At 36.2% G+C, this 48902-nt stretch carries 45 protein-coding genes and 3 tRNA genes (1 of these 48 only partly in view); 21 read left to right on the top strand and 27 right to left on the bottom strand.

Going from position 1 to position 48902, the window contains the following annotated elements:
* Positions 1–536, bottom strand: the 5' portion of a protein-coding gene (locus RUH60_RS04030; protein ID WP_313805680.1) for a formimidoylglutamase. Its footprint begins 496 nt before the window's first position; the window shows 536 of its 1032 coding nt (coding positions 1–536); it begins with the start codon at positions 534–536; its stop codon lies off the left edge, out of view.
* 110 nt (positions 537–646) lie between these two features.
* Here RUH60_RS04030 and RUH60_RS04035 point away from each other — a divergent pair, with 110 nt between their 5' ends.
* A complete protein-coding gene (locus RUH60_RS04035; protein ID WP_313805682.1) occupies positions 647–1522 on the top strand; it encodes a hypothetical protein in 876 nt (291 codons plus the stop codon).
* Between the two features lie 50 nt (positions 1523–1572).
* Here RUH60_RS04035 and hutI read toward each other — a convergent pair whose 3' ends face one another.
* Positions 1573–2811 carry an imidazolonepropionase gene (hutI, locus tag RUH60_RS04040; RefSeq protein ID WP_313805684.1) on the bottom strand — a complete coding sequence of 413 codons (1239 nt, stop codon included), beginning with the start codon at positions 2809–2811 and terminating at the stop codon, positions 1573–1575.
* 70 nt (positions 2812–2881) lie between these two features.
* On the opposite strand from hutI, the gene corA reads away from it, so the two are divergent.
* On the top strand, positions 2882–3964 hold the full coding sequence (corA, locus tag RUH60_RS04045) for a magnesium/cobalt transporter CorA (protein WP_313805763.1): 1083 nt from the start codon (positions 2882–2884) through the stop codon (positions 3962–3964).
* Here the strand turns inward: corA and fumC are convergent.
* Complete coding sequence (gene fumC / locus RUH60_RS04050; RefSeq protein ID WP_313805765.1) at positions 3961–5343, bottom strand: class II fumarate hydratase; 1383 nt, start codon at positions 5341–5343, stop codon at positions 3961–3963. The two genes, corA and fumC, sit on opposite strands and share 4 nt — an antisense overlap.
* Positions 5344–5480: 137 nt before the next feature.
* Between fumC and RUH60_RS04055 the strand changes: the two genes are divergently transcribed.
* Complete coding sequence (locus RUH60_RS04055) at positions 5481–5648, top strand: hypothetical protein (RefSeq protein ID WP_313805686.1); 168 nt, start codon at positions 5481–5483, stop codon at positions 5646–5648.
* A 66-nt stretch (positions 5649–5714) separates the two neighbouring features.
* Here the strand turns inward: RUH60_RS04055 and RUH60_RS04060 are convergent, their stop codons facing one another.
* Together RUH60_RS04060 and arsC are read right to left on the bottom strand one after the other, a co-directional pair.
* Positions 5715–8258: a TonB-dependent receptor domain-containing protein gene (locus RUH60_RS04060; RefSeq protein ID WP_313805688.1), complete on the bottom strand. Its 2544-nt coding sequence runs from the start codon at positions 8256–8258 to the stop codon at positions 5715–5717.
* 92 nt (positions 8259–8350) lie between these two features.
* Positions 8351–8692, bottom strand: coding sequence for an arsenate reductase (glutaredoxin) (arsC, locus tag RUH60_RS04065; protein WP_313805690.1), 342 nt, complete (start codon positions 8690–8692; stop codon positions 8351–8353).
* 96 nt (positions 8693–8788) lie between these two features.
* On the opposite strand from arsC, the gene RUH60_RS04070 reads away from it, so the two are divergent.
* Together RUH60_RS04070 and RUH60_RS04075 are read left to right on the top strand one after the other, a co-directional pair.
* Entirely contained in the window at positions 8789–9715 is a 927-nt protein-coding gene (locus RUH60_RS04070; RefSeq protein ID WP_313805692.1) for a CPBP family intramembrane glutamic endopeptidase, read from the top strand.
* Positions 9715–10752, top strand: coding sequence for an AMP-binding protein (locus RUH60_RS04075; RefSeq protein ID WP_313805694.1), 1038 nt, complete (start codon positions 9715–9717; stop codon positions 10750–10752). Before RUH60_RS04070 ends, RUH60_RS04075 begins: the two co-directional genes overlap by 1 nt.
* Before the next feature lie 89 nt (positions 10753–10841).
* On the opposite strand, the gene RUH60_RS04080 is transcribed toward RUH60_RS04075, so the two are convergent.
* The 4 genes from RUH60_RS04080 to RUH60_RS04095 form a co-directional block, all read right to left on the bottom strand.
* Positions 10842–11264: a DoxX family protein gene (locus RUH60_RS04080; protein ID WP_313805767.1), complete on the bottom strand. Its 423-nt coding sequence runs from the start codon at positions 11262–11264 to the stop codon at positions 10842–10844.
* A 100-nt stretch (positions 11265–11364) separates the two neighbouring features.
* Positions 11365–12981, bottom strand: coding sequence for a M1 family metallopeptidase (locus RUH60_RS04085; protein ID WP_313805696.1), 1617 nt, complete (start codon positions 12979–12981; stop codon positions 11365–11367).
* A 69-nt stretch (positions 12982–13050) separates the two neighbouring features.
* Positions 13051–13479, bottom strand: coding sequence for a hypothetical protein (locus RUH60_RS04090; protein WP_313805698.1), 429 nt, complete (start codon positions 13477–13479; stop codon positions 13051–13053).
* Between the two features lie 10 nt (positions 13480–13489).
* Positions 13490–15133: an acyl-CoA carboxylase subunit beta gene (locus tag RUH60_RS04095; protein WP_313805700.1), complete on the bottom strand. Its 1644-nt coding sequence runs from the start codon at positions 15131–15133 to the stop codon at positions 13490–13492.
* Between the two features lie 181 nt (positions 15134–15314).
* On the opposite strand from RUH60_RS04095, the gene RUH60_RS04100 reads away from it, so the two are divergent.
* Both RUH60_RS04100 and RUH60_RS04105 read left to right on the top strand, forming a co-directional pair.
* On the top strand, positions 15315–15959 hold the full coding sequence (locus RUH60_RS04100) for a DUF47 family protein (RefSeq protein WP_313805702.1): 645 nt from the start codon (positions 15315–15317) through the stop codon (positions 15957–15959).
* Positions 15960–15989: 30 nt separating this feature from the next.
* Positions 15990–17069: an inorganic phosphate transporter gene (locus RUH60_RS04105; RefSeq protein WP_313805704.1), complete on the top strand. Its 1080-nt coding sequence runs from the start codon at positions 15990–15992 to the stop codon at positions 17067–17069.
* A 49-nt stretch (positions 17070–17118) separates the two neighbouring features.
* Here RUH60_RS04105 and prfB read toward each other — a convergent pair.
* Positions 17119–18217, bottom strand: a protein-coding gene (gene prfB, locus RUH60_RS04110; protein WP_313805706.1) for a peptide chain release factor 2 whose coding sequence is annotated in 2 segments (ribosomal slippage) — positions 17119–18153 and positions 18155–18217 — 1098 coding nt in all. Because the reading frame shifts where the segments join, the coding sequence is not laid out codon by codon here.
* 49 nt (positions 18218–18266) lie between these two features.
* Between prfB and RUH60_RS04115 the strand changes: the two genes are divergently transcribed.
* Positions 18267–19292, top strand: a complete 1026-nt coding sequence (locus RUH60_RS04115) for a GntG family PLP-dependent aldolase (RefSeq protein WP_313805708.1) — start codon at positions 18267–18269, stop codon at positions 19290–19292.
* Here RUH60_RS04115 and RUH60_RS04120 read toward each other — a convergent pair.
* Positions 19289–20989, bottom strand: a complete 1701-nt coding sequence (locus tag RUH60_RS04120; RefSeq protein WP_313805710.1) for an RluA family pseudouridine synthase — start codon at positions 20987–20989, stop codon at positions 19289–19291. The genes RUH60_RS04115 and RUH60_RS04120 overlap by 4 nt on opposite strands.
* Before the next feature lie 8 nt (positions 20990–20997).
* The gene (locus RUH60_RS04125; RefSeq protein ID WP_313805712.1) at positions 20998–21321 is read right to left on the bottom strand and encodes a YbaB/EbfC family nucleoid-associated protein; all 324 of its coding nucleotides are present in this window, start codon (positions 21319–21321) and stop codon (positions 20998–21000) included.
* Between the two features lie 69 nt (positions 21322–21390).
* On the opposite strand from RUH60_RS04125, the gene RUH60_RS04130 reads away from it, so the two are divergent.
* Both RUH60_RS04130 and RUH60_RS04135 read left to right on the top strand, forming a co-directional pair.
* Positions 21391–23526 carry a S9 family peptidase gene (locus RUH60_RS04130; RefSeq protein WP_409559652.1) on the top strand — a complete coding sequence of 712 codons (2136 nt, stop codon included), beginning with the start codon at positions 21391–21393 and terminating at the stop codon, positions 23524–23526.
* Between the two features lie 81 nt (positions 23527–23607).
* The gene (locus RUH60_RS04135) at positions 23608–24648 is read left to right on the top strand and encodes a cysteine synthase family protein (protein WP_313805716.1); all 1041 of its coding nucleotides are present in this window, start codon (positions 23608–23610) and stop codon (positions 24646–24648) included.
* Between the two features lie 119 nt (positions 24649–24767).
* Here RUH60_RS04135 and RUH60_RS04140 read toward each other — a convergent pair whose 3' ends face one another.
* On the bottom strand, positions 24768–25478 hold the full coding sequence (locus RUH60_RS04140) for a YebC/PmpR family DNA-binding transcriptional regulator (RefSeq protein WP_313805717.1): 711 nt from the start codon (positions 25476–25478) through the stop codon (positions 24768–24770).
* A gap of 119 nt (positions 25479–25597) precedes the next feature.
* Between RUH60_RS04140 and RUH60_RS04145 the strand changes: the two genes are divergently transcribed.
* Positions 25598–26239: a porin family protein gene (locus tag RUH60_RS04145; RefSeq protein WP_313805719.1), complete on the top strand. Its 642-nt coding sequence runs from the start codon at positions 25598–25600 to the stop codon at positions 26237–26239.
* A 49-nt stretch (positions 26240–26288) separates the two neighbouring features.
* On the opposite strand, the gene gcvT is transcribed toward RUH60_RS04145, so the two are convergent.
* Entirely contained in the window at positions 26289–27371 is a 1083-nt protein-coding gene (gene gcvT, locus RUH60_RS04150) for a glycine cleavage system aminomethyltransferase GcvT (RefSeq protein ID WP_313805721.1), read from the bottom strand.
* 92 nt (positions 27372–27463) lie between these two features.
* On the opposite strand from gcvT, the gene RUH60_RS04155 reads away from it, so the two are divergent.
* Positions 27464–28312: an NAD(P)H-hydrate dehydratase gene (locus tag RUH60_RS04155; protein ID WP_313805723.1), complete on the top strand. Its 849-nt coding sequence runs from the start codon at positions 27464–27466 to the stop codon at positions 28310–28312.
* A 45-nt stretch (positions 28313–28357) separates the two neighbouring features.
* Here the strand turns inward: RUH60_RS04155 and RUH60_RS04160 are convergent, their stop codons facing one another.
* Positions 28358–29719 carry a TlpA disulfide reductase family protein gene (locus RUH60_RS04160; protein ID WP_313805725.1) on the bottom strand — a complete coding sequence of 454 codons (1362 nt, stop codon included), beginning with the start codon at positions 29717–29719 and terminating at the stop codon, positions 28358–28360.
* 129 nt (positions 29720–29848) lie between these two features.
* Between RUH60_RS04160 and hutH the strand changes: the two genes are divergently transcribed.
* Positions 29849–31357 carry a histidine ammonia-lyase gene (hutH, locus tag RUH60_RS04165; RefSeq protein WP_313805727.1) on the top strand — a complete coding sequence of 503 codons (1509 nt, stop codon included), beginning with the start codon at positions 29849–29851 and terminating at the stop codon, positions 31355–31357.
* Between the two features lie 27 nt (positions 31358–31384).
* Here hutH and RUH60_RS04170 read toward each other — a convergent pair whose 3' ends face one another.
* From RUH60_RS04170 to RUH60_RS04210, 9 genes are all read right to left on the bottom strand, one after another.
* Complete coding sequence (locus RUH60_RS04170) at positions 31385–32272, bottom strand: DPP IV N-terminal domain-containing protein (RefSeq protein ID WP_313805729.1); 888 nt, start codon at positions 32270–32272, stop codon at positions 31385–31387.
* A gap of 13 nt (positions 32273–32285) precedes the next feature.
* Positions 32286–32651, bottom strand: coding sequence for a DUF1304 domain-containing protein (locus tag RUH60_RS04175; RefSeq protein ID WP_313805731.1), 366 nt, complete (start codon positions 32649–32651; stop codon positions 32286–32288).
* A 3-nt stretch (positions 32652–32654) separates the two neighbouring features.
* Positions 32655–32852 carry a GldL-related protein gene (locus RUH60_RS04180; protein ID WP_313805733.1) on the bottom strand — a complete coding sequence of 66 codons (198 nt, stop codon included), beginning with the start codon at positions 32850–32852 and terminating at the stop codon, positions 32655–32657.
* A 5-nt stretch (positions 32853–32857) separates the two neighbouring features.
* On the bottom strand, positions 32858–33286 hold the full coding sequence (locus RUH60_RS04185) for an SRPBCC domain-containing protein (RefSeq protein WP_313805735.1): 429 nt from the start codon (positions 33284–33286) through the stop codon (positions 32858–32860).
* A gap of 4 nt (positions 33287–33290) precedes the next feature.
* The gene (locus RUH60_RS04190) at positions 33291–33875 is read right to left on the bottom strand and encodes a TMEM175 family protein (RefSeq protein WP_313805737.1); all 585 of its coding nucleotides are present in this window, start codon (positions 33873–33875) and stop codon (positions 33291–33293) included.
* On the bottom strand, positions 33872–34372 hold the full coding sequence (locus RUH60_RS04195; protein WP_313805739.1) for a DUF421 domain-containing protein: 501 nt from the start codon (positions 34370–34372) through the stop codon (positions 33872–33874). Before RUH60_RS04195 ends, RUH60_RS04190 begins: the two co-directional genes overlap by 4 nt.
* Positions 34373–34762, bottom strand: coding sequence for a hypothetical protein (locus tag RUH60_RS04200; RefSeq protein WP_313805741.1), 390 nt, complete (start codon positions 34760–34762; stop codon positions 34373–34375).
* A gap of 5 nt (positions 34763–34767) precedes the next feature.
* Positions 34768–36135, bottom strand: coding sequence for a 30S ribosomal protein S6--L-glutamate ligase (rimK, locus tag RUH60_RS04205; protein ID WP_313805743.1), 1368 nt, complete (start codon positions 36133–36135; stop codon positions 34768–34770).
* A gap of 76 nt (positions 36136–36211) precedes the next feature.
* The gene (locus RUH60_RS04210) at positions 36212–38761 is read right to left on the bottom strand and encodes an ATP-dependent Clp protease ATP-binding subunit (protein ID WP_313805745.1); all 2550 of its coding nucleotides are present in this window, start codon (positions 38759–38761) and stop codon (positions 36212–36214) included.
* 264 nt (positions 38762–39025) lie between these two features.
* Here RUH60_RS04210 and gyrA point away from each other — a divergent pair, with 264 nt between their 5' ends.
* Positions 39026–41569: a DNA gyrase subunit A gene (gene gyrA, locus RUH60_RS04215; RefSeq protein ID WP_313805747.1), complete on the top strand. Its 2544-nt coding sequence runs from the start codon at positions 39026–39028 to the stop codon at positions 41567–41569.
* Positions 41570–41586: 17 nt separating this feature from the next.
* A complete protein-coding gene (locus tag RUH60_RS04220) occupies positions 41587–42903 on the top strand; it encodes a tetratricopeptide repeat protein (protein WP_313805749.1) in 1317 nt (438 codons plus the stop codon).
* Positions 42904–42953: 50 nt separating this feature from the next.
* Here the strand turns inward: RUH60_RS04220 and RUH60_RS04225 are convergent, their stop codons facing one another.
* Together RUH60_RS04225 and RUH60_RS04230 are read right to left on the bottom strand one after the other, a co-directional pair.
* On the bottom strand, positions 42954–43715 hold the full coding sequence (locus RUH60_RS04225; protein WP_313805751.1) for a C40 family peptidase: 762 nt from the start codon (positions 43713–43715) through the stop codon (positions 42954–42956).
* A gap of 75 nt (positions 43716–43790) precedes the next feature.
* The gene (locus tag RUH60_RS04230; protein WP_313805753.1) at positions 43791–44969 is read right to left on the bottom strand and encodes an acetyl-CoA C-acyltransferase; all 1179 of its coding nucleotides are present in this window, start codon (positions 44967–44969) and stop codon (positions 43791–43793) included.
* A gap of 275 nt (positions 44970–45244) precedes the next feature.
* Between RUH60_RS04230 and RUH60_RS04235 the strand changes: the two genes are divergently transcribed.
* From RUH60_RS04235 to RUH60_RS04260, 6 genes are all read left to right on the top strand, one after another.
* Positions 45245–45328: transfer RNA gene (locus RUH60_RS04235), tRNA-Ser, on the top strand.
* Between the two features lie 12 nt (positions 45329–45340).
* Positions 45341–45415, top strand: a tRNA-Pro gene (locus RUH60_RS04240).
* Between the two features lie 44 nt (positions 45416–45459).
* Positions 45460–45533 (top strand) — tRNA-Arg (locus RUH60_RS04245).
* Between the two features lie 158 nt (positions 45534–45691).
* The gene (locus RUH60_RS04250; protein ID WP_313805755.1) at positions 45692–46594 is read left to right on the top strand and encodes a hypothetical protein; all 903 of its coding nucleotides are present in this window, start codon (positions 45692–45694) and stop codon (positions 46592–46594) included.
* Between the two features lie 145 nt (positions 46595–46739).
* Positions 46740–47033, top strand: coding sequence for a helix-turn-helix domain-containing protein (locus RUH60_RS04255; RefSeq protein WP_313805756.1), 294 nt, complete (start codon positions 46740–46742; stop codon positions 47031–47033).
* Positions 47034–47035: 2 nt separating this feature from the next.
* Entirely contained in the window at positions 47036–48490 is a 1455-nt protein-coding gene (locus RUH60_RS04260) for a primase-helicase family protein (protein WP_313805757.1), read from the top strand.
* A gap of 185 nt (positions 48491–48675) precedes the next feature.
* Here the strand turns inward: RUH60_RS04260 and RUH60_RS04265 are convergent.
* A partial coding sequence (locus RUH60_RS04265) for a hypothetical protein (protein WP_313805759.1) occupies positions 48676–48902 on the bottom strand: 227 nt, incomplete at its 5' end.

Raw genomic sequence — 48902 nt, forward strand, 5'->3', positions numbered from 1 at the left:
TCAAAGTTAATGGCGTTAACCGGTTTGCCTTTCGCAAGTGCCAATCCTTTAATGTTGCCATAAGCGTTGTTGTGACCACCGCCAACAATAATTGGCGTTTTCCCAGCTTTTACAATTTGGCAGACAATGTGCGATACTTCTTTATCAATCTTCTCAACCAGTTTAAAAAAGGTTTTTCGGTCTTCTTTGCTGGCTGGGCTTAGTTCGTTTATGGTTTCCATTTCTTCGGAAACGTCTATTTTGCCTAAAATAATCAAGCGCCCGCCTTTGCAGAAACGGTTATGCTGAATATTGACGATGCTTTTCAAGGTGCTTTCCCAGGCCGAAGCCGCTCCTGGTCTTCCTAAGTTGGCGCGTACACCAATGTCTTCGGGAATACCTAAGAGTACGAATTCAGCATCGCTGGCTTCCAGAAACTCCAGAGTGTCCATTTCCTTCGGAACGGTCTGAATGCGCTCTCCAAATTTAATTTCACCACTACGATGACTGGTTATCTTGGCTAAATCATTTAAAGTGAAACGGATAAGTTTTTCCATAAAAAAAATCAAAAAAAATGGGCATTCAAAAATACTATTTTCCCTAAAACTTACGTTTACTATTTTAGGTTTAAATGAAAAAAAATTATATTTGAAAAAAAACTAACATTATGGAAAACCAAAAAAGTAATTCAAGTTTAAAAGCAGTTGTTGTTGTTCTCGCATTATTATTGTTGGGAAGTTTAGGATATATGTACAAAATGAGTACTGATAACCAGACTTCTGAAAATAAATTAATGACTGATAAAGAAAAATTAAGCGAAGAATTACAAGCCTCGATTGCAAAATACGATGAGGCGATTTCTGAAAATACTTCTTTATCTGACGAGTTATCGGTAGAAAGAGAAAAATTAGTACAGTTGCAGGCAGAATTAGAAAAATCTAAAGGAGATGCTGCTGCAATGGCTAAATTTAAAAACGACTACCTGCGTTTAAAACGTGAAATGGATAACTTAATGAAAGAAAACGATGCGTTGAAAAAACAAAACGTAGTGTTAACCAGTCAGCGTGACAGTACGCAAGTGGTTTTAGAAGATACCAGAAAAGTACGCGACACATTAGTAGCTAAAAACGATGAATTAGCAAAAACAGTTGAGAAAGGTTCAAAACTTTCTGTATTGAATCTTCAAACCATGGCAGTTAAACAAAGAAGCTCTGGAAAACAAATCGACACAGATAAAGCTTCTCGTGCAGATGTTTTAAAAATCAGTTTCATGATTGCTGAAAACCAGATTGCAAAATCAGGAGACAAAACGTATTATGTTCAGGTAATTGACGCTAAAAACAACGTTTTAGGAGATAAGAAAACCGAAATCTTCGGGGATAAATCGTTAACATACAGCTTTACAAAAGTGGTTAAGTATGAAAACAAAACGGTTAAAGTTGAGCAGGATTTACCAGTAAAAGATATCGAAGGAGGTTCTTACTTTGTAAACATCTTCGATAAAGGAGAATTAGTTTCGAAAACTTCGTTCACATTGCGATAATATTTGAGATTATCAAAAAGAAAGTCCCTCGTTTGGAGGGACTTTTTTGTTTAAATACGGTTACCGTTTATAATTACTTCTTCAATTAAATTGGTGCCGAAGGCATAAGGCAACTGATAATAGGAGGTCAGTGGTTTGGTAATAATCACACTGGCTGATTTTCCTTTGGTGATACTTCCGTGCGTATCTGAAATCCCCATAGCGTAGGCTCCGTTTATGGTTGCTGCATTGATAGCTTCTTCCGGAGTCATTTTCATTTTAATACAAGCTGTAGCTACTACAAAATTCATGTTTCCCGAAGGAGTTGTTCCCGGATTGAAATCTGTGGCTAAAGCAAGTGGCAAACCAGCCTGCATCATTTTACGAGCCGGCGTATACGGAATGCTAATGAAATAAGAGCAACTCGGTAAAGCTACCGGCATAGTGATGCTGTCTTTTAAAACAGCAATATCTTCATCGGTTACAATTTCTAAATGATCTACTGAAAGCGCTCCGTGTTTAACACAAGCTTCAATTCCATTAATAGCTGTAAACTGATTCACGTGGATTTTAGGCGTTAAACCGTATTGTTTTCCGGCTTCCATGATGCGTTCGGTTTCTTCGATGGAAAAATACCCGGTTTCAAGAAAAGCATCAATGTAATCGGCTAGGTTTTCAGCTGCAATTTTAGGCAACATTTCATTGATAATTAAATCGATGTATGCTGAATGATTTTCTTTGTATTCTAGAGGAAAAGCGTGCGCTCCTAAAAAAGTTGCCTTGATTTTTACCGGATAATTTTCGGCTAATCGCTTAATGACGCGTAACATTTTCAGTTCGCCTTCAACCGTTAAGCCGTAACCGGATTTGATTTCTACTGCGCCGGTTCCTTGTTGCATTACTTCTTCTAAACGCGCTTTCGATTGCTCGTAAATTTCATCTTCAGAAGTTTCATTCAGTTTTTTAGCCGAATTTAGAATTCCGCCGCCACGATTGGCAATTTCCTCGTAACTCAAACCGTTAATTCGGTCAACAAACTCCTGAACACGATTTCCGGCGTACACAATGTGCGTATGACTGTCTACCCAAGTTGGTAAAACAGCTTTTCCTATGGCGTCAATAACAGTATCGAAAGAAGCTTCTGATGGACAGTTGTTCATTGTTCCGAAATCGGTAATCGTTTCATTTTCAAGAACTAAAAAGGCATTGTCAATTTTCGGCAAAACCGCCATTTCGGCTCCGGAAACTTTATCGATAGGATTTTCACGAACCTGTAAAAGTTCCTGTATGTTTTTAATGAGAATTTTCATGGCTTGAAATTTTTCGTAAAAGTAAAATGGAATTTCAAAAACTCCTATCTTTATGACAAATTATTCGGCTTTGAGAAAAATAAAATATAAAAAAGGACGAAGAGTACACCCCAATTTTTACGAATACACCGGCATTCATAAAACGGAACCTGTAGCAATGCAGTTGTTCGTGTACAGCGAAAATCACTTCGAAGAATTCAAAAATGTTACACTTGCAAAGATTGAATCTGAACTTAATGATAAGAATCAGGTAAATGAAGTTAAGTGGTTGAATGTGCATGGGTTGCACAATACTGAATTAATTAAAAGTATTGGTGATTTACTTGAAGCTGAATCTTATATAATTGGAGACATTCTAAATACTTCGCGTCGTACTAAAATTGAAGAATTGCATGATATGTTGTTTTTCAGCATCAAGTCGATTTTGCCGGAAGAAGATCTGAATAACATTCGCATTGAACAAATCAGTTTTATTCTGAAGGATAATTTATTGGTGTCTTTTCAGGAAAAAAAGAGTGATTTTTTCAGCCATATTCGGGAAAGAATCAGAACTAATGGCGGAATTGTTTGCAAGAAGAAAAACGATTATCTGTTGTATCTGATGTTGGATGCGATTATGGAAAACTTCTACATAACGATTGAAAGTTACGAAGACCGAATCGAAGCCTTGATGGTAGAAGCTAAAACCAATCACAGACAAGATGTTTTAATCCGAATAGAAAACAATCGTGAGAATTTGAATTTTTTAAAGCGTTCCATTATTCCCTTGCGCGACGCATTGTTCAGTTTGAAAAGCTTTCAGGATGATAACGAATACGACGGAATAGAGTCGGCCAATTATACGTTTTTCGCCCGTTTGCATCAGAAATGTTTAGAACTTTTAGAACAGATTGATTACGATCTGAATTCCCTTGACAGTGCTTCACATTTCCATTTTTCGGCACAAAGTCAGCGAATGAATGAAATTATGAAAACTTTGACAGTAGTTTCTGTTGTATTTATTCCACTAACCTTTATTGTTGGAGTTTATGGAATGAATTTCGACAATATGCCTGAATTACGCTGGCAAAACGGTTATTTTATGATTTTAGGTGTCATGTTTTTACTGGTGGTGGGAATGCTGGTCTATTTCAAAAAGAAAAAATGGTTTTAAACCATATCTTCCGGCTTTACCCATGCGTCAAAATCTTCTGCGGAAACATAGCCTAAACGAATCGCTTCTTCCTTTAAAGTTGTACCGTTTTTGTGAGCGGTTTGCGCAATTTCTGCAGCTTGATAGTAGCCGATTTTTGTATTTAACGCAGTAACCAACATTAAAGAATTATCAACTAATTCTTTGATTCGTTTATAATTAGGCTCGATGCCTTGCGCGCAATGCTCATCAAAAGAAACACAAGCATCTCCCAATAATCTCGCGGATTGTAAAAAGTTAGCTGCAATCATCGGTTTGAAAACATTGAGTTCGTAATGACCTTGCGTTGCTCCGATAGTAATAGCCACATCATTTCCCATTACTTGAGCGCAAACCATCGTTAACGCTTCGCATTGCGTCGGATTGACTTTTCCCGGCATGATGGAAGAACCTGGTTCGTTTTCCGGAATGAAGATTTCTCCGATGCCGCTTCGTGGTCCGGAAGCCATCATTCGGATATCGTTTGCGATTTTATTCAAAGAAACGGCGACTTGTTTTAAAGCACCGTGCGTTTCTACCATCGCATCGTGAGCGGCTAATGCTTCATACTTGTTTTCGGCTGTTTTGAAAGGCAGATTAGTGAATTTGGCAATGTATTCCGCTACTTTTACATCATAACCTTTTGGCGCGTTTAAACCAGTTCCTACAGCTGTTCCGCCGAGTGCTAATTCAGATAAATGAGGTAAAGTGTTTTTTAAAGCCTTTAAGCCGTGGTTTAATTGCGCAACATAACCTGAAATTTCCTGGCCGAGTGTAAGCGGAGTTGCGTCCATTAAATGTGTTCTTCCGATTTTAACCACATCTTTAAACGCAATGGCTTTTTGATGTAAAGTATCTCTTAGTAGCTCAATTCCGGGAATGGTGGTTTCGACAATCATTTTATAGGCCGCAATATGCATGGCAGTAGGGAAGGTGTCGTTCGATGATTGCGATTTGTTGACATCATCATTTGCTTTGATAAACGATTCTTCACCAATTTGTTTTCCGGCCAAAACCTGCGCCCGATTGGCAATCACCTCGTTCACATTCATATTGCTCTGCGTTCCGGAACCGGTTTGCCAAATTACCAACGGAAACTCATCGGCTAACTTTCCTGAAAGGATTTCATCACAAACTGCAGCAATGGCATCTCGCTTTTCATCAGCTAAAACTCCTAAGTCACAATTGGTGTGGGCGGCGGCTTTTTTTAAATAAGCAAAGGCTTCGGTGATTTCTTTGGGCATGGAAGCTGCTTCGCCGATTTTGAAGTTGTTTCGGGAGCGTTCGGTTTGAGCGCCCCAATAACGATTAGCCGGAACTTTAACTTCACCCATGGTGTCTTTTTCGATGCGGAATTCCATTTTGTTCAGATTATAATCGTTAAAATTAAACATTATCAAATGGTTATGAAAGACTATTAAAATAAATTTAAGGGAAGTATTGCCGAAGCAGATTTTTCCGCGTATATTTGGCCTGAATTCATAAAATTCCGGAAAACATGTTTGAATTTCAACAGTATTTAGGCTTTTTACTTTTCTTAGGAATCTTCTTAACAGGATTCTGGTTAATGCTTTTCTTAGTAAACTTTGTGTTTTACTGGGTAGGTGGAGCTCTTTGGGAAAGATTCAAAGAGAAAAGAGCAGAAAAAGCTGCAAAACAGGCATAACTTTATGTAGGTTTTAAAAATAAAAAAGTCCCGAATTCGGGACTTTTTTTATGGATTGTTTTTGGATTAACCTCCGAAGAATTCATCTCCGTTTCCGTTATCACCATTTTTAGTTTGTCTTTCTTTTTCGTTTTTCTTCTTGTTGAAACGGTAAGTAAACGATAAGTTGATTTGACGCTCTCTCCATTGCATTTCGCTGTAGGAGTTCATTACGTTAGCCAAATTCGTTTCTGAAATTCGTTTTCTTGAATTGAAAATGTCGCTTACGTTTAAAGCAATGGTAGCTTTCTCTTTAAACAAATCTTTGCTTAATGAGGTGTTTGCTGATAAAACACCTCTGCTGGTTCCCTGAGCATTTTTCTGTGGAGCATTATAAGTTCCGTTTGCTTGCCAGTCGATTCCGTAAGGTAAACTGATTTTTGAATTGATTCGGGAGAACCAAGAATAAGCCGTGTTGTCTAAATTTTGAACTACTTCATTACCTTGAAAATCTGTATACTGATAATCTCCTTCGGTTTCATTACGGAAGAAATTGAAGTTTCCGTTCAAGCGCCACCATTTAACAGGTGTATAGTTTAAGGTAAACTCAAATCCGAAACGATATTCTGTCGCTAAGTTAACCGGTGTGCTTACAATTACTGGTGTGTGAATGTCTTCTCCACCAACAATTACAGGGTTTCCGGAGCCGTCAACTGTGTCTTCTCCATCAACCACAGTAGTTACAAAATCTCCCGATTCTTTTCTGATAAACTGATAAACATCCGTAGTTCTGTTTAAATATGCAGAAGTATTTAAAGTTAGTTTTGACCAACGTTTCATATAACCTAAATCGATTGCATCGGTTTTAGCAGGATTGATGTCCGGGTTACCTTGGAACAAGTTGATGTTACTCGAATAATTCGAAAACGGATTCAAGAAACGACCTCTCGGACGGTTGATACGCTTACTGTAACTAATACTCGCACTGGATGTATCTGAAAACTCATACGTTAAAAACAAGCTAGGGAAGAAGTTGTTGTATGATTTTGTATTATAATCGTTAGTCGTTAATTGATTTACATTGATGTGTGTATCTTCAAAACGCAAGCCTAACAAGTACGAAAACTTATTAATTTTAGATCCGAATTGTGTATACAAAGCATTTACTTTTTCGATATATTCCAACGAATTGGTGTATTGTGCGTTGTTTACCCAGTTTCCGCTGTCGTCTAAATAATCGATTGAGAAAGGTGTCTTCAGATTGGTGAAACTTCCTCGATAACCAGCTTCAAACTGTGTATTTTCTTTAATTGGGAGCACATAATCCGCCTGAAACAAATTTCTGCGTTGTTTTTCGTTGTTGGTTGTTCTTTCGATTAATTTGTTGGCTTCGTCACCAATAACATAATCCGTGATTGTTGAGCTATCGTTGTCTCTATCTGCTGAAATAGCAATATCGACAGTTAATTTGTGACCATCTTTTTTGAACTTTTTAGTCAGATTGGTTGAATATTCTAAATCAACACTTTCATTGTTCTGATCGTTAAAACGGTTTCTGATAAACGTTGGTGTGTAATCCGCATCATAATTGTAGTAGAAAACATTGTCTGGATTAGAGCCGCTGTTCTTTCTGATGGAAATTGCATTTGTCCAAGTTGTTGATTTGTCTAAAAACCATTCCAATCCGAAGTTGGTGTTAAAACCTTCGCGTCCACGCTCATTGTTTCTTCTTTCGTTGATATAGTTTGTGGTTTCACCAGTAGTTCGGTCTAAATATTCCGTGTCTGTCAAAGAATTTCCTGGGCTTTTACTATTAGTATAACCAGATGTTGTAAACAAGTTGAAATTTTCACTTCTTAAGTTGATGTTCCCGTTTAAACCGTAGTTTTGAGGATCTCCAACGGTTCCGGTGATACTTCCGTTTACACCTTGCGCTTTTCCTTTTCTTAAGATGATGTTTACGATACCGGCACCACCTTCGGCTTCATAACGCGCTGATGGATTGGTAATTACTTCTACTTTTTCTACAGCATCAGCGGGTAACATTCTTAAAGCATCAGCAATATTTCCAGCCATTCCGGATGGTTTTCCGTCGATTAAAACGCGAACATTTTCGTTTCCTCTTAAGCTCACATTTCCATCATTGTCAACGGTTACAGATGGGACGTTGTCTAAAACATCGCTAGCCGTTCCGCCTTTTACCATCATATCCTGACCAACGTTGTAAACTTTTTTATCCAATTTGATTTCTACAGTTGAACGTTCTGCAATTACAACTACTTCGTCAATTTGGGTAGATTCTTCACTTACGGAAATCGTTCCTAAATTGGTGTCGGCTGTAATCGATTTGTCTTTAAATTCAACGGTTTTAAAACCAAGAAATTCTACTTTTAAATAGTAAGTTCCAGATGGAACTTCGAAGGAAAATTCCCCTTTACCGTCAGTCATTGCTCCGTTTACAACTGATGGATTAGCAGTGTTCTGAGCGTAAATACTAGCGTATTCAAGTGGCTGATTCGTTGATTTTTCAATTACTTTTCCGGTAACTTTTACTTTTGGTGATCCTTGTGCAAAAGTTAGGACCGACGATACTAGCATAAAAGCAACTAGTATTTTTTGAATTTGTTTCATGAATGCTGGTTTGTTTCCCTTTAAGACTGCAAAAGTAACCCTAGGTTTAAGAGGGTTTTCATAAATGTTTGTTAAAAACAAAAAACACAGTTTTAAATAATCTCGAAGATTTTTTCGATTGGTCTTCCGATGACTGCTTTTCGACCGTTAATAATAATAGGGCGTTCAATCAAAATTGGGTTTTTCTGCATGATAACGATGAGTTCGTCATCGGTAAATTCTGTACCTTCAAATTGTTCTTTCCAAAGCGGTTCTTTGGTTCGGATTAATTCTATCGGTTTGATTTTTAGCTTCTTAATTATTGAAGTTAATTCGCGTTTGGTAAGCTTTTCATCCAAATATTTGAAGGTTTCAAACTCAATTCCTTTATCTTCTAAAGCACAAACACCATCTCTTGATTTGCTGCAACGCGGATTGTGAAATATCTTAATCATTATATTTTTTGTGCAAAAATAGCAACACAAGTAAGAAAGCCCTATTTTGAGCGTAACATTTTTTGAATAAATTTACTAATTGATAAAAATCAGCGTATGTACATAGAACAGATTAAAACCAAAAACTACAATTACACTTTACATTTATTGTTGTATTTGATTGTTTTTGTGGGTTTTGCAGGATTAATGCTTATTAATTATGTAACCACAAGCGGAACCAATACCGAAGATTTAATTCACGGAATGATTGAACAATACGGAACCAATGTAACGTTTGTGATGATGGTTTTACCGCTATCCATTTTCTGTTTAGGCTTATTGTTTTGGGTGAAATTTTTGCACGGACAAAGCATCCGAAGCCTTACAACTGCTCGAAAAAAAGTAGACTGGAGCCGCATTTTCTTTGCTTTCTTTTTATGGGGAAGTATAACAACAATATTGACTGTTGCAGCTTACTACGCATCACCGGAAGATTTCGTTATCAACTTTGAATTGAAACCATTTTTAACGTTTTTGGTTTTGGCAATTATTCTGATTCCGTTACAGACGAGTTTTGAGGAATTTTTGTTCAGAGGTTATTTAATGCAAGGAATTGGTGTTTTTACTGGTAGCAGACTGATTCCTTTTGTAGTAACTTCGGTGTTATTTGGGTTGATGCACATTGCGAATCCTGAAGTTGGAAAACTTGGAATGACTATCATGATTTACTATATAGGAACGGGGTTTTTCTTAGGTTTGATTACTTTAATGGACGATGGTTTGGAACTTGCTTTAGGTTTTCACGCAGCCAATAATTTGGTAGGAGCATTGCTGGTTACTGCTGATTGGACAGCATTTCAGACAAATTCAATTTTTAAAGATATTTCCGAACCAAGCGCAGGTTTTGATGTAATTTTACCAGTTTTTATCGTTTTCCCGATTCTGACGTTCATTTTTGCCAAAAAATACAAGTGGACGGATTGGAACCAAAAACTATTCGGTAAGTTGCAGCAAACTACTGAAATTGAAGAAATTGGTGTGTAATGAACAATCGATTATGTCAAATACATCCTTCGTTTCAGTTTAATGGAAAATCGTACTCAAAAGCTGAATTTCTGGTTTTAGCCGAATCTTTTTTGAATTCTGAAGAAGACTATAAAGCCCAGTTTGGAAAATTCATTTTGGAATGGTTTGATACTAATGATTTTATCCGATTAACCACTTCAGGAACAACAGGAAAGCCGAAAGAAATTCAGTTGTTAAAAGAAGCGATGCTAAATTCTGCCTTAGCTACTTCAGAATTTTTTAATTTGACTGAAAGCTGTAAAGCGTTGCATTGTCTTCCTACACAATACATTGCCGGAAAAATGATGTTAGTTCGGGCGTTGGTTTGTGGTTGGGAATTGGATGTTGTTCCACCAAGTTCACATCCGCTTGACGGAAATGAAAAAGCGTATGATTTTGCCGCAATGGTTCCGTTGCAAGTTGAAAATTCGGTTGATAAACTCAAAAGAGTAAAACAAACAATAATTGGTGGCGCAAAACTGAATCCGATTTTAGCAGACAAGTTAAAACAATTACCGGTTTTGGTTTATGAAACCTACGGAATGACCGAAACCATTACGCATATTGCCGCTAAAAAAGTGCAAGAGGAAGCATTTTCAATTCTTCCAGGAATTGCAATACATAAGGATGAAAGAGATTGTTTAGTGATTGATGCGCCAAGACTTTCGGAGGAATTGATAGTTACAAATGATGTTATTGATTTGGTTTCGGAAAATCAGTTTATTTGGTTGGGAAGACATGATAATGTTATCAATAGCGGCGGAATTAAGCTTTTTCCGGAGAAAATAGAGGAGAAGCTGGCTTCCAAAATTTCAAATCGTTTTTTTGTAATCGGAAAGTCGGATGAAACCTTAGGCGAAAAACTGATTTTAGTAATTGAAGGCGAACCATTTGAATTACCAGAATCAACATTTGAAAATTTAGATAAATATGAAAAACCCCGAGAAATACTTTTCGTCTCGAAGTTTGTTGAAACCGAAACCGGTAAGATAAAACGAAAAAAATCAATACCATAAAAAAACCACAAAGCGCTTTCGTGTTCACATCGCCCCAATGACGAAGGTTAGCTATCTTTGTGGTTGGTTATTAAAAAAAGTTGTTTTCGCTACTGTTGCATCTTAAAGTAATAATCTGCTGAATGTTTTCCGCTTCCGAAGAACAGGAAGAACACACAAAGTATTAAGGTAACCGATGCCAGAATAAAATTCTGCGTATTAAAATCACCCATAAAATTTACTGCTACTGCACCTATGAGTATAGGTAATTGTGCCACAATAGACCATCGCGTAAGTAACCCAAAAGCAATCATTAGTCCACCCATCATATGAGCAGCAGCAATATAATGTATCATTAACATTTCGCCGCCAAAACTTCCGGCATGACTTAAAATCTCATGCAGATACTGACGGTTGGTGATAAATGAAATTCCTTTCACAATCAAAAAAATACCTAAAGCGATCCTTAAAATGTCTATAGGATAGCTGGTATGAGCATTCGCCCACTTGTTTAAATTTTTAACTGATTCCATAGCATAGTCGATTTGATTCACTTCTAAGGTACTCATTTTAAAGTGAATAGAAAAAATATTTTCGTTAAATCCGACTATTAAATCGACAAAATGTACAGAATTACCCTTTGGAAGTTTTAAAATACATCTTTTTAGTGTTAAACTCTACTTTGTCAGTAGTTGCCTTTTGAGGTAATTTCTGCCATGATGTTGTAGCCTTATAACGGAACGTTTTACCATCAATAGCATATTCAATCGGCATATCGAAATCGGATACATCGGTTTTCCAGCGAACTTCAATATTTTTCTTTTTCTGACGGAATTCCAAAACGGGAACATCTTTATATCTCAGGTATTGATTGAAAATAGGCGTAAGGTTTAATCCACTTTCTTTATTGAAGAAATCAACAACTGTTTGTGTTTCAATAATCTGATGGCGATACGTTTCGGAATATTTTAAAAGCATGGCCCACCATTTAGCATCGTCGTTGATTACGTGGCGAAGTGAATTCAGCATTAGCGAACCTTTGTCATACATGTCGCCTGAACCTTCATGATTTACTCCATAGTGACCAATTATTGGTTTGTCGTTGGACACATTCATTTTTTGCCCGTTGATGTACTGAATCGCTTTGTCATAACCTAATGTACATTCTACAAATACCGCTTCAGAATAGGTTGTGAAACTTTCGTGAATCCACATATCGGCAATGTCTTTGGAAGTTACACTGTTTCCGAACCACTCGTGACCGGTTTCGTGAATCGTAATATAGTCGAAGGTTAATCCGATTCCGGTATAACTTCTGTCCATTCCTAAATAACCTTTTCTGTATTTATTTCCATAAGCTACAGCACTTTGATGTTCCATACCTAAATAAGAAGTTTCAACTAATTTATAACCATCTTCTTTAAATGGATAGGTTCCGAATTTCGACTGAAAGCAATCCATCATTGGTTTTACTTCTTCGAAATGTTTGCGGGCTTTTTCTTCGTTGGCTCTTAAAACATAATAATCTAAATCTAATCCTTTGTAGTTGTCGTGAATGTGAATGTAATCGGCAATGTTTACTGTTACATCATAAGTGTTGATAGGGCTTTTAACTTCCCAATCCCAACGGGTGTAGCCGTTTTTTAAATCTTCGCTTCCAAGAAATCTTCCGTTGGACACATTCATTAATCCATTTGGAACAGCCACTTTTACTGAAGCGCCAAAATCAGGTTCGTCACTTTGTGTATCTTTTACCGGATACCATAAACTAGCGCCTGTTCCTTGAACAGCAACACCAATCCAAGGTTTGTTTTGAGTATCAGTAGTGAAAACAAAACCGCCGTCCCATGGAGCATTTCTTGCAATTATTGGTTTTCCGGAATAGTAAAAACGGATTTTATTTTCTGTTCCAGTGTTTAATTCAGTTGGGAAATCAATAAAAACAGCATGAAATTCTCTTTTATATTTTAATTGCTTTTTATTGAAAACAATACTATCAACCTTCATATTATCAAAAAGATCAATCTGAATTTTATTTGTTTGAGCAACAACTTTAAAAGCGATATCATTATGACCAACAATGGATTTGTCCTCAGGATTGATTTTGATGTTTAAATCATAACGTTGTACATCAAAATTGGTACGTTCAGGACGTAATCCACCTTGTAATGAATCTTTTCTAGTGAAATTCTGAGCCGAAATCGATTGAATTCCCAAAAGCAATGATGCTGAATAAAGTATGTTTTTCATAGTTCTAAAATAAAAAATCTGCTACAAATAATAAGTAGCAGATTTTATGTTTTTGTTACTGAAAGCGTTCTAATCCCAATTTTCTACATCTTCGTTGTATTTTCGGTATAAAATGTCTAGCTTTTCAGGATTTATTGTTCCGTCAGGATTTAATACTTTGTCTTTAAGCATCCACTTGATGAGTTTCTCACAGGATTTTCTTGAGTTAAAAAAAGAACCAATTTGCGCCACATCTCTTGATTTTACTTTTTTTCGCTCATTAATGAAGTTCAAAACGTAATAATCATCCATGTTGGAACTCGGTGTGTCATTATCCAACCATTTATAATGTAAAATTTCGTTTCCGTTCAAATCAAAAAAAGAGTGATTGATAACTGAAACTTTTTCATATTTCAGAAATTCTTTTCCGTCAAGGAATACTTTATCATCCTCAATTTTAATTTCCTGAGCGAAACAAACAGAAGATAATAATATACAAAGTGATGCTATTTTTTTCATATTTTGAAAATTAAACCTGAATCACACCTAAATTAAACGCTTTCTCAATAGGAGCGTGGTTTGCTGCTTCAATTCCCATAGAAATCCATTTTCTGGTGTCTAACGGATCGATGATCGCATCAGTCCATAAACGTGATGCAGCGTAATAGGGTGAAACTTGCTCGTCGTAACGTGATTTGATTTTGTTGAATAATTCTTCTTCTTTTTCCGGAGTGATTTCTTCGCCTTTGGCTTTTAACGAAGCGGCTTCAATCTGCATTAAAACTTTTGCGGCTTGAGCGCCACCCATTACGGCTAATTCTGCAGAAGGCCATGCGAAGATTAATCTTGGATCATAGGCTTTTCCGCACATTGCGTAGTTTCCAGCGCCATACGAATTTCCAACTACAACCGTAAATTTCGGAATCACAGAATTGGAAACGGCATTCACCATTTTAGCACCGTCTTTAATGATTCCGCCATGCTCTGATTTTGAGCCTACCATGAAACCAGTTACATCGTGAACGAATACTAATGGAATTTTCTTTTGATTACAATTTGCAATAAAACGAGTTGCTTTATCAGCTGAATCAGAATAGATTACACCTCCAAACTGCATTTCGCTTGGTTTGGTTTTTGCTCCGGTTGTTTTAACGATTTTACGCTGATTGGCTACGATTCCGACAGCCCAACCATCAATTCTGGCGTAAGCAGTTATGATGGATTGCCCGTAACCGGCTTTGTATTCATCAACTTCAGAATTATCAACCAAACGTTTAATGATTTCCATCATGTCGTATTGTTCGGCTCTCGATTTTGGTAAAATTCCGAAGATTTCGTTTTCGTCTAAAGCAGGTTTTTCGGCTTTAATTCTATTGTAACCGGCTTTTTCATAATCACCGATTTTGCCTACAACACTGCGAATTCTGTCCAAAGCATCTTTGTCATCTTTGGCTTTATAATCGGTGACACCTGAAATTTCACAGTGTGTTGTTGCGCCTCCAAGTGTTTCATTGTCAATAGTTTCTCCAATTGCGGCTTTAACTAAATAACTTCCTGCTAAAAAGATACTTCCGGTTTTATCAACGATAAGGGCTTCATCACTCATAATTGGAAGATAAGCACCTCCAGCAACACAACTTCCCATAACGGCAGCAATTTGCGTAATTCCCATGCTGCTCATGATAGCATTGTTACGGAATATGCGTCCGAAGTGTTCTTTGTCTGGAAAAATTTCGTCCTGCATCGGTAAATAAACTCCGGCTGAATCCACTAAATAGATAATCGGTAATTTATTTTCCATCGCAATTTCCTGTGCGCGAAGGTTTTTCTTAGCGGTAATCGGAAACCAGGCTCCGGCTTTTACAGTTGCGTCGTTAGCTACAATCACACATTGTTTTCCGTTGATGTATCCGATTTTCACGACTACACCACCAGAAGGACAACCACCGTGTTCTTTGTACATTCCGTCACCAACAAATGCTCCGATTTCGATACTTTTTGAGCCTTTATCTAATAAATATTCGATGCGTTCTCGGGCAGTCATTTTGCCTTCGGAATGCAGTTTTTCGATGCGTTTTTCTCCGCCGCCTAGTTTTACTTTGGCAAGACGTTGCTTTAAATCGGAAAGTAAAAGTTTGTTGTGATCTTCGTTTTTATTGAAGTTAATGTCCATTATGTAGTTATTTTTACTGTAAAACTGTAATTTTGGTTGGCTAAAATACGAAACCTTTTTGTTCTTTGGAAACAAAGTTTTTAGCTTTTGGAAATCGGTGTTTATTAAAAATGAATTGTCATTAACTTAACATTAACTTAACATTGCACCGGTACTTTTGCGGCAACAAATTAACACACACATGTCATTAAACAGTATTTTCCAATTTTTGGTACCGAAAGACAAGAAGTTCTTTCCTTTATTCGAACAAGCTGCAGTAAACTTAACATTGTTAGCTGAAACGTTACACGAAGCTGTAAATGCTCCTAAAAACGAAAGAGAAGATTACTACAAAAAGATTGAAGAATTAGAAGCAAATATTGAAGAGATTACGCATAAAACGCACCTTGAGTTGAGCCGTAACTTCATTACTCCGTTTGACCGTGAAGATATTCACGCGTTAATTAAAGCGATTGATGATGTAGCGGATTACATGCACGGTGGAGCAAGCAGAATGCGTTTGTATCAGGTTGAAAAAATCACGAAATCTATCCGTAAACTGACTGAGATTAACTTGGAAGCTTGTCAGTTAATTTCTGGAGCCATTCAGGATTTGAAAGGGATGAACAATTTGAAATCGATTACTGATGCTTGTAAGCGTATCAATAAATTAGAAAGCAAAGCGGATAATGTATTCGATAAAGCAGTTGCTGATATCTTCGAAAACGAAACCGATGCTAAAAATATCATCAAATACAAAGAAGTATTATCGTCATTAGAAACTGCTACAGATAAATGTAAAGGTGTGGCGAATGTTTTAGAGTCTATTGTGGTTAAACATTCTTAATCATCTTTTAATTATTCTGAACGTATTCTTATGGATTTTACGATATTAATCATAATCATTGTATTGGCCTTGATATTCGACTATATCAATGGTTTTCACGATGCAGCCAACTCGATTGCTACGATTGTGGCAACGAAGGTTTTAACACCATTTCAGGCTGTACTTTGGGCTGCGGTTTTTAACTTTGCGGCTTACTTCATTTCGAAATTCTGGATTGGAGAATTTAAAATTGGTAATACAATTGCCAAATCGGTTGATGAGAACTTTATTACTTTAGAAGTTATCCTTGCCGGATTAATTGCAGCTATCATCTGGAATTTACTGACTTGGAAATTAGGAATTCCGTCATCATCATCACATACTTTATTAGGTGGATTTATGGGAGCAGCTTTGGCTCATGCCGGAGCATTTTCAGCCATCATTAACGGTGAAACAGTTGATGTTATTAACTATGCTAAAGTATTACCAACATTCTTATTTATCTTCTGTGCGCCATTGGTCGGGATGTTTATGGCTTATATGATAACCATATTGATTCTGAACATTTGCCGAAAAGCAAATCCTCACAAGGCGGATAAATGGTTTAAAAAATTACAGTTGGTTTCTTCCGCTTTATTCAGTTTAGGTCACGGAGGTAATGATGCTCAGAAAGTTATGGGTATTATCGGTGCTGCAGTAATTTGTTATCACATGAATATCGGTGATCCGGCTTATGTGAACTTAGAAAGTGCTGATCGTTTTGCACATTTCGTAGACGATTGGGCTTGGGTTCCGTTAGTATCATTCGTTTTCATCGGTTTAGGAACATTGAGTGGCGGTTGGAAAATCGTTAAAACAATGGGTTCTAAAATCACGAAAGTAACACCTTTAGAAGGAGTTGCTGCTGAAACTGCCGGTGCTGTAACCCTATATTTAACAGAGCATTTAGGAGTTCCGGTTTCTACAACACATACAATTACCGGTTCAATTATCGGGGTTGGAATCACAAAACGTGTTTCTGCGGTTCGTTGGGGAGTTACTATCAGCTTATTATGGGCTTGGATTTTAACGATTCCGGTTTCAGCTTTAATTGCTGGTTTAATGTATTATTTGTTGAAGATTTTTATCTAAGCGATATTTTCAAAAAAACAAAATCCCGATGTCTTACATCGGGATTTTTTTATTCTTCCTCTTTCTGTCCCATCATCATCAGATAGGCTTTCAAGAATTCGTCAAGGTTTCCGTTCATGACGCCATCAACATCGCTGGTTTCGTAACCACTTCGAACATCTTTAATTAATTTATAAGGATGCATCACATAGTTACGGATTTGTGAACCCCATTCGATTTTCATTTTACTGGCTTCGATGTCAGCTCGTTGTTCCATCTGTTTTTTCAGCTCGATTTCATACAACTGAGAACGTAGCATTTGCATGGCTCTGGTTCTGTTATCTTGTTGTGAACGTGTTTCCGAACACTGAATCTGAATTCCTGTCGGTTTGTGAAATAACTGAACTTTCGTTTCCACCTTATTTACATTCTGACCACCGGCACCACTTGAACGCGACGTCGTGATTTCAATATCTGCAGGATTGATTTCAATTTCGATCGTATCATCCACTAACGGATAAACATAAACAGAAGCAAATGAAGTGTGTCGTTTCGCATTACTATCAAACGGAGAAATACGCACCAATCGGTGTACACCATTTTCGCCTTTTAAATATCCGAAAGCGTAATCGCCTTCAAATTCAAGAGTAACGGTTTTTATTCCGGCCACATCGCCTTCCTGAAAGTTCAACTCCTTGATTTTGTAGCCTTGTTTTTCGCCCCACATTAAATACATCCGCATTAACATCGAAGCCCAATCACAACTTTCTGTTCCTCCGGCTCCGGCAGTAATCTGTAAAACGGCGCTCATAGTATCACCTTCATCCGAAAGCATATTTTTGAACTCCAGATTTTCAATATGTAAAACGGTATTGTGGTATTGCTCGTCAACTTCGTCTTCGGAAACATCACCTTCTTTAAAAAACTCAAGTAGAATTTGAAGTTCTTCGGCCATGGTATTGCCTTTTTCGTAATCTTCTACCCATTTTTTCTTAGAACGCAGATTACGTACAATAACTTCAGCTTCTTTGGCGTTGTTCCAAAAGTCTGGCGCAAAGGTTTTTTCTTCCTCGTTGGTTATTTCGATAAGCTTCTTATCGATGTCAAAGATACCTCCTTAACGCACCAAGGCGCTCAATAATATCCTTAATCTGTTCGGTATTTACCATAAAAAGTATAATTTTATAGCCACAAAAATAGACATTCCTTTTTAGATATATGGAAATAAATTTAGTTAGCGATACGGTTACCAAACCAACACCGGAAATGTTGCAATATATGTTTCGCGCCAAAGTAGGAGATGATGTGTACAGGCAAGATCCAACCGCTGTAGAACTGGAAGAAACCGTGGCCGATTTATTTGGTAAAGAAGCAGCTTTATTTTTTCCGTCCGGAACTATGGCAAATCAGGCCGCTATTAAATTGCACACGCAGCCAGGTGACCAATTAATTTGTGACAAATGGGCGCATGTTTATTTGTATGAAGCTGGTGGAGCATCGTTCAATAGTGGTGTTTCTTGTTCTTTAGTGGATGGAAATCGTGGGATGATAACTGCTTCACAAGTTGAAGAACATTTAACCGATCCGGAATTTTATCACAACCCTAAAACTTCTTTGGTTTGCATTGAAAACACAACCAATAAAGGTGGCGGCGCTTGTTATGATATCGAAGAGTTGAAACGAATCAAACAGATTTGCACCGATAATAATTTAAAATACCATTTGGATGGCGCTCGTTTATGGAATGCTTTAGTGGCCAAACGTCAGCATCCGAAGCAATATGGAGAATTGTTTGATACGATTTCGGTTTGTTTGTCAAAAGGAATGGGAGCTCCGGTTGGTTCTTTGCTATTAGGTGATAAAGAAACGATTCATAGAGCTTTGCGGGTTCGTAAAGTGTTAGGTGGCGGAATGCGTCAGATTGGTTATTTAGCTGCTGCTGGTTTGTATGCACTTCAGAATAATGTTGGAAGACTGGAAGAAGATCATCGACGTGCTAAAGAAATTGGTGCTTTGCTACAGCAATTGTATTGGGTTGATAAAGTAGAACCGATTGAAACTAATATTCTTATCTTTTCAGTAAAACCACAATTTGATGAAAATCAGTTGATGGAAAAATTGAAGCAGAAAAACATCTACATCAGTTCGATGGGGAAAGGAAAATTACGAATTGTAACTCATTTAGACTACAAACAAGTAATGCACGATTACGTGATGGAAGCGTTACAGAAAATCGAACTTTAAAATTCTGCAGGTACTTCAAAAGTAACGATTTCTCTAGTTGCCGGGTGTTTGAATTCTATCCATTCGGCGTGAAGGTGTAATCGGTCGGCCTTGGTTCCGTATAAATCATCACCAATTATCGGACAATTCAATCCTAACGAATGAGAAGCGTGAACTCGTAACTGATGCGTTCTTCCTGTAATGGGCCAAAAATGAATTTTCGTTGTATTGTCATTTTGCGCCACAATCTGCCATTTTGTTTTAGCAGGTTTTCCGTATTCGTAGCAAACTAATTGTCGTGGACGGTCTTCTAAATCAACGCGTAACGGCAAATCAATTTCTCCGTTTACATTTTGAACTAATCCGTTAAGTAAAGCAGCATAACGTTTTTTAATAGTGCGTTTTATGAATTGACTTTGAAGAAATTTATGCGTGTCTTTATCTTTAGCAATAACCATGATTCCCGAAGTTGACATATCCAACCGATGTACAATCAATGGACCAGTTGCATTAGGATATTTTTGCTTCATTCGTTCATAAACCGAATCCGAAATTGTAATTCCAGGAACTGATAAAAACTCAGCAGGTTTGTTTACAATGGCTAAATAATCGTCTTCATAAACAGTTTCTAACGCAACTCCTTCCGCCGGATTTATAAGCATCGGATTGTCGTCAACTTGCAAACCTTCAAGCATGTGTCCTAAAATCGGTTCACATTTTCCGCGACAGGCAGGGTAATAGTGCCCGTGTTTTCGAATTTCAGATTTTGGCGATTGTCCCCACCAGAATTCGGCGATACAAATTGGTTCTAATTGATGCTGATAGGCATAATGCAATAATTTTGGCGCAGCACATTCTCCCGCAGCAGCAGGCGGTTTTCCCTGAACTGTATTTTTGAAAATATCGAATAAACTTCTCGTTTCGCCATTTGCATTTAAAAAGCTGTATTGCTCGAAAAGTTGTTGTTGAAGCGCATTGGATTTGTTTTTGCGCTCTTCTTTCAAAAAGCTGATTCTATTTCGGAAGACGTTGACGTTTTCTTCAATTTCAGCTAATTTAATTTCCCATTGACGTATGAAATCTTTTAAAAAGTAGGCTTGCTTTAGGCTTTCTTTTCGCAATTCCTCTAATAAGATTTCTAAATCAGAATCATCGATTCCTTCGGAAACCGCTTTTTCTCTTTGGGCTTTGCGTTCGTTTTTAGAAATCTTGATTCGCTTTTTGTAATCTGTTAATTCTGTTGAAAACCGGTGTTGCTCTTTTTTGAAAAAAGCTCCAAGTTCCAGATATTCTGAATTTTGTTCTAAACTTTCAAGTTCGGCATTGATCTGGTTTAAAACTTCTTCTTCTTTTTTGAAAAATCCGTCTTCAGTCAACATATCAAAAACCGGCGGAACAAACAAATCGTGGTGATTTTCTCCGGCCAACTTCCCTGAAAAAGCGCACAAATAACCTAGTTTTCCGTCTTGATTTCGAACCACTAAAACGCCAAACATTTTTCCGATAATCAAACCTTCCTGAGTTTCGTTTAAACCAAAATTATGCTCCCATTCGGATTGGTTTTCAAGATGATGTTGTAGTTCATTCGCAGCCAAAATCGCTAACGGATGCGGCTCGTAATAAAACGGAAAGGTGAACCGCTCCGGCAAAGCATGAGAATTGACATCCTCTTTAAAAGGGATAAAACAAGTCGTTGTGTCTTTTTCGGAAAGATCCATTTTTTAAATTATTTAAACATGTCTAAACCAGGAATGTTCGGCATACCTTCTTTGGCAACGGCTCCTAATTCAGCTTCGTTTACATTGGTTGCTTTTTCGATGGCTTTGTTCATAACTAAAACCAAATAATCTTCTAGTTGCTCTTTGTCTTCTAATAAAGCATCATCAATCGCGATGGATTTTACTTTGCGATTAGCAGTTAAAGTTACCTTCAAAAGCCCGTCGTTGCTTTGTTCGTCAATTAAAACAGTATCTAATCGTTTCTTAGTATCTTCAATTTTTTGTTGGGTTTCTTTTAGTTTTCCCATCATACCCATGATGTCTCCAAACATGTTGATAAATTTTATAATTACAGAACTGCAAAATTAGTAAATTGCTTAGAGATAATAGTATCTTGAATTATGAAAAAACAATTCTTTTTTAGTTACGTTTGCCTTATTTTTGCGGGCTCGAATGCACAAAATAAAACATCAAAAATGAGTGATAAATTACTTCCGCCAGTTGCTGCAGTTAAACCCAAAAAACTTGAAAAACACGGTCATGTAAGAACTGATAATTACTATTGGCTAAATGAAAGAGAAAACACGGAAGTGATTGATTATCTGAATAAAGAGAACGACTATTACAAAAAAATGACAGCACATACCGAGCAATTTCAGAAAGATTTGTTCGATGAAATGAAGTCCAGAATTAAAGAAGATGATAGCTCGGTACCGTATTTATATAACGGATATTACTACATAACTCGCTACGAAATTGGAAAAGATTACCCGATTTATGCCCGAAAAAAGGGGAGTCTTGATGCTAAGGAAGAAATCATGTTCGATTGCAACGAAATGGCGAAAGGACATGCTTATTTTCAGTTAGGAGGATTGAATGTAAGTGAAGACAATAAATGGTGTGCTTTTGGTGTGGATACGGTTTCCCGAAGAGAATATACGATTCAGATTAAAAATTTGGAAACAGGTGAAATTCTTCCGGTGAAATTAGAAAAAACAACTGGTGGTTCAACTTGGGCTGCGGATAACAAAACCTTGTTCTACACAAGAAAAGACCTAGTAACGTTACGTTCTGAGAAAATCTATAAGCATAAATTAGGTTCTGATGCCAAAAATGACGCCTTGGTTTATCATGAAAAAGACGATACATTTTCGGTTTACATCTACAAAGAAAAATCTAAAAAATACTTGGTAATTGGTTCTAACAGTACGATGACTACAGAATATCAGATTTTGGAATCCAATACTCCTGACGGTCAGTTTCGAGTGTTTCAGAAGAGAACCAGAGGTTTAGAGTATAACATTTCACATTTCGGAGACAGTTTTTACATCGTAACCAATAAAGACAAGGCTACGAATTTCAAAGTGATGAAAACGCCTGAAAACGCTACTGCTAAAGAAAATTGGACGGATTTGATTCCGCACAGAAAAGAAACTTTGGTGGAAGGCATCGAAATTTTCAGAGATTATTTGGTAGTGGAAGAGCGCAACAACGGTCTAAACAAAATCCGAATCATGCCTTGGAGCGGAAAAGGGGAATATTATTTGCCTTTTGAAATCGAAACGTATACCGCTTATACTTCTACAAATGTTGATTTTGATACGGAAATTCTTCGTTATGGATATCAGTCGATGGCAACTCCGTCTTCGGTTATCGATTTCAACATGAAAACCAAAGAAAAAACCATCATGAAAGAACAACAGGTTCTGGGTGGAAAATTCGACAAAAACAATTATACGGAAGAACGTGTTTGGGCAACAGCTCAGGATGGAACCAAAGTACCAATTTCTATTGTGTACCGTAAAGGAATCAAAAAAGATGGTAACAATCCGTTCCTTTTATATGCTTACGGTTCGTATGGTTCTTCGATGGATCCTTATTTTTCGTCCATCCGCCTGAGTTTGTTAGATAGAGGTTTCATTTATGGAATAGCTCATATTCGCGGAGGGGAAGATTTAGGTCGCGAATGGTATGAGAACGGAAAATTATTGAAGAAGAAAAATACGTTCACAGATTTCATCGACTGTTCCAAATATGTGATTGAACAGCAATATACTTCTGAAAAACATTTGTATGCAGAAGGTGGTTCGGCCGGTGGATTATTAATGGGAGCAATCATCAATATGGCACCAAATTTGTACAATGGCGTAATCGCACAGGTTCCGTTTGTGGATGTGGTGACAACAATGCTGGATGATTCGATTCCGTTAACAACAGGTGAGTACGACGAATGGGGAAATCCGAATGACAAAAAATATTACGATTATATGTTATCATATTCACCTTATGACAATGTAGTGAAACAAAAATATCCTAACCTTTTGATAACGACTGGTTTACATGATTCTCAGGTACAATATTGGGAACCGGCGAAATGGGTTGCTAAATTACGTACATTAAAAATAGGAGATAGTCAATTGTTTTTGGATACCAACATGGAAACCGGTCATGGTGGTGCTTCCGGGCGATTTGAAGCGATAAAAGAAGTAGCTAAAGAGTATACTTTTTTGTTAGATTTAGAAGGAATTAAAAAGTAGATAAAGTTTTTTTTATACATTTGCAAGGTTGTGAGTATGTCAAAAAATGATTAAATTCACATCTTGAGTAATTTATTTTTTATGAAAGAAGAAATAAAAGCCTATAATAACGTATTGGAATTAATAGGAAATACGCCCCTAATAAAGCTGAATACGATAACCGAAGGACTTAAAGGAAATTTCTATGCTAAGGTAGAAGCTTTTAATCCGGGACATTCTACAAAAGACAGAATTGCTCTTTATATCATCGAAGAAGCTGAGAAAAGAGGGATTTTAAAACCTGGAGATACTATTATTGAAACTACATCGGGTAATACTGGGTTTAGTTTGGCAATGGTAAGTATCATTAAAGGATATGATTGCGTACTTGCTGTAAGTTCAAAATCTTCAAAAGATAAAATTGATATGTTGCGTGCGATGGGAGCGAAAGTTTATGTTTGTCCAGCTCACGTTTCTGCTGATGATCCTCGTTCATATTATAACGTTGCAAAGCGTTTACATGAAGAAACTAAAGGTTCAGTTTACATCAACCAGTATTTTAACGAATTAAACGTTGATGCGCATTATAAAACCACTGGTCCTGAAATTTGGGAACAAACCAATGGTAAAATCACACACTTTATCGCTTGTAGCGGAACTGGAGGAACAATTTCAGGAACTGCTCGTTTCTTAAAAGAAAAAAATCCGGGAATTAAAATTTTAGGAGTTGATGCTTTTGGTTCGGTTTTAAAAAAATACCACGAAACGAGAGAATTCGACAACGATGAAATTTATCCGTACAGAATTGAAGGTTTAGGAAAGAATTTAATTCCAACTGCGACAGATTTCGACTCGATTGATAAATTCACAAAAGTAACCGACGAAGAAAGTGCTCACACGGCAAGAGAAATTGCAAAAAAAGAAGGTTTATTCGTAGGATATACTTCTGGTGCAGCGATGCAAGCAATTAAACAATTTGCAGAAGACGGAGAATTTGACGAAAACAGTAATGTTGTAGTTATCTTCCCAGATCACGGTTCTCGATATATGAGTAAAGTTTTCAGTGATGAGTGGATGAACGAACAAGGTTTCTTTGACAGCATCAACGCTGAAGAAGCTCAGAAAATTGAATTTATAAAATAAGATTTTGTACAATATTTTAAAACTCTGTCTTTTGGCAGAGTTTTTTATTTTAGAAATAGTTGGAAATAAAAAAGCTCCGATTTTATTCGAAGCTTTTAAAATTTATGTTTGTCTTAAAACTATTCCTGCATCGTGTGGAAAACATTCATTACATCATCATCTTCCTCAATTTTTTCTAATAATTTTTCAACGTCAGCAATTTGCTCAGGAGTTAATTCTTTAGTGATTTGCGGAATTCTTTCAAATCCTGATGATAAAATTTCTAATCCTCTGTTTTCTAATTCTTTTTGAATAGAACCGAAGCTCTCGAATGGTGCGTACATTACAATTCCGTCTTCATCTGCGAAAATTTCTTCTACACCGAAATCAATCATTTCTAATTCTAATTCTTCAACATCTTGTCCTTCAGCCGGAATGCGGAAGTTACATGTATGATCGAACATGAATTCTACAGAACCTTGCGTTCCCATAGTTCCGTTACATTTGTTGAAATAACTTCTGATGTTGGCAACCGTTCTGTTATTGTTATCAGTAGCAGTTTCAATAAGAATAGCGATTCCATGTGGTGCATAGCCTTCGAACAATACTTCTTTAAAGTTGGCGGTGTCTTTATCGGTAGCTTTTTTGATAGCGCGTTCTACGTTGTCTTTCGGCATGTTAGCTGCTTTCGCATTCTGCATAACGGCTCTTAATCGCGAGTTAGTTTCAGGATTTGGACCACCTTCTTTAACCGCCATTACGATGTCTTTACCAATTTTCGTAAACGTTTTAGCCATTGCTGACCAACGTTTCATTTTACGTGCTTTTCTAAATTCAAACGCTCTTCCCATTTCTAAAATGATTTATTTCGACTGCAAAAATAAGAAATCGTTAACTAAAATTAATTAATGTTTTTATCTTTTTTATATAGGATTTTTAATATATTTTCGTGTAAAATTAAATTTTGAGCATGAAAAAAGTTATTTGTTTTGTACTAATCGGATGTAGTTTTTTAGGATTTTCTCAGATTAGAGAAAAAGGAACGATTGAAATTACTCCAATTGTAGGTTTTTCTCAAGCAAATTATTTGTCAAATCAATACCTTGGTGAGCCAATTAACAGTGTACATTTAGGTGCTTACGGTGATTACTTTTTGAATAACCGATGGAGTATTCGTTCGGGACTTTTATATCAGAAAATGGGAAGTGGTGGTACAATTTTTAATTCAGATTACAAAGAAAAACTAGATTATTTGACCATTCCGGTTAATATTAATTGGCACTTTGGTAGTACAAGAAAATGGTATTTGAATTTTGGAACAAGTGTTGGAATTTTAACTTCTGCAAAAGCTGATGCTTACCAGTCTAGTTATGATCCGACAGATTATGGTTTTAATATGCCACAGGATTTAAAAGATTATGTAAAACCATTGCAATTAAGTTTTTCTTTCGGAATTGGTTATAAAATTCAAGTGAATGATAAATTCAGTATTATGTTAGATCATTACGAAAGTGTCAGTTTAATCGAAGTTAATAAAAGGGAAGATGGCGGCGACAATGATATCGTCAATGTTTTTGGAAGTTTTAATGTTGGAGCTGTCTTTAAATTATAAAAAAAAGCCGATTCTCAGAATCGGCTTTTTGCTTTTTATTCAATAGAAATTACTTTTTATAAAACGGTAATTTCACCACTTTTGCTTTCAAATCTTTATTTCTGATTCGGATATAAATTTCTGATTCCGGAGTTGACAATGCTGTAGGAACATAACCTAAACCAATTGCTTTTCCTAAAGAAGGTGATTGTGTTCCCGAAGTTACTATACCAATCACTTTTCCGTCAGCATCAACGATTTCGTAATCATGACGTGGAATTCCTCTTTCTTCCATTTCAAAACCAACTAATTTGCGAGTAACGCCTTCTTCTTTCTGTTTTTTCAGATTTGCGGAATTGGTAAATTCTTTGTCGAATTTCGTAATCCATCCTAAACCAGCTTCCAATGGAGAAGTCGTATCGTTGATGTCGTTTCCGTACAAGCAGAAGCCCATTTCTAAACGTAAGGTATCACGCGCAGCCAATCCGATTGGTTTGATTCCGAAAGCAGCACCTGCTTCGAAAACTCTTGCCCAAATAGTAGCAGCATCTTCATTTTTGAAATAAATTTCAAATCCTCCTGAACCGGTATAACCTGTAGCCGAAACAATTACATCTTTCACACCGGCAAATTCACCAATCTGAAAAGAATAATAAGGCATGTTTACTAAATCGATAGTCGTTAATGACTGCATAGCTTCAGCCGCTTTTGGTCCTTGAATCGCCAATAACGAATAAGCCTCAGAATTGTCAATCATTTCAACACCTAAATCGTTGTGTGAAGCAATCCAATTCCAGTCTTTTTCAATGTTTGAGGCATTTACGACTAGCATATAATGATTGTCAGCAATTTTGTAAACGATTAAATCATCTACAATTCCGCCTTCGTTGTTAGGTAAGCAAGAATATTGTGCTTTTCCGTCGACTAATTTAGAAGCGTCGTTTGAAGTTACTTTCTGAATTAAAGCCAAAGCATTTTCGCCTTTCAAAAAGAATTCGCCCATGTGGGAAACGTCAAAAACACCTACACCGTTACGAACTGTTTCGTGTTCAATGTTAACTCCTTCGTACTGAACCGGCATATTGTAACCTGCAAACGGAACCATTTTAGCTCCTAAACTTTCGTGAACGTGCGTTAATGCTGTATTTTTCATTTGATGTTGTTTGTTATTTTTCGGATGCTAATGTACCGATTTTTTAGCGAGTTACAAAGTGATAAAACGGCTATATTTTGTAAATTTATGTTATGGAAAAGCATATTTTGATAGACAAAGGGGAAGTTGTCAAACGATTTAAAGACATTTCTAAAGATGCTCATAAAGGCGTACAAGGACATGCGCTCATTGTTGGCGGCAGTTACGGTAAAATGGGAGCAGTCTGTTTGTCGGCGAAAGCCTGTTTGAAATCGGGTGCGGGATTGGTCACGGCTTATATTCCGAAATGTGGCTATACCATTGTACAAGAGGCAATTCCTGAAATTATGGTACTTACGGATGATTATAACGAACATTTAATAGCTATAGATCATAAACTTTCATTGCAGGCTATCGGTTTAGGAATGGGAATGGGACAGGATTTGGACACACATCAAGCGATGTTTAACTTTCTGAGAAAAAATGTTGTTCCCTTAGTTATTGATGCAGATGGACTGAACATTCTATCCGATAATAAAAATTGGATGGAATTGTTGCCGAAGCATACTGTACTGACACCACATCAGAAAGAATTGGAACGTTTAATTGGTAGCTGGGATTCCAAGTTGGAAATGTTGGAAAAAGTAAAAGATTTTGCAGTTGAATACGATGTAATTATGGTTGTAAAAGGCGCACCAACATTAATTGTTTCCAAAAATGCTGTTTACGAAAACACTACTGGAAATCAGGCTTTGGCAACTGCGGGAAGCGGCGATGTTTTAACCGGAATCATAACAGGTTTGATAGCTCAACATTACCATCCGATTGATGCTGCAATTTTAGGTGTTTATCTTCATGGTTTAACAGCAGATTTGGCGCTTCCGGAAACTGGTAATCATGCTTTTACGGCTTCGGACATCATACAGTTTTTAGGGAAAGCATTTTTAATATTTGAGCATTAAAAAAGGCTACTTAAAAGCAGCCTCATTTATAGTATTGTAATGAAATTATTTAATTCCTAACTCATCAAATTTCGCAATCAATTTAGGATCTGATGGGCGAGGAGCGTCAGCTGAAACGATATTTCCGTTCGGGTCAACCAAAATAAATCTCGGAATTCCTTCAATAGCATAATCGGTTACAAATTTTGAATTCCAGTCGTTATCTGCAAATAATTGGATTCCGCCTAATTTCTTTTCGTCCACAAACTTTCTCCATTTTTCGTAATCTTTTTTGGCGTCAATAGACATGCTTACGAATTCGATGTTTTTTCCGTGATATTGTTCTTCAATTTTCTGTAAACTTGGAATTTCACGACGACAAGGTCCACACCAAGTAGCCCAAACGTCAATATAAACGTATTTTCCTTTTAAGCTTTCTAAAGAAGTTTTTCCTCCTTTATAGTTTTCGTAATCAAACTTCGGAGAAACATTTCCAGGCGTTAATGTTTTGATTTTATTGAACTTTTCAGTTAATCCTTCTTTGAATTTAGCATCTGTAGATATGGTCATAATCTCGTTGTAAAGCATTGTCGCTTCCGGATTTCCGGCACCAACTTCGTAAGCTAAATTTTGAATATGAGCATTTCTGATAGCAGCACTTTTTACTTCTTTGATTTTTGGTAAAGCTAATTTGTATGTGTATTCATCACCTTCAGCCATTTTTGAATACAAATCGTTATTGAATTTAGTAGCAACTAATTGTTTGTATGAAGAAGAAAACAAAAAGTCATTTTCATTATCTAAATTCGTTTTTTCGTCATATTTAGGAAAAGATTCTGATGGCTTAAAACCTTCAATTTTTCCATAATGTGCGTGATACTGTGGATAGTTCAACAACTGTAATTGTTCAAAATAGTTGATGCTGTTCAGTTCGTTTTTTTTGAAAGCAGCAGAAACTTTAGATTTATTCAACAAATCAGAAACCGACGCTTTCACTTCTTTAATTTTAGCAAGAAAAGCAGCTTCATCTAAGGCATAAAATGTTTGCGTACTTCCTAACGCAGTGTTCATAGCGGTAGATTTTTCAGCAAAATATTGATTTTCAGCACTTCCTGCTCCTGTAAATTTTAAAGTAGTAGGGAAGTTTTTATCATCAGCTGTAATATTCAATTTGGATTCATTACTTAAATATAATGATGAGCGATTGTTTTTGGTAGCCAAATTATAAGTACCGTTATAATCGATTTGAAAGGTTTCGCTAAACGATCCATCGGCTTTTAATTTGATTTCTTTTTCAAAAGATTCTCCTTTAATTTTCACCAAACCATCCTCAGTATTGGTAATTTTTCCGGAAACTGTAATGGTTGCTTTCGGCGTGGTAAAAGAAGCCAGAACAACAGCCAGCAATAAAAAAAGTGTGTTTTTCATGTTTAATAGTTATTAGTTGCCCAAATGTAGTAAAAATGAAAAGAATAATTTCATAACGAAATACTAATAATTAAACTTGCTTTTTCGTCTGTTTTTACGGAATTTTGAGCCGCAAACTAACAACTTAAAATGGAAACAGTACATTATATCAGTTCTGATGTTTTTACACTGGAATTGCTTCATGAAATTATTACACAAAATCATACTTTAGGCTTATCCGAAGAGGCGCGTGTCAATATTGAAAAATGCCGTCAGTATTTAGACAAGAAGATGGCAACCCACGGCGAACCTATTTACGGAATCAATACTGGTTTCGGTTCATTGTGTAATGTGAAAATTTCGAATGAAAACCTTTCTCAGCTTCAGGAAAACTTGATGAAGTCGCACGCCTGCGGAACTGGTGATGAAGTACCTCATGAGATTGTGAAAATTATGTTGTTGCTGAAAATCAAATCGTTAAGCTACGGAAATTCGGGTGTTCAGTTGGCAACTGTTGAACGATTGATCGACTTTTATAACAATGATATTTTACCGGTTGTTTACACACAAGGTTCGTTGGGAGCTTCCGGAGATTTGGCGCCTTTAGCACATTTGTGTTTGCCGTTAATTGGTGAAGGCGAAGTTTATGCAGATGGATTCCGTCAACCGGCAATGAAAGTGTTGGAGAAAAAAGGATGGAAGCCGATTACTTTACAATCAAAAGAAGGTTTAGCATTGTTGAACGGAACCCAGTTTATGAGTTCTTACGGATGTTATGTATTGCTAAAAGCTTGTAAATATTCCTATTTAGCGGATGTTGTGGGAGCAATTTCATTAGAAGGATTTGACGGCAGAATAGATCCATTTAATGAATTGATTCATATTGTTCGTCCGCACAAAGGACAAATTAATACCGCGAGACGTTTCAACGAATTGTTGGAAGATAGTGAAATCATCGCTCGCCCGAAAGTGAATGTTCAGGATCCGTATTCGTTCCGTTGTATTCCACAAGTACATGGCGCTTCGAAAGATACGATTGATTATGTAAAGAAAGTGTTTAAGACAGAAATCAATTCTGTAACCGACAATCCGAACATTTTCATGAATGAGGATTTAATTCTTTCAGGCGGAAATTTCCACGGACAACCTTTAGCTTTAGCTTTGGATTTTTTAGGAATTGCTTTAGCAGAATTAGGAAGTATTTCGGAAAGAAGAACTTATCAGTTGATTTCAGGTTTACGCGATTTACCAGCCTTTTTGGTAAGTAACCCAGGTTTAAACTCTGGTTTCATGATTCCACAATATACTGCGGCAAGTATCGTAAGTCAGAACAAACAGTTGGCAACGCCGGCAAGTATTGACAGTATTGTTTCGTCGAACGGTCAGGAAGATCACGTTTCGATGGGAGCGAATGCTGCAACGAAATGTTTGAAAATCATGGAGAATTTGGAGCGTATTATAGCGATTGAGTTGATGAATGCTTCTCAGGCAATCGAATTCCGAAGACCTTTAAAATCAAGTGAGTTTATTGAAACGTTCTTAAAATCGTACAGAGAAGAAGTTCCTTTGGTTCAGGACGACAGAATTTTACATTACGACATCGAAAAATCAATCGCTTTCTTGAACAGTTTGCAATTGGATAACGAAGTATTAGAATAACAAAAAAGCCTCAATTAAGAGGCTTTTTTATTTCATAGGACACCAAAATGGCGATTCGTCCCGTTTCGGATTGTCCGTTAAACGTTTCAGTTCCTTAGTGTTGATATTGATGAGCCAAATATCATAATTGGAAGCATCACCTCTTGTAAAAGCAAGCCAGTTGCCGTCTGGTGACCAAGTTGGAGAATAGTCTTCGGTAGCATCATCGGTTAATTTCTCCAAATTACTTCCGTCAGGATTCATCAGATAGATATCATAGAATTTTTTAGCCTTGTCATAGCCGTAAAAAGCAATTTTCTTTCCGTTTGGAGAAAATACGGCTCCGGAATCGTAACCTTCTTTGTTGGTAAGTTGGGCTTCTTTTTTAGTTCTTAAATCGATGCTGAAAATTTCACCGTTTCCAGAAGCTTTCGGATTGGTTAAATCTTTGAGTTCTCTTGTAAACAATAGCTTTTTACTGTTATTGGAAAATGATGGTGATTCTTCAAAATACTCATTTTTAGTGATTTGAATGATGTTTTTTCCATCGGCATCCATAATGAAAATATCACCTTTTTTATGACTTCGGTCGGAAACGAAAGCAATTTTTGAATTATCTGCGGAATATACCGGAATTCTGTCGTTTGAACTGTTGTTCGTCAGATTCATCACTTCGGAACCATTACTGTTCATAACATAAATTTCATCATTGCCGTCACGGTTGGAGTAGAAGAGGACCTTTTTACAATCGAACGACCAGCTGAAACCGTAATCAGTTTTTGGGTTGTTGCTGATGTTGGTCTGACTACTTCCATCGGAATTCATCGTGTAGACTTCGTAATTCCCGTCTCTAGTTGAAACAAAACCAATCTTTCCTAACGATTGCTGTTGCGTAAAACCTAAAGTTGAACTTAAAATAACAATAGTATTTATCATTACTGTTTTCATCTTATTTCATAAAATGGATTGAAATTATCGCCAAAATCGCCGGAACCGATTGCACGTAAAAAATCGATTTCTGAACAGTAATTGCTCCGTAAACACCAGCAATGAATACACAACTTAAGAAAAACAAAGCAATGTAAAAACTCCAATATACATCACAAATTAACAACGACCAGATTAAACCGGCAGCTAAAAACCCGTTGTACAAGCCTTGATTTCCAGCCATTTGTTTTGTTTTTTCGAACATTTCAGCCGGAACTTTTTTGAAAACTTTTTTAGCACGAGTTGTCCAGGCAAACATTTCTAACCACATAATATAGAGGTGAAGAACTGCCACAAAAGCGATTAAAATTTTTGAAAGTAGTGTCATTGCTTATTTGTTTAAAAAACTGTTAGGATTTTGATCTTTAATGATTTTAATAATCAACAAAAGACCTGAAAAAGCTTCGCTCAACATTCCGAACAATAACATTTTTGAAGCTCCTGGCCAATGCATTATCTTAAAAAGTGCTCCGATAACCGAAAGCATGAAACCTAAAATAAAAAGAATTAAAATGTATTTGTATTTCATGATATTTAACTTCTTTGTTCAAAAGGCGTGATGATTCCTTTTTCTAAATATTGTTTCATTTGTCGCAATAAATCTGCCCAGCAAAAACTAGCCTGACGGTATTCCTGACTGATTTCTGTCCAGTCTTTATGGTAAAACCGAACATAGGTTTCGCTTGGCTTTACTTCGGTTAATTTGAACCCGAAACTGGTCGGTAGCCATTCTTGCATGGCAATAGTGGTTTTGAATTCAATTTCTTTGTCTTTAGAAAACTTTGTTATTTCGGTATACCAATCGTATTCTTCCCCAAAATACAAATTGAAAGTTTCTCCAAGAGCAGGATTTCCTTTACTGTTTAAAGTCCACCAATTGTTTAAACCTTCCGGTGTGCTTACTGCTTCGAAAACTTTTTCCTTGGAAGTATTGATTATAAAATCGTGATAAATCGTGAACATTTTTTTAATTGTTTTCAGATTCTAAAATTTTCTCAATGCGTTTGTCTGGAATTAACCACATTAAAGCTACGAAAATATAAATGAAAGCGGAAATTCCTTCGTGATAATATGTTGAAAGTATTGCGATTAAGTACAAAACAGCAGAAGCTTTTCCTTTGAAATCATTACCAACAGCTTTAGAAAGTATCGAATCTTTACTGTGTTTTTTGATGATTAAATTTTGAAGGATAACATAAGCGATTCCGCACATCAATAAAACAAAGCCGTAAAAAAGCATTGGAAAAGGAGCAAAATGATGTTCGCCAATCCACGCAGTTGTAAAGGGAATTAAGGAAAGCCAAAACAATAAATGCAGATTTGCCCATAAAATTGAACCTGTTACATGCTTGACCGTGTGCATCATATGATGGTGATTGTTCCAATAAATCCCAACGTAAATAAAACTTAAAACATAACTGATGAAAACAGGGAAAAGTTTCAGCAATGATTTTAAATCGGTGCCTTCCGGAGTTTTCATTTCTAAGACCATGATGGTGATTACAATGGCTAATACGCCGTCACTAAAGGCTTCTAAACGATTTTTATTCATAATGTTTTATGTGCTCTTTTTTTGTGATGTGTTTGTCGTAATTCGTTTTCGCCCGAAATGATACTGATGTTACCGTCAATTTCAAGCATGGCAAGTTTTACTTCTTTGTAGTGTTCAACGCCGTGTTCCCGCATGGCTTCTTGTAATTCGTCGTCTGTAATTCCGAGTTTTGCAAGAATTTGGAAATCGGTTTTTCCGTTGTGAATTAAAATTTGAGGTTTGTCATGCATTAAGTTGCTAAATCCTTTGTATTTAAACATTAGTTTTTTTAGCAGGAAGTTTATCAGAAATAATACAAATGCTGCTGTCAATCCGCCTAAAAGACTGGTGTCTGGGCCGACCATAGCATTTTGTACTGAGTTGCTAATCAGCAAAATGAGAATAACATCAGAAGTGTTAAGTTGGGAAAGTTCTTTCTTGCCAAAAATCCGCAAAGCAATAACCATGAAGAAATAAACGGCTACGCTTCGCAGAATTATGTCAAGATATGGGTTCATTTACAAGGACCGAATAATTTCTACTTCGTCAGTAATTGCATATTCTGGTGATCCGTCAGGATACATTTTTAAAACCATTGAATTGTCTTTAATCTCAATAATTTCAACAATCAATTCGAAATCAGATTTTAAAAACTCGGCAGATTCTTTTGTCGGTTTAAGTGTGTAAGTACAGTCAGAAAGCCATGTAACATCAAATTCTACTTTGATATTTTCGCCTATTTTATATTCAACTTGTTTCTTACCATTTCTTTCAATCAAATAGGAGATGTTGTTTTCAGTGTCATTTAACTGAAAGGTTCCGTTTTTAAAGTCTGAACATTTTTTCTCTTGTGCAAAATTTACAAGTGAACAGCATAGTAAAAAACAGGTAACAATTATTTTTTTCATTCGGATTATTTCCATTTAAAATTCTTTTCAATCGCTTTAATCATTTCGCCGGCGATGTCTTTTTGGGTAGCGCCTTCAATACCTTCCAAACCAGGGGAAGAGTTAACTTCAAGCAATAAAGGTCCTTTAGAAGAACGAATGATGTCCACACCAGCTACTTTTAAATTCATGGCTTTGGCCGCTTTTATTGCAATTTTTTTCTCTTCGGAAGTTACTTTTACGACAGAAGCCGTTCCTCCCAAGTGAATGTTTGCACGAAATTCTCCCGGAAGTGCTTCACGCTGCATTGCGGCTACAACTTTTCCGTCTACAACGAACAAACGTAAATCTTTACCGTTGGCTTCTTTAATAAACTCCTGAACTAAGATATTGGCATTTAAACTTTTGAAAGCATTAATTACCGATTCAGCAGCTTTTTTGGTCTCTGCTAAAACGACACCTTTTCCTTGTGTTCCTTCCAATAATTTTACGATTAAAGGAGAACCACCAACCATTTTAATCAAATCATTCGTGTCTAACGGAGAATTGGCAAAACCAGTTGTTGGAATATCTACACCATTATTCAGAAGCAATTGTAATGAAAATAATTTATCTCTTGATTGACTGATTGCCGCAGAATTGTTCAAAGCAAAAACTTTTAACGCTTCAAATTGACGGGTCAAAGCACAGCCGTAATAGGTCATACTTGGGCGAATCCTTGGAATAACAGCATCGAAATCGTTTAAAACGCGACCACCACGGTAATGAATTTCAGGTGTATCCGCGTCGAGTTTCATATAGCAATATTTCAGATTTAGGAAATGCATCTCATGACCGCGCATTTCACCGGCTTCCATAATACGTTTGTTGCTGTATAATTCAGGATTACTGGCTAATAAACCAATACGAAGTCCTTTTTTTGAAGGCTCATCACTATAATAATATTCTTTGATTTTTTCAGATGTTGGCTGACCTAACAAGTATTTCTGTTCTGGATCAACCAAAATTCTGCCGGACATGGCTTCACGACCCAATAACATTCGGAATCCCATGGAATCACGATTGGTCAAAGTAAGTTCAACTTCCCAAGTGCTTCCTCCAATTTCCAAAGGTGTTTTAATAACATAACGCTGTTCGCGATAACCGCTGGAACTTTTTACTACGCGCTTATCAATTAAAGGTGTTTCACAATGGATAACCGCTTTTAAGTTATTTTGAATCGGATTGATGTCAAATTTCACCCAGTTTTCACCATTTTTTTCAAACGGTGTAATATTGGTAGCATGAAGTGCCGAAGTTTTAGCGCCAGAATCTACACGGGCTTTGATTACAGGAATTCCAAGAGAAGGGAAGGAGCACCATTCTTCGCTCCCTACGATTACTTTGTCCAGCATTTTATTTGTTTTAGTAAACTAAAGTACAGTTTTTTTTGATATGCCAAGCAAAATAACCTAAAAAAGAAAAAGCCTACTAATTAGTAGGCTCTTCTGCTTTTTTGATGGTAACGGTAAGCTCTTGCTTATCTTCGTCTAAATCCATGAAAATTTCGTCTCCGGCATGAATTTTAGAAGTAATAATTTCTTCTGCCAATTCATCTTCAACGTATTTCTGAATCGCTCGTTTTAAAGGTCTTGCACCAAATTGTTTGTCGAAACCTTTTTCTGCGATATAGTCTTTGGCTTTTTCAGATAAGGAAAGTTTGTAGCCTAAATCAGCAACGCGAGCGTACAATTTGTCCATTTCGATATCGATGATTTTGTCAATATCTTCTTTTTCTAAAGCGTTGAATACGATTACGTCATCAATACGATTTAAGAATTCCGGAGCGAAGGCTTTTTTCAGAGCGTTTTCAATTACACCTTTTGCCATATCGTCTGCTTGAGCGGTTTTAGCTGCTGTTCCGAAACCAACTCCAGTTCCGAAATCTTTCAACTGACGCGCTCCAACATTGGATGTCATGATGATAATTGTATTTCTGAAATCGATTTTACGCCCTAAACTGTCTGTTAAATGACCGTCATCTAAAACCTGTAACATCATGTTGAAAACATCCGGATGGGCTTTTTCAATCTCATCTAATAACACAACACAATATGGTTTTCTGCGAACTTTTTCGGTTAACTGACCACCTTCTTCATAACCAACATATCCCGGAGGCGCTCCAACCAATCTGGAAATCGCAAATTTCTCCATGTATTCGCTCATGTCGATACGTACTAACGCATCTTCAGAATCAAATAATTCACGAGCTAATACTTTGGCTAATTGTGTCTTTCCAACTCCGGTTGAACCTAAGAAAATGAATGAACCAATCGGCTTGTTCGGATCTTTTAAACCAGCTCTGTTTCTTTGGATGGATTTGGCAATTTTTAATACTGCTTCGTCTTGTCCAATTACCTTACCTTTAATAAGATCGGGTAGGTGAGCTAACTTATTACTTTCAGTTTGAGCGATACGATTTACAGGAATTCCGGTCATCATCGAAACTACGTCAGCAACGTTGTCTTCGGTCACGGTGATTCGGTTGTTTTTGGAATCTTCTTCCCATTGTTCCTGAGCAATCGCCAAGTCTTTTTCGATGCGTTTTTCGTCATCTCTAAGTTTGGCTGCTTCTTCGTATTTCTGTTTCTTAACGACGGTGTTTTTCAATTCGCGAACATCTTCCAATTGTTTTTCCAATTCCAGAATTTGTTTCGGAACATCGATATTGGTAATGTGAACGCGTGAACCTGCTTCGTCTAAAGCATCAATCGCTTTGTCCGGTAAAAAACGCTCTGTCATATAACGATTTGTCAATTTCACACAAGCTTCGATAGCTTCAGGTGTGTAGATTACGTTATGGTGATCTTCGTATTTATTTTTGATATTGTTCAGAATCGTAATGGTTTCTTCAACGGATGTAGGTTCAACGATAACTTTCTGGAAACGACGCTCTAAAGCACCATCTTTTTCAATATACTGACGATATTCATCTAGTGTTGTAGCTCCAATACATTGAATTTCTCCACGCGCTAAAGCTGGTTTAAACATATTGGAAGCATCTAATGAACCGGTTGCGCCACCAGCACCTACAATCGTGTGAATTTCGTCAATGAAAAGGATGATGTCGTCGTTTTTCTCCAACTCGTTCATCACGGCTTTCATTCGCTCTTCGAATTGTCCGCGATATTTAGTTCCGGCTACTAAACTCGCTAAATCAAGAGTTACAACTCGTTTATTGAATAGAATTCGGGATACTTTTTTCTGGATGATTCTAAGTGCTAAACCTTCCGCAATGGCAGATTTACCAACTCCTGGTTCACCAATTAATAACGGGTTGTTTTTCTTTCTTCGGCTTAAAATCTGAGATACGCGTTCGATTTCTTTTTCACGCCCTACAACTGGGTCAAGTTTTCCTTCTTCGGCTAATTCGGTTAAATCGCGTCCGAAATTGTCTAAAACCGGTGTTTTTGATTTTTTATTGGCTTTACCTGGTGCGTTCGGGTTGTTGAATCCGCCGTCACGCAAACTGTCATCTTGTCCGGAATCGTCGTTAAATGACTCGTTTTTTGGTAAGTTATCGATGTAGTCTTCTTCGTTTGATGTCATAGCTATAAATTGTTCTTTAACAAGTTCGTAGTCAATTTTTAATTTATTAAGCAGTTTTGTTGTCGGATCGTTCTCGTTGCGGAGAATGCACAACAACAAATGCGCTGTACTGATTGAAGTACTTTGAAAAACCTTAGCTTCCAGAAAAGTGGTGCGCAAAGCACGTTCCGCCTGACGGGTTAAATGTAGGTTTTTCTTTTCGGTACTTCTGTCTGCGTTGGGATTGGGCGGACTGACAATTTCAATTTTTCGGCGTAAATGTTCTAAATCTACCGATAAATTGTTCAATATATTGATGGCAGTTCCGTTACCGTCTCTTAAAATCCCGAGCATTAAATGTTCCGTACCAATGAAGTCGTGCCCTAGTCGTAAAGCCTCTTCTTTACTGTAGGTAATCACATCTTTTACTCTTGGTGAAAAATTATCGTCCATTGCAAAATATCTTTATACTGTAAATTTACTAATTCTATAAGCCTTGTGCAAAAATCATACCTGACAGAATTAGTCTTCCTTATTTGCTAATTGACAAAAAAAAATCGAGAAAAAAAAGACAAAATTGCAGGTTTTATCAACTTTTTAAATCTTTATCAATGTTAATAAATCCCTTAAAATTGTGGATAAATTGCTGTTGGGTTACTTTAAAAATATGTATATTGGCACGTTTAGAAAATAATATAATTTTAATTGTAAATACCTATGTCTGAAGGAGAAAAGTTAATTCCTATTAACATTGAGGATGAAATGAAATCAGCCTACATCGATTATTCGATGTCGGTAATTGTATCCAGAGCGCTTCCTGATGTTAGAGATGGCTTGAAACCAGTACACCGAAGAGTATTATTCGGGATGTATGAATTAGGAGTATTATCAAACAGAGCACATAAAAAGTCAGCGAGAATTGTAGGGGAGGTTCTTGGTAAGTACCACCCGCATGGTGACAGTTCAGTATACGATGCCATGGTTCGTATGGCGCAGGAGTGGAGTTTACGTTATTTGATGGTTGACGGTCAGGGTAACTTCGGTTCCGTAGATGGTGACAGTCCGGCAGCAATGCGTTATACCGAGGCAAGAATGAAAAAGTTCTCGGAAGAAATGTTGGCTGACATTGATAAAGAAACGGTAGATTTCCAGTTAAACTTCGACGATACGTTAGAAGAGCCAAAAGTAATGCCAACTAAAGTTCCTAACTTATTAGTAAACGGAGCTTCCGGTATTGCGGTTGGTATGGCAACGAATATGGCGCCACACAATTTAACAGAAGTTATTGACGGAACTTTAGCCTATATCGACAATAATGATATCGAAATTGATGAATTAATCACGCACGTTAAAGCACCGGATTTCCCAACAGGAGGAATCATTTACGGTATGGACGGTGTACGTGAAGCCTTCAAAACCGGTCGTGGACGCGTTGTAATGCGTGCCAAAGTTGGTTTCGAAGAAGTTGATGGAAGAGAATCGATTGTGGTTACTGAAATTCCGTATCAGGTTAATAAAGCTGCAATGATTAAGCATACGGCAGACTTGGTTAATGATAAAAAAATCGAAGGAATTTCAACTATTCGTGACGAATCCGACAGAAACGGTATGCGTATCGTTTACGTTTTGAAACGTGAAGCCGTTCCGAATGTAGTTTTAAATACCTTATATAAGTATACGCAATTGCAGTCGTCATTCAGTGTGAACAATATCGCATTGGTGAAAGGACGTCCGCAAATGTTGAATTTAAAAGACTTAATTCATTATTTCGTTGAGCACCGTCATGAAGTAGTAACGCGTCGTGCGGAATTCGATTTAAGAAAAGCAGAAGAAAGAGCACATATTTTAGAAGGTTTAATCATCGCTTCGGATAATATTGATGAAGTAATCCAATTAATCCGTTCTTCGAAAGATGGTGACGAGGCGAGAGCCAAATTGATTGAGCGTTTCAACTTATCTGAAATTCAAGCTCGTGCAATTGTTGAGATGCGTTTACGTCAGTTAACTGGTCTTGAGCAGGATAAATTGCGTGCAGAGTACGATGAAATCATGAAATTGATTGCTTATTTGAAAGAATTATTGGCAAGCAAAGAAATGAGAATGCAGGTAATTAAAGATGAGTTGGCAGAAATCAGAGATAAATACGGAGATGCACGTCGTTCACAAATTGAATACGCTGGTGGTGATGTAAGTATCGAAGATTTGATTGCAGATGAGCAAGTTGTGATTACAATTTCTCATGCTGGTTATATCAAACGTACGCCGCTTTCGGAATACAAAACACAGAACAGAGGTGGAGTTGGACAAAAATCTGCCGGAACTCGTGATGCGGATTTCTTAGAACATATGTTCGTAGCAACGAATCACCAATACATGTTGTTCTTCACGCAAAAAGGAAAATGTTTCTGGATGCGTGTTTATGAAATTCCGGAAGGAAGTAAAACAAGTAAAGGGCGTGCGATTCAGAACCTTATCAATATCGAAAATGACGATAAAGTAAAAGCATTTATCTGTACGCATGACTTGAAAGACCAGGAATACATCAACAACCATTATGTGATCATGGTAACGAAACAAGGTCAGGTTAAGAAAACGTCTTTAGAACAATATTCAAGACCACGTGTAAACGGAGTTGCCGCAATTACTATTAAAGAAGATGATGAATTACTAGAAGCAAAATTAACAACCGGAAACAGTCAGGTGTTAATTGCTGTGAAATCTGGTAAATTGGTTCGTTTCGAAGAGGAAAAAACCCGTCCTATGGGAAGAACAGCTTCCGGAGTTCGAGGTGTAACTTTAGCGGATGATAACGATGAAGTTATCGGAATGGTTTCTGTAGACAGAGATCACGTAAACGATTCTCAAATCTTGGTTGTTACTGAAAACGGTTACGGAAAACGTACTCGCTTGGTAGACGAAGATGGAGAAGATGTATACCGAATCACCAACCGTGGCGGTAAAGGAGTTAAGACTTTGAACATTACTGAAAAAACTGGCTCATTAATTGCTATTAACAGCGTAACGGATGAAGACGATTTGATGATTATCAACAAATCTGGATTAACCATTAGAATGCGAGTTTCTGATTTACGTGTTATGGGACGTGCAACCCAAGGAGTTCGTTTAATCAACATTAAAGGAAACGACGGAATTGCAGCAGTATGTAAAGTAATGCGTGAAGAAGAAAGTGAAGAAAACGGAGAAGAATTCGAAGGTGAAACTCCAGAAACTTCAGAAGAAACTAACGATACTCAGGAATAATTAAATTTTGATATACAATGAAAATTAAATATTTATTTGTTGCATCTTCATTGATGTTGTCAGCAGCTTCATTTGCTCAGAAGGATGAGATGAAAGCGCTGAAAAAATTATATGCTAAGGATCAGCTGTCTACCGAGGATATGTCGTCGTATAAAGCGAATGTAAACAAATTGACTTCAATGACTGGTTTATCAGAGTCTGATTTGGTTTACACCAATTTTTATAAGGCTATGTTGCCTGTTTTAGAATTGAATGATGCAATGGCTAAAAATCCGAATGATTTGCAGGCTGTAACAAAAAATTTATCTGCAGCTAAAATCAATGCAATGGCTTCAGGTTTGAATGAGGTTTTAGCATTTGAAAAGAAATCGGGTAAAGAAGTCTATACGTCTGATATTAAGGAGACTATTCAGAGTTTTAAGCCGATGATGTTACAGTATGCTTATGCTTTGAATGACGGAGGTAAAGAAGTTGAAGCGGCTAAAATTTTTGATGCTGTCTATAAGCTTGATTCAAAAGATCAGGTTAATTTGTATAATGCTTCTGTTTTAGCAATGAATGCTAAAGATTATGATTATGCATTGACTTTATTAGAAGAATTAAAGAATGTTAAGTATACTGGTGAAGGAACCAATTATTTAGCAATTAATAAAACTTCAAAAAAAGAAGAACTTTTTCCAGATAAAAATCAAAGGGATTTGTTTGTAAAGTCAGGAACACATGAGAAGCCAAGAGATGAGAAAATTGCATCTAAAAAAGGTGAAATTTACAAAAACTACGCATTGATTTTAGTAGAAAAGGGTAAAGTCGAAGAAGCAAAAAAAGCAGTAGCTGAAGCTAGACAACAAGATCCAAATGATACTGGTTTGATAATGACAGAAGCAAATTTGTATTATCAAACAAAAGACATGGAATCATATAAGCGATTAATCGGTGAAGCTTTGGCGAAAAAACCAAATGACGCTGACTTATTGTTTAATTTAGGAGTTGTGTCTGGAAATGCTGGTGATGTTGAATCTGCCAAGAAATATTATGAGAAGGCTATTTCAATTGATCCCAAGTATTTTAATGCTTATAACAATTTAGGCTTACTATTAATTGCAGATGATCAAAAAATTGTTTCTGAAATGAACTCTTTAGGAATGTCTACAAAAGATGCAAAGAAATATGATGAATTAAAAGCAAAAAGACAAAAAATGCTGACGCAGGCAATTCCATATTTTGAAAAAGCACTTGATTTGCAGCCTGCAAATGAAGGAGTTAAAAATCTTCTTTTGGGAGCTTATCAGTTCTTAGAAATGGATGCAAAATATAAGGCATTAAAAGCTAAGTAAGTTTGATTAGATAAAAAAGCCTCACTTTTAAAAGTGAGGCTTTTTTTTATTTATATAATCTTTTTGATAACTCTCAATTTATGAGTGTGTCTTCCGGTATCAACGTTGTAAATTCCTAAGTGGTCTAAACGGTCAATTCTTACTTTACCGTGAGCATGAATGATGTAGTTGTTTTCCATAATCATTCCAACGTGAATTATTCGGCCTTCTTCGTTGTCGAAAAAAGCTAAATCTCCTGGTTCACTTTCTTCGATAAAACTTAACGCATCTCCTTGAGTTGCCTGTTGTGAAGCATCACGTAGCAATTTATAACCATTAAGTTTGTAAACCATTTGTGTAAAACCGGAGCAATCAATACCAAAAGGTGTTTTTCCACCCCATAAATAAGGAGCGTTTAAATACATAAATGCCGTTTTAATCAACTCAGATTTTGGTTTAACGCCGCAAACTTTCATTCCTTCAAAAGAAAATTGCGCAGTATTTACCTCAGAATTATCTAAGAAAGCTAAAGAACTTCCAATAGGAATTGGCATTAAATGATTGTTGGGAGTAGTTAAATATTCAACCAAATCCGCATTCATTATAGCCGGAGAAGAAGAAAGGGAATTGAATGTTTCTTCATTAATCAGCTGAAACTGTTTGTTGTCAATCCAGCCTTCGTAATTATCAAATGCCAACTGTATTCTGGACCACTTTTCGGTTTGTTCCAAAATTGTAAAGTGTTCGCCAAACAAAACCTGTGAAACTAATTCACTTCGATCGCTTGGTTCAAAACGTAAAGGGACGATTGCCAGATTACAGATTGCAAACATTTAGGGTAATTATGAGTTATAAATTATGAGTTACAAGTAATCACTCATAACTCATAATTCTTAATTTATAACTTATTATGCTCTTTCGATAACAATTGCTGAAGCACCACCACCACCATTACAGATTGCAGCCGCTCCAATTTTAGCATTGTTTTGCTCTAATACATTAATAAGGGTAACAACGATTCTTGCACCTGAACAACCTAGTGGATGTCCTAATGAAACTGCACCACCGTTAACATTTACTTTATTGTTATCTAAGCCTAAAATTTTAGCGTTTGCTAATCCTACAACAGAGAAAGCTTCGTTAAATTCAAAGAAATCTACATCAGAAACTGATAATCCTGCTTTATCTAGTGCTTTAGGTAATGCTTTTGCCGGCGTTGTTGTAAACCATTTTGGCTCCTGCTCCGCATCAGCATAAGATTTGATGTAAGCCAAAGGTTTTAAACCTAAAGCGTTTGCTTTTTCTTCACTCATTAAGATAACTGCAGCAGCTCCGTCATTGATAGTTGAAGCATTTGCAGCTGTTACAGTTCCTTCTTTAGTAAAAACTGCATTTAACGCAGGGATTTTATCTAACTTAACGTTAGTGTATTCTTCATCTTTAGCGAAAACAATCGGATCTCCTTTTCTTTGTGGAATGGAAACCGGAACTACTTCGTTGTCAAATTTTCCTGCATCCCAAGCCGCAGCAGAACGCTGATAGGATTGAATTGCAAAAGCATCTTGCTCTTCACGTGTAATTTTGTATTCGGTTGCACAAGCATCCGCATGAACACCCATAGCGTTATTGTCGTAAGCATCGGTTAATCCGTCTTTCTGCATACCGTCAAGTAGGGTAGCAGGACCGAATTTAGCACCATTTCTCAAATGTGTATAGTGAGGAATCAAACTCATATTTTCCATTCCTCCTGCAATAACTACTTCAGCATCACCAGACATAATAGCCTGGGCTCCTTGTGAAATAGCTTTCATTCCTGAAGCACAAACTTTATTTATTGTAGTACAAATAACAGAATTAGGTAAACCTGCGTAAACAGCAGCCTGACGAGCCGGAGCTTGACCAACACCTGCTTGAACAACATTACCCATTAATACTTCGTCTACTAAATTTGGATCTAAATTGATTTTATTTAAAGCACCTTTTATAGCGGCTGCTCCTAATTGTGAAGCTGTAACGGTTGATAAACTTCCCATAAAACTTCCAATTGGAGTTCTAACTGCCGATACGATAACTACTTTTTTACTCATGATTTAAGTCGATTGTTTGTTGAAGATGCGAATTTAACTAAAATTGAGCAGATATAGTAGTATTTGTTAATTTTATTAAGACGGATTTCAGGTTTTGAAAAAATCGGGCTAAAGTCGTTGAGATTGATGTTTTTTTGTTAATTCTATATGATTGACAATGAATCAGTTTTAAAATATATTTACTAAAAAATGAAAATAATGTAAAAAATAGTTGCAGAAAACCGAACGTTAGTATACATTTGCAACCGCAAAAAAGGATAAGTTCTTTGCAAATAGGAGAGGTGCCGGAGTGGTAACGGAGCAGATTGCTAATCTGTCATCGGGTAACCGATGCCAGGGTTCGAATCCCTGTCTCTCCGCTTTTTTTGCATCGGGGTGTAGCGTAGCCCGGTCATCGCGCCTGGTTTGGGACCAGGAGGTCGCAGGTTCGAATCCTGCCACCCCGACAATAACTTTCAGTATTCCCAATTTAACTGAGAAATGATTTTAAGGTCCCGTAGCTCAGCTGGATAGAGCAACTGCCTTCTAAGCAGTAGGTCTCAGGTTCGAATCCTGACGGGATCACTTTGTTTTTAAAGACTTTACAGAAGTGTGAGGTCTTTTTTTATTTTATAGGTACAACATAGGTACAACTTTTTAATAAAACCTATCCGAAGCAATTCCAAGTATTATTTATTATTTTTGAAAGTGTTTAGTAAAAACATTTTACGATTCAGTACTTTATGGAAAGCACTATTAAAAACCCCTTTGCCTTTTTTGAAACATATATTACAGATGGTGGATTAGAGAAACATTTGAGTAAATTTCTTTATGAAATTACTGAGTACTCTGGGCTTCATATAACTTCCTTGGACAATACAAAAGGTGTTGTTAAATACTATGACGTTGATATATTTGGTAATACAGTTGAAGAAACAACTTCTTTCGAATCTGAACTTACGAAATTAATTTATAAACAAATCAAAATTTCAAAGAATCTTATAAATGAAGGAGTTACTGAATCGGTAACATCTTCTTCAGATTATATTGCTTATTTAATGCATCAAGAAAAGCAATTACAATATATTATTAGAAATGGAAAAGAAAATATTGAAAAATATCCTATCCTGTTATCTCCATTTAAAGAAATCATAAAATATATAAACCAAAAACATTTAAATAAAGCCAAAAAAGAAATAGTTCTAAACATGTCTTTTTTAGAATTTAATCAGCCTACCGATACAATTTTAGATGATTATGAACTGATCCTTGCGGTTATTGGATATCTTAAGGGCAATAATGATAAGAGGCAAAAAATAATGACAGATGATCAATTTGATTTAATGCATTCTTGTATAATTTTCTATAAGGAAAATGAAAAAATGCCGGTAAGCATTCAAAAATTAGATCCAATTAACATTTCAAAAGATTTACTTTTGTTTACTTTTTGGGTATTGCATAAGCATTTATACACAACCAAAACGATTCGCAAAAGCTTTATTGAGCTAATTAAATTTACATTTTCTGATTTTGACGACTGGGAACTTACTACATTGAAAGCAAAATTTGGCAACAAATCAAAATTGAATCCTTATAGAGCAAGATTTGCTTCCCAAATAATTATAAACGAGCTTAGAAGCAGTTAAAAAAAGTGGTATAACCACTTTTTCTTTTTTATAACCCCAATAAAAATTCATAACCCATTTTCATTTTTCGATAACTATCCTGTAACGCTGGAAATTTGCGTCAGAGATACAGAGAGTCTGTGTCCAACATTAAATATATGATTTTATGGAAACAGAAATTGTTTTTAAAGAAAAAAAAGTAGATGCTGATTCTACAGAGCAATTGGGTTGGCTTGCCAAAGAAGTTTTGACCTTCAAGGAAGCATTGGTTCTGCTGGATATTTCTTCCAGTATGCTGTACAAGCTAACTCACAAACGAGCCATTCCTTTTTATAAACCCGGAGGGAAATTAATTTATTTTAAAAAAACAGATTTGCTTGGTTGGGCACTAAGTAATAAGCAGGAATCTGTTGATGTGGTGAAAAATGATTTTTTTAATAAAATGCTGAAAATTAAATGATTATGGAAGAGAAATTTATTAAAATTGAAACTGATGAGGCAAAATTTGAAACTTCATTCTACTTCGAAACGTGTACGGAAAGTTCAATAAAAATTGACATAAAGATTGGAAAACTTGTAAAATTTTGGGAAAATTTAGGTTTTCGGAAGTTAAAAATGCCAAAAGGAGGGTATCGTTTTGTAAAAATCAGAAGCAGTTGTATTATTTGTGATGCATATGAAGAAGAATTAACGGATGCCGTAAAATATAAGCTCCTTCATCAAGAAAAAAAGGAAACAGTGTGGGAGGAATTTTTATCTGGTAATTATGTAAATAAGAGAAGTTTTCAGGGGTTGGACAGTATACAAGAAGTTCAGCTAAACATTTCTACTGAGCAGAATGCATATTTTTATTTTAAAAATGGTGCTTTGAAGGTTAGTGCTGATACTTTGGAATTGATTCCCTACGAAAATTATCCAGGCTATATTTTAGAATCTCAAATTATTGATTTTGAGATAGATATAAGTAAAAGAAATTATAAAGATTCTGATTTCAATAAGTTTATTAAAAACGTCACGGCTAATGATAAAAACAGATACGCTCAATTGATTTCGTCGATTGGCTATATTATTCACGGCTATAAATCGCCAACTACGACAAGGGCATTGATTCTTGTTGATGAATGTTTGGATTTTTCTGGCGAGGCAAATGGAGGTACAGGAAAATCAATAATTGGGAAAGCAATTTCGAAAATTACATCTACTTTATCAAAAGACGGAAAAACTTTGCATAATAAAACTAACCGGTTTTTTTATCAGGATATTGATTTGTCGCATAGAGTATTGTATTTGGACGATGTTAATGCAGATTTTAATTTTGAAGAATTTTATTCTGTAGTAACTGGTGATATGACAGTCGAAGAAAAATATAAAGCATCGTATAAAATTCCATTCAATTTATCACCGAAGTTAATGATATCTTCGAATTACATGGTAAAAGGCTCGGGTGGGAATTCAGATGAAAGGAGGAGAATCGAAATTGAAATTGCACCGCATTATTCAGCTGAATTTACGCCATTTGATGAGTTTGGCAAAAAATTATTTGATGATTGGAATTGTCATGAATGGAACAGCTTTTATCATTGCTTAATTTTTTATTGTCAGTATTTTATAAAAAACGGAATTGTTGCCTATAAACCTATTAATTTAGAAGAAAACAAGCTAAAAATGGCTACCGATGTTTCTTTTGTCGATTTTGCAGATATGAATATAAAATTTGAAACCGGAAAAAAAATGATTACAATAAATAAAACAACTTTTTACACTGCCTATAAAGAAAAATATCCAGTAGAATCACGTAACATAACCAATATTTTGTTTAAAAAATGGCTAGATAAATGGGCAAAAACACGTAGTCTAACTTGCAATCATAGAAAGAGTGATGGGGGAGTTTTTGTAGATTTTATGAAAACCGAATAGCAAAAGTGACAAAGTGACCTTTTTTTTGAAAACTTTTAAAGCGGCTAAAACTATTAGCCGCTTTTTTATTATTATAAATGACTTTTCAGTTTTATCTGAAAAAATTTTCAGTTCAATTTCGGGATGCTATTTTCAAATGATTATTTTTAAATATTAAAATGTATTAGATTGATTTTCAAATCTGTTTAATTTTTAATTTGTTTAAAAGCATTATTATAATCAGAAATCAGCCCAGTTATTTTCATATAACAAGCATTAAATTTATAGTCATTACTTAAAATTGAAACCTTGTTATTATTGTAGTAATTGACCAAGTTCTTCAACTTTTTATAATACCTTTTATAAAGTTTTTGGATATCAGCATCATCATTATAAATTGCAGAATCAGATTCCAATCTTTCCAACACAATCT

The organism is Flavobacterium sp. (assembly GCF_032153895.1).
Lineage (GTDB): Bacteria > Bacteroidota > Bacteroidia > Flavobacteriales > Flavobacteriaceae > Flavobacterium.

Bases quoted from the DNA above. Each gene is read 5' to 3' on its own strand.
- RUH60_RS04035 (WP_313805682.1), top strand. From the start codon at position 647: ATGGAAAACCAAAAAAGTAATTCAAGTTTAAAAGCAGTTGTTGTTGTT.
- hutI (WP_313805684.1), bottom strand. From the start codon at position 2,811: ATGAAAATTCTCATTAAAAACATACAGGAACTTTTACAGGTTCGTGAA.
- fumC (WP_313805765.1), bottom strand. From the start codon at position 5,343: ATGGAATTCCGCATCGAAAAAGACACCATGGGTGAAGTTAAAGTTCCG.
- RUH60_RS04055 (WP_313805686.1), top strand. From the start codon at position 5,481: ATGTTTGAATTTCAACAGTATTTAGGCTTTTTACTTTTCTTAGGAATC.
- RUH60_RS04060 (WP_313805688.1), bottom strand. From the start codon at position 8,258: ATGAAACAAATTCAAAAAATACTAGTTGCTTTTATGCTAGTATCGTCG.
- arsC (WP_313805690.1), bottom strand. From the start codon at position 8,692: ATGATTAAGATATTTCACAATCCGCGTTGCAGCAAATCAAGAGATGGT.
- RUH60_RS04070 (WP_313805692.1), top strand. From the start codon at position 8,789: ATGTACATAGAACAGATTAAAACCAAAAACTACAATTACACTTTACAT.
- RUH60_RS04075 (WP_313805694.1), top strand. From the start codon at position 9,715: ATGAACAATCGATTATGTCAAATACATCCTTCGTTTCAGTTTAATGGA.
- RUH60_RS04080 (WP_313805767.1), bottom strand. From the start codon at position 11,264: ATGGAATCAGTTAAAAATTTAAACAAGTGGGCGAATGCTCATACCAGC.
- RUH60_RS04085 (WP_313805696.1), bottom strand. From the start codon at position 12,981: ATGAAAAACATACTTTATTCAGCATCATTGCTTTTGGGAATTCAATCG.
- RUH60_RS04090 (WP_313805698.1), bottom strand. From the start codon at position 13,479: ATGAAAAAAATAGCATCACTTTGTATATTATTATCTTCTGTTTGTTTC.
- RUH60_RS04095 (WP_313805700.1), bottom strand. From the start codon at position 15,133: ATGGACATTAACTTCAATAAAAACGAAGATCACAACAAACTTTTACTT.
- RUH60_RS04100 (WP_313805702.1), top strand. From the start codon at position 15,315: ATGTCATTAAACAGTATTTTCCAATTTTTGGTACCGAAAGACAAGAAG.
- RUH60_RS04105 (WP_313805704.1), top strand. From the start codon at position 15,990: ATGGATTTTACGATATTAATCATAATCATTGTATTGGCCTTGATATTC.
- RUH60_RS04115 (WP_313805708.1), top strand. From the start codon at position 18,267: ATGGAAATAAATTTAGTTAGCGATACGGTTACCAAACCAACACCGGAA.
- RUH60_RS04120 (WP_313805710.1), bottom strand. From the start codon at position 20,989: ATGGATCTTTCCGAAAAAGACACAACGACTTGTTTTATCCCTTTTAAA.
- RUH60_RS04125 (WP_313805712.1), bottom strand. From the start codon at position 21,321: ATGTTTGGAGACATCATGGGTATGATGGGAAAACTAAAAGAAACCCAA.
- RUH60_RS04130 (WP_409559652.1), top strand. From the start codon at position 21,391: ATGAAAAAACAATTCTTTTTTAGTTACGTTTGCCTTATTTTTGCGGGC.
- RUH60_RS04135 (WP_313805716.1), top strand. From the start codon at position 23,608: ATGAAAGAAGAAATAAAAGCCTATAATAACGTATTGGAATTAATAGGA.
- RUH60_RS04140 (WP_313805717.1), bottom strand. From the start codon at position 25,478: ATGGGAAGAGCGTTTGAATTTAGAAAAGCACGTAAAATGAAACGTTGG.
- RUH60_RS04145 (WP_313805719.1), top strand. From the start codon at position 25,598: ATGAAAAAAGTTATTTGTTTTGTACTAATCGGATGTAGTTTTTTAGGA.
- gcvT (WP_313805721.1), bottom strand. From the start codon at position 27,371: ATGAAAAATACAGCATTAACGCACGTTCACGAAAGTTTAGGAGCTAAA.
- RUH60_RS04155 (WP_313805723.1), top strand. From the start codon at position 27,464: ATGGAAAAGCATATTTTGATAGACAAAGGGGAAGTTGTCAAACGATTT.
- RUH60_RS04160 (WP_313805725.1), bottom strand. From the start codon at position 29,719: ATGAAAAACACACTTTTTTTATTGCTGGCTGTTGTTCTGGCTTCTTTT.
- hutH (WP_313805727.1), top strand. From the start codon at position 29,849: ATGGAAACAGTACATTATATCAGTTCTGATGTTTTTACACTGGAATTG.
- RUH60_RS04170 (WP_313805729.1), bottom strand. From the start codon at position 32,272: ATGATAAATACTATTGTTATTTTAAGTTCAACTTTAGGTTTTACGCAA.
- RUH60_RS04175 (WP_313805731.1), bottom strand. From the start codon at position 32,651: ATGACACTACTTTCAAAAATTTTAATCGCTTTTGTGGCAGTTCTTCAC.
- RUH60_RS04180 (WP_313805733.1), bottom strand. From the start codon at position 32,852: ATGAAATACAAATACATTTTAATTCTTTTTATTTTAGGTTTCATGCTT.
- RUH60_RS04185 (WP_313805735.1), bottom strand. From the start codon at position 33,286: ATGTTCACGATTTATCACGATTTTATAATCAATACTTCCAAGGAAAAA.
- RUH60_RS04190 (WP_313805737.1), bottom strand. From the start codon at position 33,875: ATGAATAAAAATCGTTTAGAAGCCTTTAGTGACGGCGTATTAGCCATT.
- RUH60_RS04195 (WP_313805739.1), bottom strand. From the start codon at position 34,372: ATGAACCCATATCTTGACATAATTCTGCGAAGCGTAGCCGTTTATTTC.
- RUH60_RS04200 (WP_313805741.1), bottom strand. From the start codon at position 34,762: ATGAAAAAAATAATTGTTACCTGTTTTTTACTATGCTGTTCACTTGTA.
- rimK (WP_313805743.1), bottom strand. From the start codon at position 36,135: ATGCTGGACAAAGTAATCGTAGGGAGCGAAGAATGGTGCTCCTTCCCT.
- RUH60_RS04210 (WP_313805745.1), bottom strand. From the start codon at position 38,761: ATGGACGATAATTTTTCACCAAGAGTAAAAGATGTGATTACCTACAGT.
- gyrA (WP_313805747.1), top strand. From the start codon at position 39,026: ATGTCTGAAGGAGAAAAGTTAATTCCTATTAACATTGAGGATGAAATG.
- RUH60_RS04220 (WP_313805749.1), top strand. From the start codon at position 41,587: ATGAAAATTAAATATTTATTTGTTGCATCTTCATTGATGTTGTCAGCA.
- RUH60_RS04225 (WP_313805751.1), bottom strand. From the start codon at position 43,715: ATGTTTGCAATCTGTAATCTGGCAATCGTCCCTTTACGTTTTGAACCA.
- RUH60_RS04230 (WP_313805753.1), bottom strand. From the start codon at position 44,969: ATGAGTAAAAAAGTAGTTATCGTATCGGCAGTTAGAACTCCAATTGGA.
- RUH60_RS04250 (WP_313805755.1), top strand. From the start codon at position 45,692: ATGGAAAGCACTATTAAAAACCCCTTTGCCTTTTTTGAAACATATATT.
- RUH60_RS04255 (WP_313805756.1), top strand. From the start codon at position 46,740: ATGGAAACAGAAATTGTTTTTAAAGAAAAAAAAGTAGATGCTGATTCT.
- RUH60_RS04260 (WP_313805757.1), top strand. From the start codon at position 47,036: ATGGAAGAGAAATTTATTAAAATTGAAACTGATGAGGCAAAATTTGAA.